The sequence below is a fragment of the Pseudomonadota bacterium genome (assembly GCA_018242545.1).
Taxonomy (GTDB): Bacteria; Pseudomonadota; Alphaproteobacteria; order 16-39-46; family 16-39-46; genus 16-39-46.
In genome coordinates this window covers 1-42514 of the sequence record JAFEBT010000008.1, presented here as the reverse complement: position 1 = coordinate 42514, position 42514 = coordinate 1, and the positions used below count along the sequence as shown (strand labels likewise).

General features: G+C 37.3%; 37 protein-coding genes. 22 read left to right on the top strand and 15 right to left on the bottom strand.

The annotated features are described in order from the left end of the window. Nucleotides 1-449: 449 nt before the first annotated feature. Nucleotides 450-1304, top strand: coding sequence for a hypothetical protein (locus JSS34_02345; GenBank protein ID MBS0185182.1), 855 nt, complete (start codon nucleotides 450-452; stop codon nucleotides 1302-1304). A gap of 129 nt (nucleotides 1305-1433) precedes the next feature. Here the strand turns inward: JSS34_02345 and JSS34_02340 are convergent, their stop codons facing one another. Next, entirely contained in the window at nucleotides 1434-2630 is a 1197-nt protein-coding gene (locus JSS34_02340) for a hypothetical protein (protein MBS0185181.1), read from the bottom strand. A 389-nt stretch (nucleotides 2631-3019) separates the two neighbouring features. Here JSS34_02340 and JSS34_02335 point away from each other — a divergent pair, with 389 nt between their 5' ends. The 3 genes from JSS34_02335 to JSS34_02325 all read left to right on the top strand — a co-directional run bounded on the left by JSS34_02335 (nucleotide 3020) and on the right by JSS34_02325 (nucleotide 7834). Then, a complete protein-coding gene (locus JSS34_02335) occupies nucleotides 3020-4417 on the top strand; it encodes a hypothetical protein (protein ID MBS0185180.1) in 1398 nt (465 codons plus the stop codon). Beyond that, nucleotides 4414-5178 carry a glycosyltransferase family 2 protein gene (locus JSS34_02330; protein ID MBS0185179.1) on the top strand — a complete coding sequence of 255 codons (765 nt, stop codon included), beginning with the start codon at nucleotides 4414-4416 and terminating at the stop codon, nucleotides 5176-5178. Before JSS34_02335 ends, JSS34_02330 begins: the two co-directional genes overlap by 4 nt. A gap of 142 nt (nucleotides 5179-5320) precedes the next feature. Then, nucleotides 5321-7834, top strand: coding sequence for a hypothetical protein (locus JSS34_02325; protein MBS0185178.1), 2514 nt, complete (start codon nucleotides 5321-5323; stop codon nucleotides 7832-7834). Between the two features lie 43 nt (nucleotides 7835-7877). Here the strand turns inward: JSS34_02325 and JSS34_02320 are convergent, their stop codons facing one another. The 4 genes from JSS34_02320 to JSS34_02305 are packed head-to-tail and all read right to left on the bottom strand — an operon-like array spanning nucleotide 7878 to nucleotide 13546. Then, complete coding sequence (locus tag JSS34_02320; protein MBS0185177.1) at nucleotides 7878-9485, bottom strand: ABC transporter ATP-binding protein; 1608 nt, start codon at nucleotides 9483-9485, stop codon at nucleotides 7878-7880. Between the two features lie 9 nt (nucleotides 9486-9494). Continuing rightward, nucleotides 9495-10541, bottom strand: a complete 1047-nt coding sequence (locus tag JSS34_02315; protein ID MBS0185176.1) for an ABC transporter permease — start codon at nucleotides 10539-10541, stop codon at nucleotides 9495-9497. A gap of 11 nt (nucleotides 10542-10552) precedes the next feature. Beyond that, nucleotides 10553-11674, bottom strand: a complete 1122-nt coding sequence (gene yejB, locus JSS34_02310; protein ID MBS0185175.1) for a microcin C ABC transporter permease YejB — start codon at nucleotides 11672-11674, stop codon at nucleotides 10553-10555. Next, nucleotides 11675-13546, bottom strand: a complete 1872-nt coding sequence (locus JSS34_02305; protein ID MBS0185174.1) for an ABC transporter substrate-binding protein — start codon at nucleotides 13544-13546, stop codon at nucleotides 11675-11677. Between the two features lie 199 nt (nucleotides 13547-13745). On the opposite strand from JSS34_02305, the gene JSS34_02300 reads away from it, so the two are divergent. The 4 genes from JSS34_02300 to JSS34_02285 all read left to right on the top strand — a co-directional run bounded on the left by JSS34_02300 (nucleotide 13746) and on the right by JSS34_02285 (nucleotide 18084). After that, nucleotides 13746-14504 (top strand): 3-deoxy-manno-octulosonate cytidylyltransferase, encoded by a 759-nt coding sequence (locus JSS34_02300; GenBank protein ID MBS0185173.1) that lies wholly within the window; start codon nucleotides 13746-13748, stop codon nucleotides 14502-14504. Nucleotides 14505-14515: 11 nt separating this feature from the next. Beyond that, complete coding sequence (locus tag JSS34_02295; protein ID MBS0185172.1) at nucleotides 14516-15766, top strand: hypothetical protein; 1251 nt, start codon at nucleotides 14516-14518, stop codon at nucleotides 15764-15766. Nucleotides 15767-16216: 450 nt separating this feature from the next. Then, entirely contained in the window at nucleotides 16217-16609 is a 393-nt protein-coding gene (locus tag JSS34_02290; protein MBS0185171.1) for a DNA-directed RNA polymerase subunit omega, read from the top strand. Between the two features lie 299 nt (nucleotides 16610-16908). Continuing rightward, nucleotides 16909-18084 (top strand): ATP-binding protein, encoded by a 1176-nt coding sequence (locus JSS34_02285; protein ID MBS0185170.1) that lies wholly within the window; start codon nucleotides 16909-16911, stop codon nucleotides 18082-18084. A gap of 57 nt (nucleotides 18085-18141) precedes the next feature. Here the strand turns inward: JSS34_02285 and JSS34_02280 are convergent, their stop codons facing one another. Then, complete coding sequence (locus JSS34_02280; GenBank protein ID MBS0185169.1) at nucleotides 18142-19125, bottom strand: mitochondrial fission ELM1 family protein; 984 nt, start codon at nucleotides 19123-19125, stop codon at nucleotides 18142-18144. Between the two features lie 207 nt (nucleotides 19126-19332). On the opposite strand from JSS34_02280, the gene JSS34_02275 reads away from it, so the two are divergent. The 8 genes from JSS34_02275 (at nucleotide 19333) to JSS34_02240 (ending at nucleotide 28034) form a co-directional block, all read left to right on the top strand. Further along, a complete protein-coding gene (locus JSS34_02275) occupies nucleotides 19333-21558 on the top strand; it encodes a bifunctional (p)ppGpp synthetase/guanosine-3',5'-bis(diphosphate) 3'-pyrophosphohydrolase (protein ID MBS0185168.1) in 2226 nt (741 codons plus the stop codon). 190 nt (nucleotides 21559-21748) lie between these two features. Continuing rightward, nucleotides 21749-22246 (top strand): hypothetical protein, encoded by a 498-nt coding sequence (locus tag JSS34_02270; GenBank protein ID MBS0185167.1) that lies wholly within the window; start codon nucleotides 21749-21751, stop codon nucleotides 22244-22246. Between the two features lie 152 nt (nucleotides 22247-22398). Next, nucleotides 22399-23562, top strand: coding sequence for a hypothetical protein (locus JSS34_02265; protein MBS0185166.1), 1164 nt, complete (start codon nucleotides 22399-22401; stop codon nucleotides 23560-23562). Nucleotides 23563-24034: 472 nt separating this feature from the next. Beyond that, the gene (locus JSS34_02260) at nucleotides 24035-24493 is read left to right on the top strand and encodes a hypothetical protein (GenBank protein MBS0185165.1); all 459 of its coding nucleotides are present in this window, start codon (nucleotides 24035-24037) and stop codon (nucleotides 24491-24493) included. Between the two features lie 104 nt (nucleotides 24494-24597). Continuing rightward, a complete protein-coding gene (locus JSS34_02255) occupies nucleotides 24598-25824 on the top strand; it encodes a hypothetical protein (GenBank protein ID MBS0185164.1) in 1227 nt (408 codons plus the stop codon). A 220-nt stretch (nucleotides 25825-26044) separates the two neighbouring features. Next, a complete protein-coding gene (locus JSS34_02250) occupies nucleotides 26045-27055 on the top strand; it encodes an RluA family pseudouridine synthase (protein ID MBS0185163.1) in 1011 nt (336 codons plus the stop codon). A 56-nt stretch (nucleotides 27056-27111) separates the two neighbouring features. Next, a complete protein-coding gene (locus JSS34_02245; GenBank protein ID MBS0185162.1) occupies nucleotides 27112-27333 on the top strand; it encodes a 2TM domain-containing protein in 222 nt (73 codons plus the stop codon). A gap of 158 nt (nucleotides 27334-27491) precedes the next feature. After that, nucleotides 27492-28034, top strand: a complete 543-nt coding sequence (locus tag JSS34_02240; protein ID MBS0185161.1) for a 2TM domain-containing protein — start codon at nucleotides 27492-27494, stop codon at nucleotides 28032-28034. 145 nt (nucleotides 28035-28179) lie between these two features. Here JSS34_02240 and pgeF read toward each other — a convergent pair whose 3' ends face one another. The 5 genes from pgeF to JSS34_02215 are packed head-to-tail and all read right to left on the bottom strand — an operon-like array spanning nucleotide 28180 to nucleotide 33392. After that, nucleotides 28180-28866 carry a peptidoglycan editing factor PgeF gene (gene pgeF / locus JSS34_02235; protein MBS0185160.1) on the bottom strand — a complete coding sequence of 229 codons (687 nt, stop codon included), beginning with the start codon at nucleotides 28864-28866 and terminating at the stop codon, nucleotides 28180-28182. 14 nt (nucleotides 28867-28880) lie between these two features. Next, complete coding sequence (locus JSS34_02230; GenBank protein MBS0185159.1) at nucleotides 28881-29933, bottom strand: SAM-dependent methyltransferase; 1053 nt, start codon at nucleotides 29931-29933, stop codon at nucleotides 28881-28883. After that, nucleotides 29933-30724, bottom strand: coding sequence for a prolipoprotein diacylglyceryl transferase (locus tag JSS34_02225; protein MBS0185158.1), 792 nt, complete (start codon nucleotides 30722-30724; stop codon nucleotides 29933-29935). The genes JSS34_02230 and JSS34_02225 overlap by 1 nt, the downstream gene beginning before the upstream one ends. Then, nucleotides 30724-31713 (bottom strand): ADP-glyceromanno-heptose 6-epimerase, encoded by a 990-nt coding sequence (gene rfaD / locus JSS34_02220; protein MBS0185157.1) that lies wholly within the window; start codon nucleotides 31711-31713, stop codon nucleotides 30724-30726. Before rfaD ends, JSS34_02225 begins: the two co-directional genes overlap by 1 nt. Next, nucleotides 31713-33392 carry a thioredoxin family protein gene (locus JSS34_02215; GenBank protein MBS0185156.1) on the bottom strand — a complete coding sequence of 560 codons (1680 nt, stop codon included), beginning with the start codon at nucleotides 33390-33392 and terminating at the stop codon, nucleotides 31713-31715. The genes rfaD and JSS34_02215 overlap by 1 nt, the downstream gene beginning before the upstream one ends. Before the next feature lie 154 nt (nucleotides 33393-33546). Between JSS34_02215 and JSS34_02210 the strand changes: the two genes are divergently transcribed. Next, nucleotides 33547-34119 (top strand): YqgE/AlgH family protein, encoded by a 573-nt coding sequence (locus JSS34_02210; protein MBS0185155.1) that lies wholly within the window; start codon nucleotides 33547-33549, stop codon nucleotides 34117-34119. A gap of 67 nt (nucleotides 34120-34186) precedes the next feature. Here JSS34_02210 and JSS34_02205 read toward each other — a convergent pair whose 3' ends face one another. Both JSS34_02205 and JSS34_02200 read right to left on the bottom strand, forming a co-directional pair. Then, on the bottom strand, nucleotides 34187-35020 hold the full coding sequence (locus tag JSS34_02205; GenBank protein MBS0185154.1) for a hypothetical protein: 834 nt from the start codon (nucleotides 35018-35020) through the stop codon (nucleotides 34187-34189). A 476-nt stretch (nucleotides 35021-35496) separates the two neighbouring features. Next, a complete protein-coding gene (locus JSS34_02200) occupies nucleotides 35497-35826 on the bottom strand; it encodes a hypothetical protein (protein MBS0185153.1) in 330 nt (109 codons plus the stop codon). A gap of 219 nt (nucleotides 35827-36045) precedes the next feature. Here JSS34_02200 and JSS34_02195 point away from each other — a divergent pair, with 219 nt between their 5' ends. From JSS34_02195 to JSS34_02175, 5 genes are all read left to right on the top strand, one after another. After that, a complete protein-coding gene (locus tag JSS34_02195; protein ID MBS0185152.1) occupies nucleotides 36046-36237 on the top strand; it encodes a hypothetical protein in 192 nt (63 codons plus the stop codon). A gap of 14 nt (nucleotides 36238-36251) precedes the next feature. Further along, nucleotides 36252-37154: a septal ring lytic transglycosylase RlpA family protein gene (locus JSS34_02190; protein ID MBS0185151.1), complete on the top strand. Its 903-nt coding sequence runs from the start codon at nucleotides 36252-36254 to the stop codon at nucleotides 37152-37154. A 54-nt stretch (nucleotides 37155-37208) separates the two neighbouring features. Beyond that, the gene (locus tag JSS34_02185; GenBank protein ID MBS0185150.1) at nucleotides 37209-38423 is read left to right on the top strand and encodes a D-alanyl-D-alanine carboxypeptidase; all 1215 of its coding nucleotides are present in this window, start codon (nucleotides 37209-37211) and stop codon (nucleotides 38421-38423) included. Nucleotides 38424-38426: 3 nt separating this feature from the next. Then, nucleotides 38427-39092, top strand: a complete 666-nt coding sequence (locus tag JSS34_02180) for a dTMP kinase (GenBank protein ID MBS0185149.1) — start codon at nucleotides 38427-38429, stop codon at nucleotides 39090-39092. A gap of 197 nt (nucleotides 39093-39289) precedes the next feature. Beyond that, entirely contained in the window at nucleotides 39290-41071 is a 1782-nt protein-coding gene (locus tag JSS34_02175) for an AAA family ATPase (GenBank protein ID MBS0185148.1), read from the top strand. 6 nt (nucleotides 41072-41077) lie between these two features. Here JSS34_02175 and JSS34_02170 read toward each other — a convergent pair whose 3' ends face one another. Together JSS34_02170 and JSS34_02165 are read right to left on the bottom strand one after the other, a co-directional pair. Continuing rightward, on the bottom strand, nucleotides 41078-42184 hold the full coding sequence (locus JSS34_02170; protein MBS0185147.1) for a hypothetical protein: 1107 nt from the start codon (nucleotides 42182-42184) through the stop codon (nucleotides 41078-41080). A gap of 47 nt (nucleotides 42185-42231) precedes the next feature. Continuing rightward, nucleotides 42232-42514: transposase (locus JSS34_02165; protein MBS0185146.1), on the bottom strand; the 283-nt coding region annotated here is incomplete at its 5' end.

Here is a 42514-nt window from a genome sequence, read left to right as displayed (position 1 = left end):
ATCATTTGCAAGAAGAAAAAAACCTTGAAGCTCTTCTTTCTCCTTTCTTAGCATTGTTTAGTTAAGTGTCTCATAAATTATTTAAAATAATTATATTATTGTAATAAGAATCAAATAATATTTCCTATTTTTATATTGTATATAGATAAATTAAAAACATAAATTAAATAAAAATAAATATATATTTAAATATTTAAAGATATATTAATTTTATTATTAAATATAAAAATATTCATATTTGATGTTTTGATATTTTTTAAGATAAGAATTTTATTTTTATAAAAAACCTTGAAATTTTAATTTAAATTTGCTATAAGAAGAAGACATGTGTGGTTTGTAGATTATAAAAAAATACTTTTCATAAAAAAATTTGCTCTTGTTAATCCGTTAAGACTTTAAATTTATAGCCACAGCACGTTCGTTTGAAAACCAACTGATGGAGATTTAAGATGAAATATTCTTTTAAAAATAAAGCTTCTTTTATTGCTCTTTGTGCCGCGGCTTTGCTTCCATGTTATCTTAACGTTGTTGCAGGAGGTGGCCCGAATGGGGAAGACGTAGAACAAAGACCTTCAAGGGCCACTCCTCCTTCTTCCATACGGGAACACGAAGCATCTATTCCTCCTGTCGCACATTTTGCACCTGCAATCTCTGCAGATGATGAAAGTGCTCCTCCTCCCTATGCAGTTGCTGCCGCAATGGCGGTATCTGAAGCAGCAGCCGCATCTTCGAAAGATGAAAAAAAATCTAAAGGAGATGAAGATGATGACGATGATGCGGACATTAGAATCCTTAGAGATCAGCTTCTAGCGCAAGAACTTGCAACAAAAGATGCCGTTGAGAAAGCAAATAGGCAGGCTGCTCTTAAAGCTAAAAAAGAGTCGCTTTTAGCAAAAATCAGAGAACTGAAAGCCCAAGAAGAAGCCGCTATTCAAGCCGCAAATGGAGCCGCTGAAGCACGTTCTGAGGCTCAAGCTGCTGATGCTGAGGATCCTGTTCCAGGGCTTGAAGCTGCTGTCAATGCGCATAGAGCTGCAATTGCGCACTTAGAAGATGAAGCGGATGCTGTCGAGGATGAAATTGCTGTTGCTCAAGGCAGAGAACCTGCTCCAAAATCGGCGCAAGAAAGACGTTGGGATAACTTCTCTGCGAAATGGTCAAAGAAGAAAGCAGATGCTTTTGCTGAAACGGGAGATTCAAAACTCCAAGATCATGAGAGGGTTCAAAGAGAAGCTGAGAGGGTCTTTAATCAAGTAAGAGATGGTGTCGAGAAGTTATTTGGTAAGAAAAAGAAAAAGAAATAGAAATCTTTTCAAAATCTTTTTGATTTGAAAATGATCTATTTTTCAAAAGAGAGCAGCCTTTACAGGCTGCTTTCTTTTAATTTAAGCTTTTCTTAAGGAGAAGTGAGAACTTTAAGCTTTCAAAAAGCATTATTGATCTAGCTTAGAGGCAAGAACTGCATCAAGATGTATTTCATAAAATGTTCTATAAAATTTTTGTGTGCCAACTTCTTGTCCGTGCGTTAAGACGTGCCCATCTTTAGAGAGAATATCAAGATAAAGTCCCATCCATCGATACCAACTTTTTATAAGGGTTTTTCGCATGTTTTTATCTTCAAGTTTATATGCTTCTTCTTGAGGACATACGCCCCAATCATAAAGTGTTATACCTTTTCCTTCTTTGTCTCTCTTTTTTCTAAAAAAGACTTGGTGTTGGGCTGTGGGGCCTTTTGAGTCAAGCCCAAGCTGAAAAAAATTTAAAGCTCGTGCATCATAAACATAAGGAGCGAGCTCTTCCAATTCAGTGTGTGGAATTGCAAGGCAGTATAAGAAAGCGACGACTCCTTCTTTTTTCTCAAAATGTGCATAATGCCGCATATGTGTTAAAGGTGCTCCATTCGTGAAGGGAGATTCTAATTGAAAGTTTTCAGCTCTGTAATCCATACGGAGTAAACCGTCTAATGGTCTCACACCATAAGAGAAACTTCCTTCACAGAGTTTTCCATCTTGGGGAAGAAATTTTCTTAGAGGCGTATCTTTTTTATGAAGAACAGCGTCTTCAGAATCATACGCAACGTTCCAGAAAAGTGTTAAATGATTTTGAAAAGCTTCCAATTCTTTTGCAATAATCCGAGCATAAAGATCAATGGTTAAAAATGTTCCCGCTAAGGGTATGCCACGTGCAACAATACCTCTTGCGGCCAGGATTAGATCACCTTGCGTTTTTGCGAAGGACTGAAATGCATTATTAAGTATGAAAAACCTTGTAAAATGAAGGTTAGTTATAAAAAATAAGTCTGTATAATTTTTAAGATTCTCCGGAAACACATTATCCCATAAGCGACTATAGGAAAGTCTGAGTTCTGGTTGCTTCAAGAGAGGTTCAATTAATACCTGCAATGTTGTATCTGGAACAAAATCACACGATAAACCAGGATAGTCTCTTCTGATTTCTTCGAGATCTGGAAAAGGACATGAAGCACGCTTAAAAAGATCTCGCTTTTGGTTTTCATTATATATATCCATATCTTGGAAAAAAACGATGCCCGCAAAAGCGGAGTGAAAGGCTATTAACTGAAGAAGGGACAAAAAAAATATTTTTTTCTTTAAAATTTTTCTAAATAACATAATTCCTCTTAAAATTTTTGATCATCAAATGGTAGTCTTTACTTCTTTAAATCAAAATCTTTGAACGTTTCCTAAAAAAGCGTAGCCAATAGATAGTGGACACTTAAAAAAGGACCATGCTACATTGAGAGCAGAGAATAAAAGATATTTATGCGATCTTAAAAAAAATTGATGGAGTTGTTTTCCATTCTTGATGCGAGGGTCCAAAGCTCTTTAAGGATATCTTATTTTTAATAATATTGATTTTAAAATGAATTTAATAGGAGAGCATTAAAAAATAAAGAAAATATCATCCATTTGGGATTGAAACCTTTTCCAGAATATGGAAACATCATTTTTACATTTTAAATGTAAAACATGAAAATTTTTAAAAATGAGAAGGATTTTAGATGAAGTATAAAATTATAACGTTGGTTGGGGTCCTTGGGGTTGTAGTTCTTTTATGGTTATCAAATAGTATTTTTGTTAAAACACCGCCACAAATTGGAAGTGAGGAATGGATTAATGAAAAGATGAAGGCATATCCAGAGATTGCATGGCTAGGAGGGGAAGGCGTTCGTCAGACACACGATATGCAAAAAGGGAATATGGCAAATAATGATCAAAGTCCTTCTTTTCTCTTATATGGAAAAAAATACCCTGAATTTGATCGGTCTGTTTTAAGTCTTATGTGTTTAAGTTGGCTCATTGAAGGGACTGAGAGTGCCTATAAAGCCTTTACATCCGCTCAAAAAGAGCCTGATAAACTTTCTTATGACAGCTTTTTAAACCTTCATAAACGCTATGCGGCTATGATTGCCTCAGGCGTTACACATAAGGATTTTGAAATTGCACTTGTTCTTGGAGATACAGGAAAAACAGAAACCGCCCGTGCTTATTTTAAAGAAATTACAGTTTCTGATCATGATGAATTCTTAAAAGAAGCGCTCCAACGGGATGCAGCTCTTTTCCCAACCTTTAAAGAATTAACACCTTGGGCACAAGAAATTCTTCCTCAAGTTTCTGGAATTATTCATTTTGGGCATTTTTTGCATCTTGAAGGAGGCATTGAAATGATTATGCCTCTTATAGAGTCCCATATTATTGAGAGAGATCCTAAGGCCCTTGAATTTGATTTTCTTGTCCATATTGCAGACGTATCTGGGGCAGGAGGGCATGTGAATCCAACAAGTTCAATTGTCCTGACAGAAAATGTATACAAAGCGCTTATGGCAATGGATACATCTTTACTCCTTTTAAAGAAAGAAGAGATGACAGCTCAAGATGTTCTTGAAAACTATATTAAAATCCGGGCATCCTGGATTGGACTTGCTTCTAACACGCCTGAGGATAGAATTTTAACGCGTCTTGGAGCGATGATTCGCTTATATGAAAAAACGGATGGAGAAATTTTAAAATCAGCGTTTAAAAAGTTTGACCTAACACAACAGAATCTTTTTATAGAAATGTTTGACCCTTTATCTCCTGATTTACCTTCTGTGACACCAACCTATATTCCAGCTGTTTTTGTAAATCTATACAATAACAAAAGTCTTGGTGAAACACCGCAAGAGAGATTGACAAAAACTTTAGATTTAGGTCTTCCCTTTGTCTCGCATGTCCTAAAAATATATCAAGATCAGATGTCTGAAGGAAAAATGAATATTAATGATCCTTTAAACTTTAATGATATTGCCCGGGTTGCAAAAGAAAATCCTGAAGCCTTAACCACACTCCCGTTCTTCATAAGTCCTGAAAATAACGTTATGGAGAAGAAAGATGGCACGTTGTCACAGGGAGAAAAATGAGCACAAAGATTTCAGCTCTTATCGTTGCCCGCAATGAGGAAAGCCGTCTTGAGGCATGCCTTTCTCATCTCAAATTTGCCGATGAATGTGTTGTGATATTAGATCGAACAACCGATCGCTCGAAAGAGATTGCGCTTTCGCAAGGTGCGATGGTGTATGAAGGTAATTTTGAAAAAGAAGGAGATCGCCGTAATTTTGGCATATCACAATGTCGAGGAGAGTGGGTGCTTGAAGTTGATGCGGATGAATGGGTTTCTCCTGAACTCGCACAAGAAATTCGAATTCTTATTGAGAATCCTAGAGCCGATTGGTGGGAAGTTCCGATTGATAATTATATTGGATCTCGGCTTGTTCGGTATGGGTGGGGAGGCTCTTTCGGAACAACAGCTGTTCCAAGGCTTTTTAAAAAAGGTATAAAAACTTGGGGATCTCAACGTCTTCATCCTTCTGTGACTTTTTTAGGAAAAAAGGGTCCGCGTCTTAAAGGAAAACTTATTCATCACTTAGATACGGATCTTTCAGATACTTTAAAAAGGTTTAACTCCTATACAACAGCGCGTGCAAAAGATCTTGCTGAATCAGGAAAACTTGATAAAACATCCACGAATATCAGACGTTTTTTCTTTCGTTTTTATAAATGTTTTATTCGGCGCAAAGGGTATAAAGAAGGGGCTCTTGGATTTGTAATTGCCCTTCTTACAGGGCTTTATCCTTTGATTTCTACCTTAAAAGCTCAAGAAATTTTAAAGGAAAAATCTTAATTTCAAAATTTTCCCATTTTCTTTTTGAAAGCAAATCTTTGCGTTTTTATAAAAAATGATAATTTCTATTGACAGAATCTTTAAAAAAGAAGAGAAGTTTTTTGTTTTAGCATATTTATAAAAGGGCATTCTAAAAGTTTAAATGTATTTAAAAATTCGCTTATTCTTATTCCTGTTCTTATTTGGGGTTTTTATTCAAACATCTTCTATTTGTGCAATTACTGATGAAAATGAACATTCTCATCGGGACGTTGTTTTAAAGATAAGAACCGCCTTTGAGCAGTATGAAATAGCTTTGAAAACCGTCATCGAAAAGAGGGAGATGCGACGAGATAAAGAAATCACTATTTCGAAAGATGTTAGAAGCCATATGTCAGGATATTGGAGAGCAATAAGAAGCGATATTTTAAGGGGAGGAACGGAGGCGGATTGGCTCTTATTGCTAAAAAAACTTGAAATTCTTACAGACGCAGATGTTCTTGCTGTTCAAAGCCGGTATAGATCTTTATGCCAAACTTTGAATCAAGAGAAATTTTTTGGAGAATTTGATCGTTTAAAAGAGTGTAATCCCCGTGATCTTGTGTTCAAAAGCCCTGAATTTTTGAGGAGATTTTTTGATGAGGATGCCACTTCTGGTCAAAAAGATATATACCTTCCTCTTGTTGTTCAAGAATGGACGGACTTTCAGTTTTTTAAAGGAAATTTCTTAAAAAAAAGCTTAGATGACGGTATAAAAACTTTAACAACTCTTTCCTCTGAAGTTGAAATTGATTGGTTTTTTGTGCAATGCTATCGAATTTATTGGAAATGGCGGATTTTTCGTTTGTTTTCAGATAAAAAAGCAGACGTTCCAGATTTCTATGATCTTCCGAGCGACATTCGACAGAGGTTTAAAACGCATGCTGACTTATGTGTGGGATCTTCACTTGAGGGTGATCTTAAACAGTTTTTGGAAAGAATAGGTCCATATTTAAAAACAAAGAATGCCCTGGCAGAATGCCGACAAAAAGCCTATAGCCTGGGTTTTTATTGTCAATTTGAATTTTTTGAAGATCTGGAAAAAGTTGTGGCACTCTGCACGGGGCGCCTTATGTATGTGCACGGCATTTTTTTTAAATTATCTAGCATGAAGAATCTTTCTCCCCCTGAAGAAATTGCAACCACGGAACAATTTAATGATCTTATGAATGGTATGAGAGAGGATTTAAGAAACCTTAAGAAGGCTTTTGAAAAAAAACCAGAGGCGCAAGCGGACATTTTCAGAATTTCTTATTCTTTAGACGATTATGAAGAAGTTTTGCGCCAGGAAGTAAGTTCTTTCAGTCCAGAAAATCTAAAGCTTTATGCAGCATCTCTTCAAGATTTTTACCTTTATGGGTGGCCTTCGATACAATCTGACATAATATATAATCTGCCTTTATCCATTGAAAAAAGTGCTTTTAGGTTTGAAAGTGAACACATGTTATCGAAAAGAAAAGAGTTTCAAGAAAAAATTTTTGAGCTCGAAGAACAGCTCATGTCCTTAAAAAAACAAGAACTGCAGCATCAAGAAGAGTTAAAGGCTCTGAATGACCGCATGAAGACTTTAACGGAGGAACAAAAAAACCTAGAACAAGCCAATCGTGATCTCAAAGCTGAGATGGCAAAAAAACAACCTTCAGAAGAAGACCTTTTAAGAAAAAAATTATTAGAGGCTCAAGAGAAATTGAAACGTTTCAAAGAAAGTTCAGATAGAAATGAACAGGCAACTCAGAAATCCATAAAGGCTCTTAAAGCACAGGAATTAGAGTTAAAAGAAGAGCTTGCAAAATTTAAAAATGATTTTTCCTCTCGACTTAAGTTTGAGCTTGAAAAGGTCAAAAAATCATTACAAAGAGCGTATGATGCTAAAATTGAAGGATTAACAAAAAATCATCAAACAAGTCTTGATGTATTAAGGAAACAATACAAAGATCTGTTAGAAGAAAAGGAAGGAGAAAAAAAGAATGCACAGGCATTTCTCCAAGGTTGCTTTCAACTTTTTCAAGAAGAGAGCCTTCCTCTCGATAACTTCGGAGAAAAATTATATGAAAAGATCGCTTTCCTAAAAGCAGAAGCCGATCGGTTAAAGGCAGAAAATCAAGAAATATGTGCACAGGCACAGGTCCAAGAAGAAAGTATAAGAAAGCGTTTTGACGACGAATTAGCGCAAAGATGGAAACTTGAAAAAGAAAAACTGCAAAAAGAGTTGGAAACATCAATGTACCATGTTCAACAACAGCTTGAAGATCTCCGACAAAAAGTTCAAAAAACCTCTGAAGAGAAACAGCAATTACAAGAGCTTTTTGAAACGAAAAGAAAAGAAGGAGAGGCTGAACGCGCTCGCATGATGAAAGAGCTTTTAGATCAAGCTTCTAAAACCCATGCTGCTGAAGAAAGAGCAGCTGACGAAAGAGCTGTTGTTTGCAGAAGCTCAGCCTATCAAAAAGAAATGGAGAAAGCTTATCAAGCACAGATTGCTCAGTTAAAAGCAGAAATTGCCGCTCTTCAATATCACCTTTCAATGTCTCCTGCCGTTTTTTATAATCCTCAGGCTTTCGGGATGCCGGCTCCTTTGGTGCAAGGACCTCCTCTTATGCAAAGACCCACTTTTACTTCAGGAAAAAAGTTCTCATAAAAGGTATGATACACCGTCTTGAGAAGTTTTTTGAATTCTAAGCTTAAAACGCGGCTTTCAAGAGAGCTTGCGTATAGGGTGTTTGAGGATGGTGAAAGATTTGAGTGGTTGTTCCCTCTTCAACAATCTTCCCTTCCTTCAAGACAAGGACACGATGGCTTAAAGATTGAATGACTTTAAGATCATGACTGATAAAAATATAAGAAATTTTATGTGCGGATTGAAGTTTCTTCAGAAGATCTAAAAGTTGAGCTTGAATGGAACGGTCAAGCGCTGAGGTGGGTTCGTCTAAAATAATGAGTTTGGGTTTTAAAATTAAGGCGCGTGCAAGGGAAATACGTTGGCGTTGTCCACCAGAGAGTTCATGGGGATAGCGCCAAAGAAATGTTTCATCGAGGCCAACTTCTAAGAGAGCTTTTAAGATTTTTTCATCAGCTTCTTGCTCTGTTTTTACAAGGTGATGCACCCACAATCCTTCTCCAATAATTTGTGAGACACTGAGCCTTGGGCTTAAAGAGCTATAAGGATCTTGAAAGACAATTTGCAAACGGGGGCGTAAAGCTTGAAGCTGTTGACGCCCTTTATCTTGAATTTCTTCAGAATCAAACCATATTTTTCCTTCGCTCTTCAGAAGTCTCAGAAGCGCAAATCCAAGAGATGATTTTCCAGAACCGCTTTCACCAACAATCCCTAATGTTTCGCCGGGGTTTACGAAAAAGCTTACTTTATTAACAGCTGTATGAGATTCAATGACGCGGCCAAAGAATCCTTTTTTCAAAGGAAAAGAAACAGAAAGATTTTGGACTTTTACAAGAGGTGCAAGTGTGTAAGCATCTTTAGATAGGGGAACGGCTTTTCCTTTAGGCTCCGCAGCAATAAGCATTTGGGTGTAAGTTTTTTTGGGATGTTTAAGAATTTGAGACGTTAATCCTGATTCAATGATTTCACCTTGATGCATGACACAGGTTCTCTGAGCCATTTTTCTAACAACGTCTAAATCATGTGTGATAAGAAGGATGCTCATCTTCAAATCGTGTTGAAGATCTTTTAAGAGTTCCAGAATTTCTGCTTGAATGGTGACATCAAGAGCTGTTGTGGGTTCGTCTGCAATCAGCAATTGAGGATTGTGGGCAAGGGCCATTGCAATCATTACCCGTTGACGCTCGCCTCCTGAAAGTTCAAAAGGGTATGCATTGAGGCGTTTCTCAGCTTGTCTCAAACGAACAAGGTGAAGAAGCTCTAAAACACGTGCTTGAGCTGTTTTTCTTGTATAGGAGCCATGGAGAAAAAGAGATTCATTAATTTGTTGTTCAATTGTATGAAGGGGATTAAGAGACGTCATTGGTTCTTGGAAGATCATGCCAATTTGATTTCCGCGAATGGTTTGAAGAAGAGGAAGAGGCGCTCCAATGAGCTCTTGGTCTTTCCAAAGAATGGAACCTTGAGGATGAAAAGCTTTTGGATAGGGAAGAAGTTGGAGAATTGAGTAGGCTGTTACGGATTTTCCTGAACCACTTTCGCCGACAAGAGCAACTGTTTCTTGAGGATAAATGTCAAAGGAAACATTTTTAACCGCAGCAATTGGGTTTGTTTCTGTTTTGAAGGAAGTGCTTAAGTTTTGCAAAGAGAGGAGAGGAGAAGATTTTTTCATGAGAGCCTCTTAAAAAACCTTGCGTGGATCAAAAGCATCGCGAACACCTTCTCCAATAAAAGTGACGAGACCAAGCAAAATTGAAACACTTAAAAATCCGGTTAACCCGAGCCAAGGAGCATGAAGGTTGTTTTTTCCTTGAGAGAGAAGCTCTCCCAAGGAAGGAGATCCAGGAGGAAGTCCAAATCCTAAGAAGTCAAGAGACGTTAGCGTTGCTATGGACGCGTTTAGAATAAAGGGAAGATAGGTTAAAGAAGCCACCATAGCATTTGGAAGGATGTGCCTGAACATAATTAAAAAAGAAGGAACCCCGAGAGCACGTGCTGCGCGGACATAATCAAAATTTCGTCCACGAAGAAATTCTGCACGAACAACACCGACAAGTGTGGTCCATTTGAAAAACATCATTAAGCCGAGCAGCCACCAAAAATTTGGATCGACAAGACTTGAGAGAATAATGAGAAGATAAAGAATTGGAAGTCCAGACCAAATTTCTACAAATCGTTGGGTGATAATATCAACGCGTCCCCCAAAATACCCTTGCACACCTCCCATCATAATTCCCAAGATTGCACTTGCGATTGTAAGGCAAAGGCCAAAAAAGAGAGAAATTCGAAATCCATAAATTAGACGTGCAGAGAGATCTCGCCCTTGATCGTCGGTCCCAAGAATGTTTTCAAAAGTTGGAGGGGAGGGCGCTGGTGTTGGAAGATCATAATTAATCGTGTCATATCCATACGGGATAAGAGGCCAAATCATGAATCCATCAGCCTCAATAAGATTTTTTACAAAAGGATCTTTATAATTCGTTGTGGTATCAAATTCTCCTCCAAAGGTTGTTTCTGGATAATTTTTTAAGATGGGAAAATAGAGCTGGTTTTTATAAGAAACAATTAAAGGCTGATCATTTGCAATAAAATCTGCAAAACAACAAATACCGAAAAGAATGAGAAAAATCCAAAGACTGTAAAATCCACGTCGGTTTTGCTTAAAGCGCTTGATTCTTAATTTTGTAAGAGGAGAGAATCTTACACAAAAAAGGTGTTTAAGGGGCATCATCTTAAAAGCTATCCTTCCCGCCCTGCAAAATCAATGCGTGGGTCAACAAAAGTATAGGTTAAGTCTCCTAAAAGGTTCATAAATAACCCAATCAATGTGTAAATATAAAGTGTTCCAAACATAATCGGATAATCTCGCGAGATTGCAGCTTCAAATCCTAAAAGACCAAGCCCATCCAAAGAGAAAATAACTTCAATAAGAAGTGAACTTGTAAAAAAAATATGAATAACCGCAGCGGGAAGACCTGCGACAACAACGAGCATCGCGTTTCGGAATATATGATGATAAAGGATGCGAGGTTCTGAAACACCTTTTGCGCGTGCAGTGAGAACGTATTGTTTTTGAATTTCTTCTAAGAAAGAATTTTTGGTCAAAAGGGTAAGGCTTGCAAAGCCACCAATGACCATCGCCGTCACAGGAAGGGTTATATGCCACAGATAATCAAGCGCCTTATGAAACCAATCTAAGCTTTGCCAATTGTCTGAAACAAGGCCACGCAGGGGAAAAAGATCAAAAAAACTACCTCCTGCAAAAAAAATAATTAAGAAAAGAGCAAACATAAAACTCGGAACCGAATACCCAATGATAATCATAACACTTGTTATCATATCAAACTTTGTGCCATCTCTCACAGCTTTTGCAATCCCAAGAGGAATGGAAATTAAGTAAACAATGAGGGTTGTCCAAAGCCCAAGAGAAAGAGAAACAGATAGTTTTTCTGTGATAAGCTCTGCAACTGGACGTCCTCGAAAATAGCTTTTTCCGAACTCAAAAGTAGCATAGTTTTTGAGCATTAAAAAAAGACGTTCGTAGGCTGGCTTGTCAAACCCGTAAAGATGTTCGAGCTCACGAATAAAAGCAGGATCGAGGCCTCTTGCTCCTTTATATTTTGTATAAAGAGCACTCTCACTTGACGTTTGACTAAAATCATCAGCCGTGCCTGAAAAAGGGTCATTAAACCCTTCTCCTTCAAGTCTTGCTGTTGCTGAAACACTATCGCCACGGATTTTAGAAATCATTTGCTCAATGGGGCCTCCAGGAGCTGCTTGGACAATGATATAATTTAAAATCATAATGCCAAGGAGCGTTGGGACAATGAAGAGAAGGCGCCTGAGAAGATAAAAGAGCATTTAGGAATCTTTCAGAGCTTGTTTAAGTTTTTCTTCGAGAATTGGATCAATCCACCAGGATTCAATTCCAATATCATAAAGGGGAGAGACGGAAGGATATTTAAATTTATTCCAATACGCATACCTAAATTCCTTCAAAGACCAATGGGGAATGAGGTAAAATCCCCAGAGCAAAACACGATCCAAAGCATGAACGCGTTCAATTAATTCTTCATAATTTTCAGCAGAGATAACCAAGTCAATAAGATGATCAACAATAGGATCAGAAATACCGAAATAATTTGAAGAGCCGGGCTCTTGAGAGGCTTTCGATCCCCAGTAGTTAAGTTGCTCATTCCCGGGGTTATTGGACTGCGGAATGATTCCTGTAAGAATGTCAAAATCAAAAGTATTCGTGCGTTCCGTATATTGACTTGAATCGAGGAGACGAAATTTTGCTTCAATGCCCATGGCACGTAAATTCTTAATAAAATTTAAGGATATTTTTTCCATGGCCGGAACATCAGAAATGATTTCGAGTTTTAAGGGCTTTCCAGTTGCAAGATGAATCAGTTTTCCGCTCTTTATTTCATAGCCTGCTTGCTTGAAAAGGAGATGCGCTTTTTTAAGATTCTCTCGAACATTTCCGGATCCATCTGTTGTTGGAAGGGTAAAAGGTTCTTTAAAAAGGCGCGGAGGCAGTTTGTCTTTAAAAGGTTCTAAGATTTTAAGTTCTTCTTTAGACGGGAGGCCTGAAGATGCAAAGGGGGAGTTTGAAAAATAACTTTTATGACGGGTATAAGAGCTGTGGAAAAGATTTTTATTAATCCATTCAAAATCAAGTGCATATCCAATCGCTTCTCTAACACGGGGATCTTGAAGCTCTTTTTTACGCGTGTTTAAAATGAATCCTGTAATTCCAAGGGGAATTTCATGCGAAATCTCACGTTTGATCACAAGACCTTTCTGAAAAGCAGGGAATGTATAAGCTGTTGCCCACAACTTTGCGGTATTTTCTTGACGAAAATCAATTTCTCCCAATTTAAAAGCTTCAAAAGCAACATTAGGATCTCTAAAATAATCAAACTTAATGGAATTAAAGTTATACATGTACTTATTGACAGGAAGATTTTCTCCCCACCAATTTGGAACACGATTTAATATAATGGAACGCCCTGGCTCGATACTCCCATATTGATAAGGCCCCGCACCTAAGGGCGGAAGAAGGCTGGGTTTTGAAAAGTCATGAAGCGTATAAAAGGCTTTTGACAAAATTGGAAGATTAGTCCCGAGAACCAAAGGGAGTTCACGATTTTGTTTGTTTGAAAATGTAAATTTAACGCCCTGTTGTCCAACCTTTTCAGCTTTTAAAATGTCTTCAAAAAGGTTCCTAAATATGGGATTTCCTTTTTCCTTGAGAATGTTAAACGAAAAAATAATATCTTCTGGTGTAATGGGTGTAAGATCATGAAAGCAAGCGTCTTTACTTAATATAAAGGTAATGGAACGACCATCAGGTGAAAGATCATAAGATTCTGCAACATAGGGATAAACCGTTGAAAGCTCATCTTGAGACTGTTTCATAAGGGTTGCAAAAACAAAGTTGTTTCCTGCTCCGACAACACCTGTAATAATAAAGGGATTGAGGCTATCAAATGTACCAGGGACAGCGAGTCGTAATGTTCCTCCTTTTTGTGCATTTGGAGAGGTATAGTCAAAATGCGTAAAATTTGAAGGATATTTTGGACTTTTGTGAATGCTGAAACCTTGAGAAAGGGGTGCACAAAATCCTTCTTTCCTGGCGTCTTTTAAAAAGAGACATCCCAAAAGGCAAAAGAGAAAAAAAAGAAAATTCTTTTTTTTATAAAAAATAGAAGAAAGAAAAGAAATCATTGTCTATCCTTAAGTATAAATGGACTTTTGATAGATGGAAAGTCACTTTATAGGTTTATGGGCGGAATTTGGAAAAATAATTCTGAAAGATATTGAAGTCTCCATTTTCCCTGTTTAAGCTTTTGGTTCTAACATGTGGACAAAAAGCATTTCATGCTTTATACCATACTCTCAGGGATTTTTACTAATGGGATTTTTAATGTCTCTTTCGTCAAATGCAATTATTTTAATTCCTGCGCGTCTTCAGGCTCAACGTTTCCCGCGTAAACCTTTGGCTATGCTTTCTGGAAAACCGATGATTTTGCATGTTCTTGAAGCTGTCAAAAAATCAGGCATTGGGGATATTATCGTTGCCGCTGCAGAAACTGAGCTTCAAGAAGTGGTTGAAAAGGCTGGATTTTCATGTGTTCTAACGGACCCAAACCATCCTTCAGGGTCAGACCGCATTTTTGAAGCACTTCAACGCGTGGACCCTTTTGGACAAAAAGAAATTATCGTAAATGTTCAAGGGGATCTTCCTGTTCTTGATATGGCAATGATTCCTCTCCTTTTAGATACTTTTAAAAATCCCCATGTCGATATTGCAACGGCTGTGACGCCTTTTAAAGAAAATGAAAATCCCGAAGATCCAAATCGTGTCAAAGCGGCGGTAGCTTGGGAAAATAATGGGAATCATGGACGCGCCCTTTACTTTAGTCGATGTCCTATTCCTTTTAAGGCTCAAATCTATTATCATCATATTGGAATTTATGCATACCGTCGGCATGCTCTCGAAAAATTCATTTCTTATCCTGTTGGGTTTTTAGAGAATGAAGAAAAATTAGAGCAATTGCGGGCGCTTGAAAATGGAATGTGGATTGAAGCCATCAAGGTTGACACTTCACCTTTAAGTGTCGATACCCCAGAAGATTTAGAATACGTGGAAGCCTATTTAAAAACAAAATCGTTTAAAGGATAAAGGAGTTAAATATGAATAGAATTATGAGGTTTGTACTTGGGATAATGACCTTTTTAGGCCTTTATGCGTCTTCTTTGAATGCTGTTCCTGTCATTTATAAACTTATAGATTCAAGTTTAGGAGGGGAGGTGGACCAAATAAGAGGCGTCAGCTCCGCAATTATTCAGAAATTTAAAGATGAAGGTAAGGCCGGTCCTGATGTGACAGATGATCTTGATCTTAAGGGTAAAAGTCCATCTGAGTTTAACTTTTCAAGGCTTAGTGATCTTCCAAAAAATAACCCGGAGGCTATTTTCATATCATCTGGAACTTATGGAATTCGTGCCTTTCGGATGTTGAAAGAGAGTTTTCACACGGAAGGAATTTTTGTTTATGTTTCTCATCAAATTATTGGAAATGAAGAGGATATGTCTGCGGTTCAACTTAAAAGCCTTGTAAATGTTGCAACTTTTATCGTTCTTCCCCACCATGTCTTTGAGATTTCTGATCCAAGAGCTCAAGCCCTAAAAGATGCACTTGTTGGCTCAAACACACACCTTTTACAAATAACAGGTGTCGTTCATAATATGCATGCGGAAGATCTTTTAAAAGATTATACAAACTATAAAGCTGAGATTCCTGATGCAAAAAAATGCATGTTGGTCATTTTAGGCGGTGATGTTGAAAAAAAAGAGGGGGGGACATGGACCTATTATACCCCTCAAGAAGCAGAAAAGTTAGCGCAGTATGTTAACGGTCAAATGAAGGAGCATCCGGATCTTTTTGTCTTTGTTACAAATGCACCTCGGACGGGAAGATTTGATCCAAGGACAGGAGAAGATGCGGGTTTTCATCAAAAAGGAGGGCCACTTGATCCTGTAACCGCAGCTTTTATGAAAGCTCTTTCCAATCGTGACCGGGTTAAACTTTATAATTTTGAAAAAGGGGAGCCAAGCTTCTTCAAAGCACTTCTTCACAAAGTCAATGAAAGGAAAGGAGTTGTTCTTGTGCCTGGAGAATCGACGTCAATGATTTCTCAAGTCATCGATAATACTAAGTTTGGATCTGTTATTCTTTTTACCCACGGCGCAATGCATGAAGTTCATAACGCGCATGTTGCAGATGAGTTCAAAGCGGGACGCGTTTCTCTGTTGGAGGCATCCGATGCGTCTTATGATTTCTCAGGGCTTGAGGAGGGCTTTTCAAAAGATTCTATTCTTTCGTCAAAAGTTGTTGCCGATGCAATATGGGAATTCATCCAAGAACAGAAAAAGAAATCTTAATAAGAAAGTAATTTTTTAAAGATAATGCCTGTGAAGATCTCTTCTTGCTTTTTAATTTCAAGAAAGCTAAGCAAACATCCAAAGAAAAAATTTGAATTACAAAAGCTCCTTTGTTAAAATGTAAAGAAAAAGAATAAATAAGGGGGCTTTCTCATGAAATCTATTAAGAGGATAGCAATTGTTTGTATGGTTATCGGAGTGGGTTATTGTTTTTCAAATGGGGCTTCGTGTGAACCACAAGATACAGATAACGTGAAGGTTGTTAAAAAAAAGAGTAATGACACGGATAAAGAGCCCGCCTAGTGGGAACTCCTGGATGTTTATTAAGAGGCTTCTTAAGTCTTATTTCATTTATACTGAACTTTTTACTCAATTTTTAAGGGTTGCTTTTTTGAAAGGATTTCCCTATAACTTTTTGGATAAAATCGTTTCACAAGATGAGGATAGATAATGGCACGCGTTACCGTTGAAGATTGTACTAAAATTGTTCCCAATCGATTTGATCTTGTCCTGCTCGCAGCACAACGCGCACGTGAAATCGCAGGCGGGAGTGCCATTAAAGTTTCCCGTGATAATGATAAAAACCCTGTGATTGCTTTGCGTGAAATTGCGGGCGAAAAGGTGTCTTTAGAAACACTTTGTCAAGGCATCATTAAGGGCCTTCAAAAAGTAGCTGAACCTGAAGAAGCTGAAGAAGAAATTCTACGTGTGATGGCAGAAGAACAAAATTGGGTTCAAAACACGGAAAACCAAAGCATGCAGGAAGAAATGCAAGAAGATCACCTTCATTTTGAAGATGAAGCCGATCTTTCTGATGAGCCTGCTTTTACGGTCGCTGATTAAAAAATCTTATTTTCTTCCTAAAAAAAGTTAACGGCCTTTGATATTAAAGGCAGCCAGGACCATTTTCATATGTTACCTTATGAAGAAACAATTGTTAATTTGTTTAAAAACGGGAACACTATTCCCGAAAATATGGTAAAAAAGGGAATAAAGTTCCTGAAAATCTAATAAAAACGGGAATAGAGTTCCTGAAAATCTGATAAAAACAGGAATAGAGTTCCTTTTTTCTTTTATTTTTTTGTTATTTTCCTTATATTAATAATCAAGAAATAATTTTTAATGAAAGATATATGGTATAAATGAAAAACTTAAAACGTTGTTTAGACCTCTATTTGCCTATTGGACAGTCATCATTTTTATGGGGCGCGCGAAAAACAGGTAAGTCAACATATTTAAAACAAACTTATCCAAATTCACTTTATTTTGATGTGCTTCTCTCAGAAGTGTATTATCAATTTCTCGAGACCCCTCAGTTTTTACGCCAAGAATTAATGTTGTTGCCTGAATCTCAGCGTATGTCTCCAGTTATTATTGATGAAATTCAAAAAGTACCTCTTTTGCTCGATGAAATTCATTGGATGATCGAAAATCTTAAACCCCTTTCATTCATTCTTTGCGGGTCAAGTAGTCGACGACTCAGAAAAGAAGGTGTAAATCTTTTAGGAGGTCGAGCTTGGCGACATACTTTTATGCCTCTTATTTTCCCAGAACTTCCTTTTTTTGATTTGATCCATATTTTTAAAACGGGGCTTTTACCTGCACATTTTTTGTCTCCTACAACAGCCATTAACTCTATAAAATCATATGTGCAAGGTTATTTAATACAAGAAATTCAATTTGAAGGTTCTGTTCGTAATTTAAAAGCATTTATACGATTTTTAGAGTTGATGGCTTCAACACATGGTGAGCTTATAAATTATGCTAATATAGCGCGCGATTGCGGTGTTGATGCAAAGACCATTAAAGGGTACTTTGAAATCTTAGAGGAAATGTTTTTGGGAACATTTGTAGATGTATTTTCAGATAAACCAGGGCGTCATTTGATGACAGCACATCCTCGATTTTATTTTTTTGATGTAGGAATTGCAAATTTTTTGTGTGGCCGTTCAATTAATAATTTACGAGGTTCAGATGCTGGAAGAGCATTTGAGCATTATCTTTTTTATGAGTTAAATGCTTACAGATATCGAAAAGAAAAAGAGTATGATCTACAAACATGGCGAACAAAATCTGGACTAGAGGTAGATTTTATTTTAGATAGAGGTCGTGTCGCAATTGAATCAAAAATGACGACAGCTGTTCAAAAAAAAGATCTAATTGGATTGTTAGAATTCCATAAACTTGGATTTAAAACAGATCTTTATATTGTATGTTTAGAGCCAAGACCTCGACTTATAACGATAGATAACGTCCCAATTCGTGTATACCCCATCAAACATTTTCTTGAAAAGCTATGGATGAATGAAATTCTTTAGAATTATCAATTTTAGGGAAATAAAAATATTTTTTTCATCCATGTCTCATAAAAATCTTTAAGATTCCCATTTTAAAAGTTTTTTAAGGTGTTGAGCAACCTGTTTTGTTTCATTAAAAGAAGGAACGGGTGTTGTAAAAAATGTTCCGTTAAACCACTGGGTTCTTTTCATTTGGATAAGAGCCTCGTGAAAACTTGAGAACTTCTTACTTCCTCCTGGTAAACGAATAATGAAGATCGGTTTTGTCGTGGCACACGCTTCGCTTGTCATGGAAACACTATCAATTGTTATGAGAAGAGCATCTGACCATGCAAGAAGTCCAAAATAGGGATTTTTTCCTGTTCGATCCCAAATATAGACATTGGGATTATGGGAAAATGTTTCTTGAAAAAGAGAGACCACATTTTGAGGCGTCCTTCGAGACGGAGAGATCAAGAGGCTTCCTCCAGAGTCTCTTTGAAGCTTTAAAAGATCCTCGATGATGGTATGGACCGTTTTTATAGAAAAGTTAAAAACTTTATTGGGACCTCCCAAAATAACACCAATACGAGGCCCCTTATATTTGGAAAAAAGAGAGGCAAAATCCTGATATCCTTGTTTGAGCTCAAAGTCTGTAACGCGGTGCGGTGCTCCAAGCATTTTAATAACATTTTTCCCGCGAACTTTATCATGATGTGGACAAATGAGAACATCAAAATGTTTAGGTGAGATTTTAGGATTTTGAAGATAAACGATTTGACTGCGTCCTTTACTTTCTTCTTTAATAAAAAGGGCTGGAAGAACAGAACGTCGACCACAGGCAAGGACAAGGTCTGGCCAAGGTGGAGAAAGAGATTCTGACTCTTTATGAAAACAGAAACGTTTCAAGCCCCTAAAGAAAGGAGCAAAGAGTGTCCAAAATTGTTTCAGGCGAATTCTTTTAACTGTAATAGAACATTCTAAAGCTTCAGCTAAACCAAGGGCTTGATTTTCCATGCCGGCACTCCCGTCTGTTATAACCCAGCATGTTTTTTGCCAGCATGTTTTTTGATTGTCAGACATAATATATCTCTTATGTGTCGAAAAAAGTTTTAAGAAAAAAGAAGTATGACGAAATCGGGCTAAATGTGCAACAGGATTGATGATTTTAGAAAGATCCAAGGTCTTTTATTGAGAAGACTCTCGCTTTATTTTTTTAGGTTGTTTTTAATAGAGGGAGAGGGCCTTTAAAAAAGGACGGGAATGAACCAAGCTTGGATACTTTAAATCATGATGCGTCAATTTGAGCTTGTAGAACGTGTAAAAGCTTATGATCCGTCTGCAGACGAAGATCTTTTGAATCGTGCGTATGTTTTTGCAATGAAGGCCCATGGATCTCAAACCCGTGAATCGGGGGATCCTTATTTTACGCATCCTCTTGAAGTTGCAGGAATTTTAACACGGTGGAAACTTGACAGTGCTACCATCGCAACGGCACTTTTGCATGATACGATTGAAGATACACCTGCTACTTTTAAAGATATTCAAAGCTTGTTTGGAGATGAGATTGCTTTTCTCGTTGATGGCGTAACAAAGCTTTCAAAAATAGAATTACAGTCAGATAAGTCAGAACAAGCTGAAAATTTCCGCAAGCTTGTCCTCGCCATGTCCAAAGATTTGCGTGTTTTACTTGTTAAACTTGCAGATCGTCTTCATAATATGAGAACTCTTTTTGCCACATCCCGTGAAAAACGTCAGCGTGTCTCACGGGAAACCATGGAAATTTATGCGCCTCTGGCAGAACGTATTGGGATGCATGAGATGCGCAACGAACTTGAAGACTTGGCTTTTTCCTACTTAAATCCAGAAGCCCATGCGCGCATTGTGGAGCGACTCAATGTGATGCGACACAAAGAGGAAGATGCTGTAAGTAAGATTATGGAGCAATTAAAAGAGGTGCTCTCAATTGGAGGGCTTCATGTTTCTATTTTCGGGCGCGAAAAAACACCCTATTCGATTTGGCGGAAACTTCAGAAAAAAAACATAGAATTTGAGCAACTTTCAGATATTATGGCTTTTCGGGTGGTGGTCAATACACTCGAAGACTGCTATCAAGCTTTGGGAATTATCCACAGTACCTATCCGATGATTTTGGGAAGATTTAAAGACTATATTAGTTCTCCAAAAGCAAATGATTATCAATCTTTGCATACGACAGTGATAGGCCCAGAAGATCAACGTATTGAAATACAAATTCGGACTTCTGAAATGAATGATATTGCAGAAATGGGTCTGGCGGCACATTGGCAATATAAAGACGGTAAAACTGAACTTGAAAATGCGCATCGATTCAAAACAACCAAAGGGATTCAATACCCTTGGGTTCAAAAAATTTTAAACATTTTAGAGACAGCTTCTAGTCCTCAAGACTTTTTTGAACATACAAAGATGGAAATGTTCGAAGATAATGTCTTTTGTTTTACGCCTGGACGCGAATTGATTACGCTTCCAAAGGGTGCTACACCTGTTGATTTTGCTTATGCCATTCATTCTGAGGTTGGAGATCATTGTGTTGGGGCAAAGGTGAATGGTCGGATTGTTTCCTTAAGAGCGACACTTTCACATGGAGATGAAGTTGAAATCATAACGACAAAAAATCACGCGCCTTCTCCAGAATGGGAAAGGTTCGTGGTAACGGGAAAAGCACGGGCACACATCCGACGTTTCCATAAGCATGACCGTCATGAGTACATAGATGTGGGGCGGGTTCTTTTAAGTAAAGCGCTTCGTAAATATGGAATGACGCTGACGAGTGCGGATTTTGAACCTGTTCTTAAGAAATTAAAAATTTCAACAAAGGAAGCTTTATTTCAAGCGCTTGGAGAAGGAACCTTGATAAGCCGTGATGTTGCTTCTCTTTTTGCATATGAAAATAAGTCAGCGCTAACAGAAGAATCTCCCGAAAAGTCTTTGTCTGAACATGGACTTGAACAAGAAGAAAAAATTTATGAAAAAGCGATTCTGAGGAGACAAGGGCGCCAGACACACTCTAAAAAAGAAGTACGTGCTGAGACACCCATCCTGGGAATTATTCCAAGAATGGTTGTTTCTTATGCAAAATGTTGCCATCCTCTCCCAGGTGAGCCCATCCTTGGGATTGTAAAAACGGGGACGGGGATTGCGATCCACCGAAAAGAATGTCTTGTGCTTTTAGAATCGCCTCACCCTCAAAAGCGTTTTCTGGATGTCGAATGGAATAAGGATGCAAAATCGGAAAATTTTATCTATGTTGGTCGAATTAGAGCGAATGTCTTAAATGTTCCTGGGAGTTTAGGGGCTGTGACAACGTCTTTTGGGATTTTGGGCGCAAATATTGCAAACTTGAAAGTTATTCATCGCTTTCCAGAGTATCATGAAATGTTAATTGATGTGGAAGTAAAAGATGTTGAACATCTTAAAACATTGATTGCATATTTAAGAAATACAAAAGCCATTCATTCCATTGAACGAGGTTAAAAAATATTAAGAGAAATACTCTTAAAAAAGAAGAAAAGATTTCAAAGGTTAAGTCGAGAATTTAAAAAGAAGAACCTCCGGTAAAAATTAAAGAGTAGATTTTGAACGAAAAAAGAGATAGAATTAAAAAAATAAAGAGGTTACATAAACTTTAAAAAAATAATAAAAACAATCCATCGGGAGAAGAACTATGAAATTTAAAAACAAGTCCGTCGCGTTTCTTACTTTTTTTATCATGGGAGGCTTTTTATCAACCTCTGTGGAAAGCGTTGTTGATAGGCCTGAGGCTGAATTAGCTAAGCCGGCCGAAGAGGCTTATGCTTCTGAGGATGTATCTGACCTGAATAGAGGGTATTTTGGGCTGAAAATTAGGAAGAATTCTCCAGCAGCATATGTTGGAACAGCAAAAGATCTACAAAGGAAATTATTAAGGTTAGGGGCAACTTCTTATATCTCTCTTAAAACTTCAGACCCACAAGCACATGAAATTCTTCGCACAGCTGCAGGAGAAGAAATGGACTTCACAGGAGAGACTCTTTTCAAAAGCGAAAAGGCGCCTTTTGAATTGCTTCAGGCAGGTGCCTCCGGTGCTCTTATAAGCATGAAGGCTTTCCCTGTGACGTCATATTTAAACCTAACTGCAGTTGCAGATTCTGACAACACTGTTAGCTCAGGAGATTTCTGGTAGATAAAAATGCCTTCATCCTTTCGGGAAAAAGGCTTTAAGAAAAGAGATTTTTCTAGGGGTGGGAGGACACGGCTTTCTCTTTTCCTTGCAAAATAATTGCGCAAGAAAAATAAAGAGTAACTTTAACAAACAATAAAAAATAGGAGCGTAACATGAAAATCAAACACACAAGCCTCTCTTTAGCAGCACTTGTTCTTTCAGGAGTTCTTTCAGGGATTTCTGTGGAAAGCATTTATGCAGTTAAAGACAAAGCAAAAGATTCCGTTTCAGACAAAGAGAGTGCTCAGAAACGTGAGGATGGTTCGGCCCCTAAAAATGCAGAAGACCGAACAGGTGATAAAGCTGTTGACGTTGAATCAAAGGTTCTCGATAAAAAAGATACAAGGGAGCCAATTTCCTTGGGAATGGCACTGAAAAAACCCACCGTTCTAAAAGATGACAAGAATTCAACAATCGTAACGACAACTGATAACACTCAAATCAATATAGATAAGAAAGGTAAAAAGGTCATATCTCCTGATATAGCTGCATTGGAAGCAATTCTTGCTAAACTTAAAACAAAGGGTATGGATATAAGTAAAGTGAAGGGAGAAGTTATACTTGATGCTTCTGAAGTTGATTCTAATCCCAAACTCAAAACCTTAATTTTGGAAAAAGGGTTTCTCCCAACATCTGACGGACTGGGCTATACAGGAAATCTCTCTGGCGCTGATCTCTTTAAACTCGGTCAATTTGTTCCTGTGACAAAATTTCCGATGGCCAACCCAGTTATATTCAGTGGTTTTTCTGATGGAACCTTAGAGGTCATGCGGGCGTATGTTACGAGCGAAAAATTTGAGGGAGAAAGAAAGGAGAGAATTATTGTCCAGCTTGTTGTTGAACCCTTGAGAGATGCTTGGGATTTTTATAGTATGCATGTGGGGGATCATGGAGACTTCGGAAAAGCTACTGGTTATCGTTTTGATACGGTTGAAGGAAATCCTGCGCTTTTCGATGACAGCCATTATGCTATGATGCTAGGTGCAGTTACGGGGCTTGGGTATTGGAGAAGTTTCAATCCCAGGGAAGGTTATGCGCCACGTGTCTTTATAACAGTTGACGATGCGTATGCAGATGGATTTTCAAGAAAATATGGTGTTGATGCTCTGGGCGCAACAACAGGAGGTAAGCAAACTTTTGAGATAAGACCCATAATGGATCAATTGATGCTTGATGCCAACATGGCACCATGGGTACATAACGCAACAGTTTCTTATGGTTGGGATGATTTTGGATCATATTCTCATGCGAAGGATCACATAACACATAAGATCTGACATTTTTCTCAGATCCTAGTACATGTTCTAATAAAAAAGTGTGAGCCAAGAAGAGAGCATTCTTATAAAGAAGATGCTCTTTTTTTGCAGATTTTTTGAAAGTATTGGATTTTAATGGACATCAATTTTGAATCTGACTTGATATTTTTAAGTTAAATAAAAAAATGTAAACGTCGGCATAAACAATTCTCATTAAAGAAGAGATCATTCCTATGGAAAAGATATGCTCCCTGATATGAATTCTCTTGTAAGTATGAATATCAAGAGAGAATTCTGGGAAAGATTTTTCTAAACTTTACTTAAGGAAGATGCTGTTAAGAAAGGTTGGTAAATTTCAAAACAAGAAAATTTCTTCTAAAGAATGATGCCCCGTAAAGACAATATAAAATAATAAAATTTTAAATTTAATTTGCTTGCAAAGCTTAGAAATGTTATACTGAAAATAAAAAAATAAAAAGGTGGGAGAGATATTATGAAACTTACAAAAACAACACTTTTTTCGTCTTTTCTTTTATTAACTGAGGCAGAAAGTATTGCGAGAAATGATGAAAACGAAGAGGCGGTCAATCTTTCAACAGAACAAGGGCTTAAATTGCAGAATGAGCCTTATGGGGTGAAGAAGACTTTTTTTCTGACGAATAAAATTAGACAAAATTCATTTGCCACCCATGTTGATACTGCAGCGAATTTTCAAAAAAAGTTAACTGGATTTGACAGCCCCATGCTTTTCCTTGTGAAAAGCTCAGATCCAGAAGTAATGAAAATTTTAGCCCAACATAAAAAAGAACGAGAAGGGCAAGAAAAAATATATGAAGGCTTTGTTTTTAACGATAGGGAAATCCCTTTCAAAGAGATCAAGGAAAGAGAACCTGGTGCACTCTTGTGCATAAGACCCTTCCAAGGCGAAGGCATGATAAGTGTTTTAGGATAAATAAGGTCTTGAAAGTGTTTTGAGGAAAAGAACCTGGAAACAGGGATTTCTTCTTCTCAAATAAGTCTAAAATAAAGAAAGAAAAATAAAGAAAGGAAAATAAAATGAAAAAAACACAGACACATATTTCTTTAATGGCTCTTGTTTTAGCAGGAGCATTCTCATGGGGCTCTTTTGAAAGCATTTATGCCGGAAATGAAAAGGATGAGGTAGAAAATAAAGACAAAAAAGAGGGGACTGTTGCTTCATCAAAAACAGACGATAAGTCCGATGCTAAATCAGATGTTTCTAAAGCTAAAGAAGGTGATCTTTCGAAAACTCATAAAGATTTAAAAGATTCTTCAGGAAAAAGCGATGCAGTGAAAACGGACTCTTCTTTCAAAGTGGTAAAGAAAGATGGAGATAAAGTTGTCTTGAAAGATGAAAGCGGAGCTATAATTTCAGCAGATCCAAAAGCAAAGGCTCTTAAAACAAATGATATTTCTAGTGCGCTAACCATTTTCGATTTCATTGAAAAGGAAGGTCCTTCAGAGCGGCCTCTTGTTATGGAGTTTACTTTTTCTTTGAGTGATCAGGAGAAGCCCAATTTAACACTGTTAAAAGAACTAGAAAGCTATGGTTTTAGTCGAGGAGAAGATGGGCAGTATGGAGCAAAGCTTACAAGAGAGCAGCTTATAGAACTTCATAAAAATCCAAAGCTGAAAGAAATCTTGTTTGGAAATAATGCAAATTCAGCTGTTTATTTCAATAATTTGCCTGACATGTACATGAGAAAAATGCCAACCCTTGTTGTTTCTGAAGAATTCAGGGTAAGGAAAGGAGAAATAGAATTTGCCATGGAAATTGTTGGTCCTCTCCGCACGATCTGGGAAAGCGGCACCTTTTCTAGAGAAGGTATGACTCTTTCTATAACTGAACGTCCAGATTATGATGGAGCCTTAACGGATAGGCCTTATTGGACAAATAACCGGTTCTTTGGTTCTCTTCTTGTTGATGAGAGCCGAAATACTGTGCTTTTGGGGACAATTGAAGGCGCTCGCCTCTTGTTAGAACAACTAGACAAGGGCACACCACTTCCTGCTCGAATTGATCTTACTTTAAGTGCTGACTCTCCCTTAAATAAGGTGCTAACGGATAAATATAACATAGAGGTCGTTAAAGTCGGTGAAAACAACAATTATATGTTAGACCATAAAGCCGACTTCTACCCTGAAGTTTTGAGAGAAATACGAGATGGAAAGCTTATTAGTGAAACTGACACAATAGCACTTGGCTTCAAAAATAACCACGTTTTTAGGGCCTTTAAGGCTGGCCTAGGCATAGGAAGATAAGAATAAATAAAGCTTGCTTTATCGTGCTCATATGAAGCTTGAAAGAGCGTTCCTTAGAGGAACGCTCTTTCTTTATTTTGTTTATTTAAAAATGAGCAGTTCGAGAATGTTCTCTTAAGATTCAAAAAAGACTTTCGCAAAGGGATTCTTTTTTTTTAATTTTGTGTCATAACAAAGAAGTTTCCTTAAATTACCTTTTCAAAATGAATGAGACTATTTGATGACCTCACCTCAGTTACAACCTTTTATAATTTCACTTCAGGAAGAAGGAGAACGGTTAGATAAGGTTTTTCAACGTAAGTTTCCTTTGCTTTCTTTTGGGCGCATTCAAAAAGCTGTCCGAAGCGGAGAAGTCAAGGTAAATGGCAAAAAAACAGAAGCTTCTTATCGCGTTAAAAAGGGAGATCTTTTGCGTGTGCCGCCTCCTTTTTATGCCTCTTCGGAAAAAAGGCCTTTTTCTTCAGAGATTCCTCCTGCGTCTTTTATAGAAATCAAAGAATTTGAGAAAAACATTCTTTATGAAAACGAAGATTTTATTGTTTGGAATAAACCTTTTGGATTTGCGGTGCAGGGGGGAACAAAAGTTCATAAGCATCTTGATAATCTTTTAGATCGGCTCGTCACAGCAGGACGCTTTACAAAAGAAAATCGTCCTTCTTTGGTTCACCGGCTTGATAAAGATACAACAGGTGTGCTTCTGCTTGCAAAAACACGCAAAATGGCTTCTTTTTTAGCTCAAGGATTTGCTCAGAAAAAAATTTCAAAATTATATTGGGCTCTATGTGTAGGTGTTCCAACATCGTCTGAGGGAAAAATTAAAATACCCCTTTTAAAGAAAGAAATTTCGGGAACGGAGAAAGTCGTTGGGGATGACAAAGGAAAAAATGCAGAAACGCTTTATCGTATTTTAGACAAGGTGGGAGACAAGGTGTCTTGGATTGCATTAAGGCCCTTAACGGGAAGAACACATCAATTACGTGTCCATTGTGCGCACCTTGGAACTCCTATTTTAGGAGATGGAAAATACGGATCCTCCCAAGCCTTGCAAGAGGAAAATATGGCCTCCCAAAAAATGTGCCTCCATGCCTTTGAGATGAAGCTCCCTCTTCCAACTGGAGAGGTAAAAATTTTTAAAGCACCTCTTCCTCCCCATATGAAAGTGTTCTTTAAGGAATTTGGGTTTGAAACGTCTCAAGAATTTATAAAAAAGAGTGAGGGGCTTTTCCAATAGAAAAAAATGGTGTATGGTTTTTAAAGTAACTTAAAAAAAATAAAAAGGGGAAGAACATGAAATCCACTCAAAATCAAAACGAAACATCAGCTCACTTAAGAAAACGTGAGAAATTTTATAAGGAATTAACCACATATCTAATCTGCAATTTATTTTTTGTTGCAATTTGGTTTTTTTCTGGAAGAGGGTATTTTTGGCCAATATGGGCCATGCTCGGCTGGGGTGTTGCAATAGGATTTTCTGCTGCGGGTTTTATACGTCTTTCACCAAAAAAATGAAGATCTTAAAGAGAGACTTTTCAAGTAGATAAAAATGATGTAGTCTTGCCACAATGATGTTGAAAAAATAAAAGGAATGTTTTTTTCAGTAAAATGAGTATTGTGTTGCTGCAAAAACATGGTACAGTGAACAAAAGCATTAAATAAGGGAGCTTTACATGACAACAACGCGTAGAACGTTTACAAATCAAGAAGATGCAGTAGCATACGTAAAAGAACTTTCTGGGTTTTATAAGCAAGTTTCACTCTATGTTATCGTGAACATTTTTTTTATTGTGTACTGGCTTTTGTCGGGAGAAGATTATTTTTGGCCGATTTGGGTTATATTAGGATGGGGAACACCCCTCTTTTTTGTTGCAGTTGATCTTCAGATCCTTCCTAAATCAATTCAAAAAACAATGAATTCTATTTTGGAGGCCCTTCCTCTTCCTTTCTTAAAACCTGAGTGGGAAACAGATCAATTGAACCGTCTTATGAGAAAAAAAAGTGTAAAGACCGATAATTCTTCTCTTGTTTTAACAAAGAAAATGGCACATAAATCTGTTAAAAAGGTAAAAACTGTTTCAGCTTCGCTAGCAGATACTGCAAAAGTTAAGCCAGCTAAAAAGACCTCCGCTCCTAAGAAAAAAGCAGCTCCTAAAAAAGCAGCTGCTAAAAAAGCGGCTCCTAAAAAGGCGTCTCCAAAAGCGCCAAAGAAATAAAAACGTAATAAAAAAAGACAAGAGATACTTCTTAAAAACGTTGTGAATCTCTATTATCAAATGAGACCCAGATGACTATCCGAAAAAGGATAAATCTGGGTTTTTTTGGTTTTTAAATAAAGAAAATATTTTTTGAAAGATAACCTTATTTTAACTTAATAAAAGAAACATTATTTGGTTTTTTATCAGGGTTATATTCTTTTTGACGTGTAAGGCCTTCATGCGTGGCCTTACGATAGCTATGAAACAAATGAGAGGATGTATAGGTATTAAATGGAAGAACCTCAATGTTTAAAATTCCTTCATCTTGAAGTTTCTTAACAACATATCCCTTCAAATCGAATAAAAAATGATCTTTTTGGCCTGAGGGACTGAAAAACTTATCATTTTCAGGGTTTTCATCATGGAAATCTTTCCAAAATTCAGGTCCGACCTCATAACTTTCTTGAGAAATGGAAGGACCTAAAGCTGCGATCATATGTGTCCTGTTTGATCCGAGCTTTTCCATTTCAAGGATGCAATTTCTACAAATATCCTGGCGTGCTCCTTTCCATCCCGCATGAAGAGCTCCTATAACTGAAGCTTCTGGGTCATATAAAAGGACGGGTACGCAGTCTGCAGTTTTAAGACCAAGAGCGAGATGTGTTTTTTTTGTAACCATTCCGTCTGCATCAATAGGTTTTGAAGGAATAGAATCTAAGGTGACGATTTTATTAGAATGTATTTGATGCAGAAAGTAAGGCGTCGGCGTTAAAACTTGATCTTTTTTTAAAAAACCATGTTCAAGATTTAAAAAATTGGATAAGTTTTTTGATTGAAGAAAAGAAATCATGGGACAAATTGAACTCAAGGGTTATGAAGTTTGAATATTTTGAAGAGGCTTCCCATCTGAGAAGAATCTGTTAAACGAAACAGAGCTTCTTCAAATATTTTTTTTAATTTAGGATTTGACTGAATCAGCATTTGGGCTCTTATGTCAATCCCTAAATTTTTTAAAAAAGGGCCTTGAGGAAAAATGTTTTGATCGTGAAGATGGGGTAGAATCTGAACTGAAAGGTCCTTCAGATATTTAAAATTAACATGTGCTGTAAGATCTTGTTCTCCAATTTTATCGAAAATATTGGAAAAACTATGATGCGACACAGCTTGCAAAGAATCTCCTTGTCCCTCTTCATACCCATAATCAATAAAAAGTCCTGAAAAAGAGAGTTCCTTTAATCCAAGAAGAAGTTTTTGAAAAAAATCTTTTTGTTGAGAAGAGATTTCAAAGATTGCGTTAGGGGAAGGATTTTTGGGAAAAGGAAGGATAGAATCTTCACATAAAACCTCTTTAATTATAAAATGATCCGATTCTATTCCAATACGTCTCTCCCACCATCTTTTTCCTTTAAAGATATATTGATCTATTGGAAAGACGTCCAAAAATTCATTTCCAACAAAAAAAGTGAGATGAAGTGGAAGCGCTTTTAGAAGAGATGAAATGTCATCAAACCATTGGCATTCTCTTGAGAGAGGAAGACATAACTCTTTTTGCTTTTGAATAAGAAGAGGATTGATCTCAAGAAGAAAGAAACGTGTTTTTTTTAAAAGAGAAAATTTCTGAAAGATACGCATAATATCTCTAAGGAGTGTTCCGTTTCCAGGACCAAATTCAATAAAATTAAGACACAAGGGGGATGCCATCTTTTGCCATTGATCAACAAAATAAAGCCCTATTATTTCTCCAAAAAGTTGAGAAATTTCTGGAGCTGTAATGAAGTCTCCTGTTTTTCCAAGAGGAAGTGAATTTTTGTAATAGCCATGATGGGGATGAAAGAGACAAAGTTCCATGAACGCAGAAATTTTAAGAGGCCCGTTGGTTCGGATCTTTTTCTCAAGGAGAAGACGTAAAGGAGACATTAAAAAGATCGTTTTTTGTTTTTAAGGAGAATACTCCCAAGAAGAATCATGGGAAGAGAGAGAATTTGACCCCACGTGAGGTGTTCAAAAAAGAACCCGAGATGACGATCAGGGAGACGATAAAATTCACATCCAATGCGTAAAAGGCCATAACCAATAAGTCCAATTCCTGTCAAATATCCCTGTTTTTTCCAAAGGGAGTCTTTTTTGCCAAGGAAAAAAAGAAGTAGAAAAAGAAAAAGACCCTCAAAAAAAGCTTCATAAAGTTGACTTGGATGCCTTGGAACATTTCCTCCTTTTGGAAAATAAATACCCCAAGCAACCGAGGTTGGGCGCCCATAGAGTTCGCCATTTATAAAATTTGCAAGGCGTCCTAAAAAAAGACCAATCGGCGCTGCACAGGATAAGAAATCAGTAAACTGGAGAAAAGGGATTTTTTTTAAGTGACAAAAAAGGAGAGCGGCAAGAAGAACACCTAAAAGCCCCCCATGAAAAGACATTCCTCCTTCCCATGTATAGAATATTTCTAAAGGGTTGGAGAGATAATAAAGAGGTCTATAGAACATCGTATATCCAAGTCTGCCTCCTAGGATAATGGCAAAAACAGCCCAGACAATAAAGTCATCAAAAGTTTTAGAAGTCAAAGGAGAAGCGCTATGTTTTTTAAGAAGATAGAGAATGTAACGCCAAGCTAAAAAAATGCCTACAGCATAAGAAATCCCATACCATGTTACATTAAGAGGTCCGATGTTTAGGGCAATGGGTGAGATGTTTGGAAAAGGTAGGCTCATTAGAGATAAGGATCCGCTTGCATTAAGAAGTTTTGAACATAAAGCCGCACACCTTCTTCAAGACTTGTAAAAGGGTGAACATATCCTGCGTTTCTTAAATTGGTTAAGGAAGCTTCTGTAAAGTTTTGATATTTGTTTTGAAGGCTTTCAGGCATATCTACATAATCAATAACCACAGGCCGTGAAAGCGCTTTAAAAACAGACTTTGCAAGATCATTAAAACTACGGGCTTGTCCTGTCCCAATATTAAAAAGACCACTTATCGTTGGATTCTGATAAAGCCAAACCATCACATTTACGCAATCACCCACCCATACAAAATCACGAAGCTGCTCACCATCTTTATAAGCAGGGTCATTGGATTTAAAAAGCCGAATTTTTCCTTCTTTTAGAATTTGAGGATAGAAGGTTGCAATAACACTTTTTTGTCCTCCTTTATGGTCTTCATTCGGTCCATAAACATTAAAAAATTTAAGCCCAGCCCATTGGGGTGGACACTTATTTTCTGCGCTTAAACGAAGAGCTTGAAGATCAAAAAAATGTTTGCTCCATCCATAGGCATTTAATGGTCTTAAAGATCTGAGGTTTTCAGAGCTCATATCATCTGAAAAACCGCGTTCGCCATCTCCATAGGTGGCAGCTGAAGAGGCATAAATAAAAGGAGTTGCATGGTGGGTGCACCAATTCCACAGCTTAAGAGATAAGCGAATATTAGAATCAACAATAAGATCAACATCTTTTTCAACTGTTGAAGAAATGGCGCCTAAGTGAAAAATGGCTTGAATTTTTTGAGAATTCTGATCAAGAAAGCTTAAAAGTTCAGAAGGCGCGATAATCCCTGATATGTTAAAACGCTTCACAATATTTTGCCATTTTTCAGAAGAACCAAAAACATCCACCACAACAACTTCAGTTGTTGGATAAAGATCCTCTAACTTTTTAACAAGGTTTGATCCAATAAAACCGGCACCACCTGTAACCACAAACATTATGGAGTCTCCTGAAGAAAGTTTATAAGAAAAGAAGGGGTTAAAAGTTCGGGAAGAATAAGTCCCTTCGGATGTAGGGGCGTATAATAGACGGTGAAAGGAATAGCAGTTCGCCCATAACTTTTCAAGTAGTCTTCAATTTTTGCATTTGGACGTGTCCAATCTGCGCGCATCAGGATAAGGCCATGTTCTTTGGCAAGTTTTTTGAACGTATGGTTTTGAAACACCCTAAATTTATTCATTTTACAGGTAAGGCACCATTCTGCTGTGACATCGACCAAAACAGAATCCCCTTTTTGAAGGTGGTTTTCGAGGGATTGAGACGAATAAGGAATCCATTCAGAATCACTTTTAGAAACTGATATATAAGGCATAACAAGAACAAAGAGGAGCCAAAGACCGGTTCCAAAAAGTCCTAAGCTTAATATTCTTTTAAAGGTTTTCATCCAAGATCCAGGAGCTGGAAGTTTTAAAAGAATTTGCGGGTAAAAAGTCATCAAAAGATAAGGAAATCCAAATCCTATTCCAATGACAAGAAATATAAAAAAAATACGAAAAGGATCTTGGGTTAAGCTTGCCCCTAATGCCACACTTAAAAAAGGAGCTGTACAGGGTGTTGCAAGGAGTGCTGAAAAGAGCCCAGAGGCATAATCGTTTGCAAAGGAGGAAAATGTGGCCTCAGATGTCTTAATTTTTTGAGGAATGACCGTGTGTTTGTTGATCCACTCTAAAAGAAAAGACGGAAGATTAATTTCAAAAAATCCCCAAAGATTGAGAGAAAAAAGAAAGAGGATGAGAATCATAATTCCTAAAAAAGAAGGGCTTTGAAATTGAAATCCCCAACCAATATGCTTTCCAAAAAAGCGTGCACTGCTGCTTATGAGGCCAAATCCACAAAAAAAAGTTAAGATGCCCAAAAAGCTCATTAAAAATCGAATTTTAAGATGGGAAAGAGGGATGGTTTCAGACGAAGATCTTTTTTTAAGAACGGATAGAAATTTTAAAGAAAGAACCGGCAAAACGCAGGGCATAAAATTTAAAATGAGTCCTCCTAAAAAAGCACTGCCAAGAATTGTAAGGAACATCAAAAAGGCGTTCTTCTGAGAGGGAAGAGAGCTGGGAAATTCAAGAGAGGCATTTTTAAGAGCAGCTTTAAGGAGAGGAGCTTCAGGGGTTTCCTCTAAGGATCCCGGAGAGATCGTATAATGGAGGTCTTTGTTATAAGGCATGCATTGTCGATGATTACAGGCGATAAGTTTTAAAGTGGTTTTTAAAACGGCGGTTTTAGAAGGGTCTAGAATAGAGGAGGTAAAAGGGAGGATAATTTTTTGAGCATAGACAAGGATGTCCTCTGCTCCTTTTGAAATCTTCTGAGCTGGAGGCCAGAAAAAAGTTAAGGTTCCCATATTCAAAGAAGTGTTGTTTTCAAAAGTCGGAGGCGGAAAAACAGCTTCCTTTTGAGGAGCATAAATATGCCAGCCTTCTTGAAGCGTAATTTCAAGACCAAGAAGAAGAGACGTTTCTTTCCCAAAATGCGTTGAGGAGCTTAAAATCTGGACTTGGATCGGATCTTTGGGTGAAGCAAAAAGAGGAGAGGGGAGGCAAATCAAAGACAGATAAGAAAAGAGCCCGCATAACAAAAAGAAGAATAAGGTTATTTTTTTTAATTTTAAAATCATTACGTTGACCCACTCGACAAAAAAAGGATTGCTGTGTATCTTCATGAGAATTAGAAAGATTAAAGTTTTCCTTACTATACATTTAATATTTTAAAAAACCAAGATTTCAGAGATATAATATCGAATGAGAAAGTTGTTTTAAAGGGCTAATAAAATGAGTGTCAATGAGTCTTTGGTGGGAAAGTTTCTTGTGTCAACACCCTCTATGCAGGAATCCCTTTTTTCAAAAACAATTATTTTAATTTGCGGACAAGATGAAAAAGGGATCGTGGGACTTATCTTAAATCGTCCGATGAGCAGACCTTCTTTGAGGAATCTTCTCTTAGAATTAAAATTATCGAGCATTTCCTCTCAAGCGACCTCTCCTATTTATTTTGGAGGACCTGTTGACACAAGTCGTGGATTTGTTCTTCACAGCCCAGACTATAAAGGTTCCGATACAATGGAAATCCTTGTAGAAAATCAAGAATTTTGTTTAACGAATCGTATTGATATCCTCTCTCATATTTCTGAAGGCCGGGGCCCACAAAAATTTTCATTTTTTTTGGGATATACAGGATGGGAGACGTCTCAATTTTTAGAAGAACTTCAGGAAAATATCTGGCTTTTAACGGACGGAAGGAAAGATTTTATCTTTGGTAAAGAGCCTTCTTCCCAATGGAAAACGCTTTACCGAGATTTAAAAATTAATCCGGATTGTCTTTTTACGACCTCAGGACGTGCGTAAAAAAGAAGTCGTCTTGAGGGCAAAATTAAAGCCGTCAGGCTGAATGAGAACTTTATATAAGGCGAAGTTATAATAACCCTTCTAGTGTAAAGCCTATTTGACCATAAAATCTCTGATAAAAGGTATGGGAAGGGGTTTTATCTCCTTCAACAATTTGATTGTTTTGAAAAAGAACGTGAAGGTTTTCTGCCATCCATTTGTGCCAAGTGCTAACAAGTCTTTGGCGGTCTTCACGGGTTTCTGGAACTTCTCTTCCACTCTTATCAAATTTCCAAGAGGTAACGCTTATATTTTCACCTGCTTTTTTTCGAGTAAAGATTTTGTGATTAAAAAGAGAAGCAGATGTTTTTCCACGAACACAAAGCCCTATATGAGGTAAGTTTAAGGCACTTGCATCATAAAAATAATCTGAAAGTGCCTCTAATTCTTGACGTGGAACTGAAAGACAATAGAGAGAATAATTGGAGAGCTTTTTTAGCTGTGCTTGACCCTTCTGTATAGCATCTTTGTACATGCCTTGCATGGGAAACTCTTGGAGACCCTTTTCATATGCAGTTTGATTTTCTTTAAGTTTGCTCAATTCTTGCATATGTAATCTAAGAAAGACAAGAGCAGAAGGATCTTCTTGAGAGGCAGGACGATTAACCCCGTGATTAGGTAGGACATGCATTTTTGGGTAAAAGTACAATCCGTCTAAAAGTCGAACACTATAGGAAAAACCGCCATCAACAGAAGATGTATAAAGGAATAGGGATGCGGGATGTGATGAGACTGTAATAATATCGTCAAGAGAAAAGGGGTTCCTTTCTAATCCATATGTAAATCTCCAAAGAAGTTGATGATTTTTTAAAAAAGCAGTCATTTCAAGGCGAATAACCTTATCATAAAGTTCTTGTGTCATGTAAGCATCTGGGGCTGTACTCTCAAAATTAAGATGTGAGCGGAGTTTAGTTCTGGCAAGCTCTATGAGATCTTGGGGGGGGTTCCTAATTTTTTTATTTTTTCATTGAGGCTAAAAAAATCAGTTGAAAATCCGTCAGATTTATAAATTTGGCTTTCTGGATTTGAGCTTTGGTAATTTGGGAGAGAGATGGGATCAACAAGTGACTTAAATCGGTCATAATTCATCATTTGGTTTGTATGACGGTCTCATATTCAAGAATTTGATAAGCAGTATCCGGAACAAATCCAACATCAAGGTTTGGAAACTTTGTATTTACATTCCCAAGGTTGACAGCAGGAGACATGAGGGCTTTAAAAACAGCTGGTTTTTCATCTTCTGTGTAGGATCCAAAAATAACAGGAGCTCCTTGACTTGGTTCAATACTGAATGAAGGGTGTTTGAAGACTTTAAGATCCGCCCTACTTTATACAGTCTCAGATACCCGTAAACTCTTGGCTCCAGTTTTCTCCTTTTGCAGAAAGGATAAAACCTGAAGATGTTTCTTGTAACTGAAGGATTTGAGTTTGTTTGTCATCAGGTTCACATCCATTAGAGGGGCATTCGTTTATAATGGTGTATCCCCCTCCAGTAGGGAGTTGGCTGCCCCGAAATGTTATAAGTTTTCGAGCATGATCTTTCCAGGTGCCTGATATCGTATGATTATTATGAACGATAATCGTTGAGGATTTATGCTTTGATTGATAAACACCAGGTTCAGGAGCATAGTTTCCTTGATGAACTTCCATCAAAAAAGAATTTGTCAAGATAAAGGCAAAAGCTATTTTTTATAAAAGTGTATCACGCGAGCCTCCTTGGACGGTTAAAAAATTTAATTTAATCTTTGACTTTATTTAAGGTATAGAATGTTTTTAAAAAGGTAAATTCTTTTTAAAATGCATGCCAAAAATCTTGATATGCTGGTTTTCTCTCTTTTTCTGTGGTAAAGGCAAAAGAAGAAGTCGTGTAAAAAGAGGTTTGAAAAGATGCAAACGCAAAATCGATTGTTAGATGAAATTGCAGGAATCGCTCTTAAGGCATTAGGGCGAATTGATAAATTAGGAAGTCCTTTTCAAAAAATTAAAGAATTGTGTGATCTTCCTGAAAAAATTAACGCGCTTGAAAAAGAGATCGAAACGCTCTCTCAAAAGATTGATTCTGCTGAAAAATCTAATTAAAATATGTAAATTCAATGTTAAATATTTTTTTAAAAAATCTTCGTTTTACTTTAATATCCTGCTTGGGTTTTTCTGCTTTAATCATCTTAAATGGATGCTCCTCTTCGTCTCATTTTGAAGGAATTGAAAGGCCGTCACGGGCGCCGCTTTACGCAAAACGTGGAACTTATAAAATTGGGAACCCCTATACAATTAAAGGTGTGACGTATAGTCCACGTGAGACTTTCCATTTTGAAGAAACGGGTCTTGCTTCATGGTATGGCCCTGGATTTCATGAAAAGACAACAGCCAATATGGAAATTTTTGATCAAAATCAAATTAGTGCAGCGCATAAAACGCTTCAATTACCGTGTTTAATTCGGGTTCATAATCTTGATAATGGACGTGTTTTGGATGTTCGTGTCAATGACAGAGGTCCTTTTTATGATGGGAGAATTCTTGACCTCTCTAAACGCGCAGCGCAACTCTTAGGCGTGTTTCAAAAAGGATTAGCACGTGTCCATATTAAAGTTTTGGAACATGAAAGTCGTCTTTTAAAAGAAATGGCTCTTGGAAAACGACCTTCTCAGAAAAAACCAGCACCTCTTCCTGTTGAGACTGTTGATATTGAGAGCATTAAACCTCTTCCATATGTCGATCCATTTAAAGAAAGTGTCTTTACTTCTGAGCCTCTTCCAATTCAAAAAGGAGGGGATTATATTGATCTTCCCCTCATAAAAGATTATAGAGAGGCCGCAAAACTGTCCGCAAAAATGGAAAAGTTTGGGAGATCTTCTATTGCTCAAGAAAAAGTTGGAAAAGATATCTTTTATAAAGTTCAGATCGGTCCGTTTTCAAATTGGAAGGAAGCTGAAAAAGTTTTAAAGGCTGTTAAAGGAAAGGGGTTTTCGAAAGCTCTAATAACTGCTACAAAATAGGAGCTTCCCAACTTTGGAAAATAGCGTTTTTGAATGATGAAAAAGGACACAAATATGATTTCTTCTACTTTTTTTAAAAGGTTTTATGTTGTTTTATGGGTCATGGCGAGCCTGTTTTGTCAATCTTTTTTAGCCCACGCAACGGTGGAACTTGATGCGTCCCATAAAGATATTGTCAGTCAAGGTCCTGAAAAAAAAGAAGAAAATCTCCTCGATCTTTCTGCTTCAACAGCTTATCTCTTAGATGCCCAAACAGGGGATGTCTTATTTTCTAAAAATGGAGAAGCGCCTATTTCTCCGTCTTCAATGAGCAAAGTCATGACGGTGTATTTGGTGTTTGAAAAGCTTAAAAATGGCTCGTTAACACTTGATACGACTTTCCCTGTTAGTGAAAAAGCATGGCGTATGCAAGGATCTAAGATGTTTGTGGATTTGGGGAGTCAAATACGTCTTGAAGATTTGCTTCGGGGGATTATTGTCCAGTCTGGAAATGATGCTTGTATTGTTGTGGCGGAGGCACTTGCCGGAACGGAAGAAAATTTTGCACGTCATTTGACAAAACGTGCTCATGAATTGGGAGCAACGTCGAGTCATTTTACAAACTCTACAGGTTGGGAAGATCCAAATCATAAAATGACGGCACGGGATATTGCCCTGATTGCTTTAAGAACGATTCAAGATTTTCCAGAGTATTACGCTTATTATTCTGAAATTGATTTTACGTATAATGGGATTAAGCAAGGGAACCGCAATCCCCTTCTCTATAAAAATATGGGATGTGATGGCCTTAAAACAGGCCATACAGATGATGGAGGATTTGGGCTTGTTGCTTCTGTTGTGCGTGAAGGACGTCGTTTGATTATGGTAATTAATGGTTGTCCTTCCATGAAAGACCGTGCGAAAGACTCAGAAACCTTAATAAATTGGGGATTTAGAGAATTTGAAAATGTTATTTTGGCACAACCCAAACACGTCATTGAAGTTGTCCCAGTTTGGATGGGAAAAACGAATGAAGTCGGACTTTATAGCCAAGAAGGCATTATTGTGACGTTAAGAAGTCTTGAAAAAGACAAAGTAAAAGGAACTTTATCGTATGAAACACCTCTTAAAGCTCCCATTATGCAAGGAGATGTTATTGGAGAAATGCGTGTGACACTTCCAAATGGCGAGATTAAGACATTTCCGCTTCGAGCTGATCGCACAATTGAAGAGCTTGGTTTTTTTGGAAAACTTTGGTTTAAAATAAAATCCTTTATTCCAGGGCTTTAGGACGTGGAAAGCTTTAAAGATCCATCACAAGGGCTCTTTTTGACTTTTGAAGGTGGTGAAGGGACAGGAAAATCTACCCAAATTCGAAAGGTAGCGGACTGGCTTAAAGAACAGGGCGTGCCTGTTGTTATAACGCGAGAGCCAGGAGGAACGCCAGGGGCGGAAGAAATAAGAAATCTTCTCGTGCAAGGAAATCCCGAACGTTGGGACGCCATGACGGAAGCATTGCTTCTTTTTGCAGCCAGAAGAGATCATGTGGAATTTTTTATCAAACCCTATTTAAAACAAGGGGCATGGGTGTTGTGTGATCGTTTTACAGATTCCTCATGGGTCTATCAAGGTTTTGCAGGGAACCTCGGCGTTGAAAAAATTGAAGATTTAACAAAAACAGTTTTAAATAATTTTAAGCCTTTTCTGACGCTTATTCTTGATTTGCCGCCTGATGTTGGTCTTGCACGTGCGCATGCGCGTTCAACCAAAGAAAATCGATTTGAGAAAAAAAGTTTGGTCTTTCATGAGCGTCTTCAAGAAGGATATCGTCTTCTTGCTCAGCAAAATTCAGATCGCTGTGTTTTGGTATCTGGGCTTGGATCAGAAAATGATGTTTTTGAACGTCTCATTGATGTTTTAAAAAAACGGGTTCCAAATTTAATGCCAAAAAAATCTTGAAGCTTTTATTGAAAAGAAACACATGTTTTATTGTTTTATTATAGTGAGGCGCTCGAAAACTCTTTAGAAACTATCTTTAATCCAACGAGATACGTTCCTTATGAAGAAAGTATTTCATGATAGATCTTCAAAAAGATTATGCTATACTTTTTCTTAGTATTGGGGCGTAAATTGCAAATTATGACGGGACAGAAAACATGGTAAATTATACCATAAATATTGGAACCAGCGATTTTAAAGAGCTTATAACAAGCGATGCTCTTTTTGTGGATAAAACGTCCTTAATTCAAACTGTTTTAACAAGTGGTTATAAAGTTACACTTATCACGCGTCCACGTCGATGGGGAAAAACCCTTAATATGACAATGCTCCAGTACTTTTTTTCTATCCCTGTTAAAGAGGATGGAAGTATTGATGTAAAAGAAAAATCAATGCGCTACAAGCTTTTTTCTCAAATGAAGATAGGAAAATACCAAGATATTATAGAAAAATATCTTGGGCGCATCCCGACTATTTTTATCTCTTTTAAAGGAATAAAAGGGAATAATTATAAAGCTTTAGAGTTGGGTATAGGAGATCTTATTTATAGGCTTTATGCAACACACGAATACTTAATGAAGAGTAAAAAACTTTCAGAAAGGCAAAAAGCTCTTTTTGAAAAATTCATTAAAAAAGAATTTGATCATTCTGAATTGCAGAATAGTATTTTGTATTTAAGTGAAATGCTTTTCACGCACTTTGGTCAAAAAGTTTTTGTGTTGATTGATGAATATGATACGCCTTTAAATGATTGGTATGTGCTTCAGCTTACACAAAACACAATGTCTGCATCTTCTTTTGGAAATGATTATTTTCATGAAGCGCTTGTTCTTTTTAAGGAAATTTTAAGCAGCACGCTTAAAGATAATGACTACCTTGAAAAGGGGGTCGTAACAGGAATCTTGCGTGTCGCAAAAGCAAGTCTTTTTTCTGGGCTTAATAATCTTGGAGAAGATTCAGTTTTAGATGCAGATTATGCTGGGCATTTCGGCTTTACTGAAGATGAAGTCATAGAACTCCTTCAGGAATCTAAAATGAATCAAAATCATGAAATAGAAAAAAACATGAAATCTTGGTATAATGGCTACTCTATTGGAGGGTTGACCCTTTATAATCCTTGGTCAATTATGAACTGCTTAAATAATAAAGGCGCCTTAAAAGCTTATTGGGTAGGAACAGCGAGTACGGCTTTAATTGAACGTGCTTTAGTCCTTGATAAATTTCAAGAAGAGATGCAGATTCTTGTTGAAGAGGGAAGTATTGAGATACTGGCTGACCCTAAAATGGTGTTTGAAGATATTCAATCTTCACCGAATGCCCTTTATAATCTTTTGCTTTATTCCGGCTATGTGACAGCTGAAAAAGTAAAACAATCTCTAGATGGAATTACTTATATCTGTCGTGTTAAAATTCCTAACCGTGAGGTTAGAGGCGTGTTTATGACCTCTGTTGCTCATTGGGTCGAAAGTAAGTTTAAAACTGATTCAAGGGAGTATAGGGCTTTTGTTGGAAATTTGCTTTCAGGAGATATTTCCAAATTTTCAGAAAAACTTAAATCTTATTTAAAAGTGTCCGCAAGTTATTTTGACTCTGGGAAACATGCTGAACTTCTTTATAATGGATTTATGTGGGGCCTTTTCGCAAGTAGTTTGAATGAAGATTATTTTGTTGAAAAGGAGCGCGAGACTGGAAAAGGACGCGCTGATCTTCTGATTATCCCTAAAGAAACAGCTCCTTTTAAGATTGCATTTATTTTAGAATATAAAATTGCACGAAAAGAAGAAAACCTAAAAGATGTAGCTAAAGCAGCTTTGGATCAAATAAAAATAAAAGACTATAGCTCTAAAATTAAAGAGTACAAACATGTAGATAAAATCATGCTCATAGGGCTTGGCTTTTCTGGAAAAGACGTGGAAATTTCCTTTAACTTAGAAACATAAATGCCGTTATTTAAACTTTGATATTGGTTTTAAAGGAACCGGCTTTCCTGTTGTTGGATGTGTTTTTTTCATCTTTCTTTTAACGAGTTCTGGTTTTTTTGCGAGATAAAATTTCCCTTTTTTAATAACAAGAGTTCCTTGACTTGCCTCATTTTCTTCACCCGGGACAGTCGCAGACCAAGGCCGATGATAAACACTTTCAGTAGGGACATCCCAGGTACTATCAATGAAAGCTCCGACATAAGAGAGTTGAGTAATGTCACCACTGACAAGCATAACATTTACATCTTGATGATTTGATATAAAATCATCCATCCCTCCAAAGGGATTCGTGTCTGATGATGAGGGGCGCGCTAGAGCTTGGTCCATAGCATCTATGGCATCTTGATCAACATGGGCAAGAAAGCTTCTAATTTGTCCTCTTTCTGTTTTTCCTGAGATACCAACAGCGACACAATTAGAAATTGAGCCTGTGAATAATATCTCTCCTTTTTGAGCGATTGCGTAATAGCCTTGCTCGACGCGTGTTGCGTTCTTAAAGTCAACCTGTGTGCTTGGAATATCTTCAGGATTTTTATAATCGAAAGACTCTGTTGCAATACAAGTGTGGCGAAAAAAATCATCCGTTAAGTACAACGCAAGCGGGTTATAATAATCAGAACGAAACGCTGCGAGATTTGCAACATTAAATCTGCTGTCAACATAGGACGGGAATTTTTCACATAAGCTGGTTAATCTTAGAGAGGCTTCTTCTAAGGATCTTTGTTGACACAGCGTTGCCATTGGGAAAACATTCGGGCTATCACCACATGGTTCTAAAGAGCACATTTGTGGGCTTAAAAAAGATGCTGGTGTGGCCTTTACGGAAGGCAAAGCTGCTAAAGTCAGGACAAATGCTTTCGCAGGATTTTGAGTAACCCAATGACAAAGGTTCCATAGACCGTTTGCAACTGAAGAAGCTAAGCTTAAAGTTCTTGTATAATAATCAGAGCTCTCAGTTTTAGGGTGAATTTGGTATTGAGAAGAAATTCTTCTGCTTTCTTCTTCCATAGCGCGGGTTTCGTAAGAAATAAGAAGGAGAATTGCTGTGAGCATGGATAATAATCTATTCATCTTAATAGCCTTAAATAAAATGTTTCTCATAATGTTAGGGCGTGTCATCAATTGAGCCAAACGATAGAAGCAATCATATAAATAGCGCCTAGAAAATTTTGAGATGTCTTATCGTACCGAGTTGCAATTGCTCGATATTGTTTGAGCTTAGCAAAGAAATTCTCAATAAGATAACGTGATTTATAAAGGTCTTTGTCATAATTAAGAGGATTCAAACGATTCTTCTTGAACGGGATAACGGCCTCACATCCTTTTTCCTCAAGTTTTTGTCTCACGCGTTCGTCTGCATCATATGCTTTATCTGCTAATGCAGCATCAGCTTGCGTGAGG

Coding starts and splice junctions, on each gene's coding strand:
- JSS34_02345 (MBS0185182.1), top strand. CDS start 450: ATGAAATATTCTTTTAAAAATAAAGCTTCTTTTATTGCTCTTTGTGCC.
- JSS34_02340 (MBS0185181.1), bottom strand. CDS start 2,630: ATGTTATTTAGAAAAATTTTAAAGAAAAAAATATTTTTTTTGTCCCTT.
- JSS34_02335 (MBS0185180.1), top strand. CDS start 3,020: ATGAAGTATAAAATTATAACGTTGGTTGGGGTCCTTGGGGTTGTAGTT.
- JSS34_02330 (MBS0185179.1), top strand. CDS start 4,414: ATGAGCACAAAGATTTCAGCTCTTATCGTTGCCCGCAATGAGGAAAGC.
- JSS34_02325 (MBS0185178.1), top strand. CDS start 5,321: ATGTATTTAAAAATTCGCTTATTCTTATTCCTGTTCTTATTTGGGGTT.
- JSS34_02320 (MBS0185177.1), bottom strand. CDS start 9,485: ATGAAAAAATCTTCTCCTCTCCTCTCTTTGCAAAACTTAAGCACTTCC.
- JSS34_02315 (MBS0185176.1), bottom strand. CDS start 10,541: ATGCCCCTTAAACACCTTTTTTGTGTAAGATTCTCTCCTCTTACAAAA.
- yejB (MBS0185175.1), bottom strand. CDS start 11,674: ATGCTCTTTTATCTTCTCAGGCGCCTTCTCTTCATTGTCCCAACGCTC.
- JSS34_02305 (MBS0185174.1), bottom strand. CDS start 13,546: ATGATTTCTTTTCTTTCTTCTATTTTTTATAAAAAAAAGAATTTTCTT.
- JSS34_02300 (MBS0185173.1), top strand. CDS start 13,746: ATGTCTCTTTCGTCAAATGCAATTATTTTAATTCCTGCGCGTCTTCAG.
- JSS34_02295 (MBS0185172.1), top strand. CDS start 14,516: ATGAATAGAATTATGAGGTTTGTACTTGGGATAATGACCTTTTTAGGC.
- JSS34_02290 (MBS0185171.1), top strand. CDS start 16,217: ATGGCACGCGTTACCGTTGAAGATTGTACTAAAATTGTTCCCAATCGA.
- JSS34_02285 (MBS0185170.1), top strand. CDS start 16,909: ATGAAAAACTTAAAACGTTGTTTAGACCTCTATTTGCCTATTGGACAG.
- JSS34_02280 (MBS0185169.1), bottom strand. CDS start 19,125: ATGTCTGACAATCAAAAAACATGCTGGCAAAAAACATGCTGGGTTATA.
- JSS34_02275 (MBS0185168.1), top strand. CDS start 19,333: ATGATGCGTCAATTTGAGCTTGTAGAACGTGTAAAAGCTTATGATCCG.
- JSS34_02270 (MBS0185167.1), top strand. CDS start 21,749: ATGAAATTTAAAAACAAGTCCGTCGCGTTTCTTACTTTTTTTATCATG.
- JSS34_02265 (MBS0185166.1), top strand. CDS start 22,399: ATGAAAATCAAACACACAAGCCTCTCTTTAGCAGCACTTGTTCTTTCA.
- JSS34_02260 (MBS0185165.1), top strand. CDS start 24,035: ATGAAACTTACAAAAACAACACTTTTTTCGTCTTTTCTTTTATTAACT.
- JSS34_02255 (MBS0185164.1), top strand. CDS start 24,598: ATGAAAAAAACACAGACACATATTTCTTTAATGGCTCTTGTTTTAGCA.
- JSS34_02250 (MBS0185163.1), top strand. CDS start 26,045: ATGACCTCACCTCAGTTACAACCTTTTATAATTTCACTTCAGGAAGAA.
- JSS34_02245 (MBS0185162.1), top strand. CDS start 27,112: ATGAAATCCACTCAAAATCAAAACGAAACATCAGCTCACTTAAGAAAA.
- JSS34_02240 (MBS0185161.1), top strand. CDS start 27,492: ATGACAACAACGCGTAGAACGTTTACAAATCAAGAAGATGCAGTAGCA.
- pgeF (MBS0185160.1), bottom strand. CDS start 28,866: ATGATTTCTTTTCTTCAATCAAAAAACTTATCCAATTTTTTAAATCTT.
- JSS34_02230 (MBS0185159.1), bottom strand. CDS start 29,933: ATGTCTCCTTTACGTCTTCTCCTTGAGAAAAAGATCCGAACCAACGGG.
- JSS34_02225 (MBS0185158.1), bottom strand. CDS start 30,724: ATGAGCCTACCTTTTCCAAACATCTCACCCATTGCCCTAAACATCGGA.
- rfaD (MBS0185157.1), bottom strand. CDS start 31,713: ATGTTTGTGGTTACAGGTGGTGCCGGTTTTATTGGATCAAACCTTGTT.
- JSS34_02215 (MBS0185156.1), bottom strand. CDS start 33,392: ATGATTTTAAAATTAAAAAAAATAACCTTATTCTTCTTTTTGTTATGC.
- JSS34_02210 (MBS0185155.1), top strand. CDS start 33,547: ATGAGTGTCAATGAGTCTTTGGTGGGAAAGTTTCTTGTGTCAACACCC.
- JSS34_02205 (MBS0185154.1), bottom strand. CDS start 35,020: ATGACACAAGAACTTTATGATAAGGTTATTCGCCTTGAAATGACTGCT.
- JSS34_02195 (MBS0185152.1), top strand. CDS start 36,046: ATGCAAACGCAAAATCGATTGTTAGATGAAATTGCAGGAATCGCTCTT.
- JSS34_02190 (MBS0185151.1), top strand. CDS start 36,252: ATGTTAAATATTTTTTTAAAAAATCTTCGTTTTACTTTAATATCCTGC.
- JSS34_02185 (MBS0185150.1), top strand. CDS start 37,209: ATGATTTCTTCTACTTTTTTTAAAAGGTTTTATGTTGTTTTATGGGTC.
- JSS34_02175 (MBS0185148.1), top strand. CDS start 39,290: ATGGTAAATTATACCATAAATATTGGAACCAGCGATTTTAAAGAGCTT.
- JSS34_02170 (MBS0185147.1), bottom strand. CDS start 42,184: ATGAATAGATTATTATCCATGCTCACAGCAATTCTCCTTCTTATTTCT.